The sequence below is a fragment of the Saccharopolyspora sp. NPDC002578 genome (assembly GCF_053592695.1).
In genome coordinates this window covers 1-42,302 of the sequence record NZ_JBSFWJ010000057.1, presented here as the reverse complement: position 1 = coordinate 42,302, position 42,302 = coordinate 1, and the positions used below count along the sequence as shown (strand labels likewise).

Here is a 42,302-nt window from a genome sequence, read left to right as displayed (position 1 = left end):
TCAGCGTTCTTCTCGCGAGGACAGCTTTTTCCCTCGTGGCGGAGCCACTTGGGAAAAAGATCCCGCAGCGAGAAGAACGCTGAGGTTCCGCCACCCGCCCCCTACGCAGGTCACGAGGAGAGCACTCCTAAGGATTTTCCTGCCTGGCAGTGGTGAGACTGGGCGCATGTCTTGCTGGGCGGAAGTGTGCGCGCGTCCGGTCGCCGTGCGGCGGACCGCGGGCGCGTCCGGTGGTGCGCGGCCGGGTTGAGCGGGACGCCCGGTGCCGTGGCGCGGCACCGGGCGAGCGCACGGTTCCTGGAACTCCGCAGATGTGCCGGGCAATGGGCCGGCCGGATTCGGCCGTGGGAGCCCCTGAGGGGGCCGCCTGAGATGGGTTGGGTGGACATGGACAACGAACAGAAGCTCCGGGACTACCTGAAGCGGGCCAGCGCGGACCTGAAGCGGTCCCGCGCGCGCGTGCAGGAGCTGGAGGACGCCGCCCGCGAACCCATCGCCATCGTCGGGATGAGCTGCCGGTACCCCGGTGACGTCGCCGGCCCGGAGGACCTGTGGCGGATGGTCGCCGAGGGGCGCGACGGCATCTCCGGTTTCCCGGCCGACCGCGGCTGGGACCTCGACGAGCTCGACACCTCCACCCGCTCCGGCGGATTCCTGCACGGCGCGAGCGAATTCGACGCGGACTTCTTCGGCATCTCCCCGCGCGAGGCGCTGGCGATGGACCCGCAGCAGCGGGTGCTGCTGGAGGCCACCTGGGAGGCCTTCGAGCGCGCGGGCGTCGACCCGGCGTCGATCCGGGGCAGCCGCACCGGCGTGTTCATGGGCGCGATGGCGCAGGACTACCGCGTCGGCCCGGCCGACGACGTGGACGGCTTCCAGCTCACCGGCAACAGCGGCAGCGTCCTGTCCGGCAGGCTCTCCTACACCTTCGGCGCCGTCGGCCCGGCGGTCACCGTCGACACCGCGTGCTCGTCCTCGCTGGTGGCGCTGCACTTGGCCGCGCACTCGCTGCGCTCGGGGGAGTGCTCGCTGGCGCTGGCGGGCGGCGTCACCGTCATGTCCAGCCCGGCGACTTTCCTGGAGTTCTCCCGGCAGGGCGGGTTGTCCGTCGACGGCCGCTGCCGCTCCTTCGCCGACTCGGCCGCCGGGACCGGCTGGGCCGAGGGCGCCGGTGTGCTGGTGCTGGAGCGGCTCTCCGACGCGCGCCGCAACGGGCACGAAGTCCTCGCGGTGGTGCGCGGCAGCGCGGTGAACCAGGACGGCGCGTCCAACGGCCTGACGGCGCCGAACGGCCCGTCGCAGCAGCGCGTGATCCAGCAGGCGCTGGTGAACGCGCGGCTGTCGGCGTCCGAAGTGGACGTCGTCGAGGCGCACGGCACCGGGACGGTGCTCGGTGACCCGGTGGAGGCGCAGGCGCTGCTGGCCACCTACGGCAAGGACCGCGGGGCGGACCGGCCGCTGTGGCTGGGATCGGTGAAGTCCAACATCAGCCACACCCAGGCCGCCGCCGGTGTCGCCAGCGTCATCAAGATGGTGCTGGCGATGCGCCACGGGCTGCTGCCGAAGACGCTGCACGTCGACGAACCCTCCTCGCACGTGGACTGGAACTCGGGGGCGGTGCGGCTGCTCACCGAGCACACGTCGTGGCCGGAGTCGGACCGCCCGCGCCGCGCGGGAATCTCCTCGTTCGGCATCAGCGGTACCAACGCGCACACCATCATCGAGCAGGCGCCCGAGCCGGAACCGGTCGAGGCGGCACCCGTGGTGCCCGCGGGTGCCGTTCCGGTCGCGCTGTCGGCGAAGTCCGGCGAGGCGCTGCGCGAGCAGGCCCGGCGGCTGCTGTCCTTCGTGGACTCCGCCGAGCCCGAGCCGCTGGACGTGGCGTTGTCGGCGGCCACCCGCGGCGGGCTGGAGCACCGCGCCGTCGTCACCGCCGCCGACCGCGCGGAGCTGCGCGCGGGGCTGCGCGCGCTCACCGAGGACGCCGAACCGGCCGGAGTGGTCCGGGGTTCGGCGCGATCCGCGGGCAAGCTGGCGTTCCTGTTCACCGGGCAGGGCGCGCAACGCCTCGGCATGGGCCGCGAGCTGCACGCCCGGTTCCCGGTTTTCGCCGAGGCGCTGGACGCGGCGCTCGCCGAGCTCGACGCCCACCTGGACCGCCCGCTGCGGGAGGTCCTGTTCGCCGAACCGGGCACCGCCGAGGCCGCGCTGCTGGACGAGACCGGCTACGCGCAGCCCGCGCTGTTCGCGATCGAGGTGGCGCTGTTCCGCCTCGCCGAGTCGTGGGGCCTGCGCCCGGACCACGTGGCGGGGCACTCCATCGGTGAGATCACCGCCGCGCACGTGGCCGGGGTGTTCTCGCTCGCGGACGCGTCCGCGCTGGTCGCCGCGCGCGGACGCCTGATGCAGGCGTTGCCGCGCGGCGGCGCGATGATCGCGCTGGAGGCGACCGAGGACGAGGTCGCGCCGCTGCTGACCGATCAGGTCTCGCTGGCGGCGGTCAACGGTCCGCGTGCCGTCGTGATCTCGGGCGACGCCGATGAGGCGGTGGCGGTCGCGGAGCACTTCGAGCAGTCGGGTCGCAAGGCGAAGCGGCTCACGGTGAGCCACGCGTTCCACTCGCCGCTGATGGACCCGATGCTCGACGAGTTCCGCGCCGTCGTGGCCGGGCTGGCACCGCAGGAACCGCTGCTGCCGCTGGTGTCCACGCTCACCGGCGAGCCCGCCACCGTGCAGGAACTGGCCGACCCCGACCACTGGGTGGCGCACGCGCGCCGCGCCGTGCGGTTCGGCGACGCCGTGCGCTGGCTCGACGAGCACGGCGTGCGCTCGTTCCTGGAACTGGGCCCGGACGGGGTGCTCAGCGCCATGGTGCCGGGCAACCTCGACGCGCGGCCGGACGCGGTGATCAGCCCGCTGCTGCGCGGCGACCGGCCGGAGGTCGCGGCCGTCACGCGCGCGCTCGCGGAGCTGCACGTCACCGGCACGGCACCGGACTGGGCGGAGTTCTTCGCCGCCACCGGCGCGAGCCGGGTGCAGCTGCCCACCTACGCGTTCCAGCGCCGCCGCTTCTGGCCGAAGGGCCCGCGCGCGGACGGCGACGTCCGCTCCGCCGGGCTCGGCGCCGCGCACCACCCGCTGCTGGCGGCGGCGGTGGCGCTGGCGAACTCGGACGGGGTGCTGCTCACCGGCAGGCTCTCGGTGCGGTCGCACCCGTGGCTGGCCGAGCACGCCGTCGGCGGCACGATCCTGCTGCCGGGCACCGCTTTCGTGGAGCTCGCGCTGCGCGCCGGGGACGAGACCGGCTGCGACCGCGTCGAGGAGCTGACGCTGGCCGCGCCGCTGGTCCTGCCCGAGCAGGGCGCGGTGCAGGTGCAGGTGTGGCTCGGCGGCCCCGACGAGACCGGGCGCCGCGAGCTGAGCCTCTACTCGCGCCCGGACGGCGCGGACGAGCAGCCGTGGACGCGGCACGCCACCGGTGTGCTCACCGCCGCCGAGCAGGACGAGCCCGCCGACTTCGGCCCGGAGTGGCCGCCCGCCGGTGCGCAGCGGGTGGAGCTCGACGGGCACTACGAACGGCTCGCCGCCGACGGATTCGGCTACGGGCCGGTGTTCCAGGGCCTGCGCGCCGCCTGGCGGCGCGGCGACGAGGTGTTCGCCGAGGTGGAGCTGCCGGACTCGGCGCGTTCCGAGGCGGGCGCGTTCGGGGTGCACCCGGCGCTGCTCGACGCGACGCTGCACGCCGCCGCGTTCACCGGGCTCGGCGAGCAGAACCGGGGCGGGCTGCCGTTCTCCTGGGAGGGCGTGAAGCTGCACGCCACCGGTGCGTCCACCGTGCGGGTGCGGCTGGCTCGCGCCGCGGACGACGCGGTGTCGCTGGCGGTCGCCGACCCGTCCGGGGCGCCCGTCGCCTCGGTGGAGTCGCTGGTGCTGCGGCCCGTCGCCGAGCAGCGCCTGGACGCCCCGGAGCGGGACGCGCTGTTCCGGCTGGACTGGACGCCGATCTCGACGCGCGCCGCGGCGCCCGGCTCGATCGCCGTGCTGGGCTCGGCCGCGGACGCCGGTGCGCTCGGGGTTCCGGTCGCGGACCTCGCTTCGGTTCCGGAGGACACCGAGGTCGTCGTGGCGCACCTCGGTTCCCCGGACGACTCGACGCCGGAGGCGGTGCACGCGCTGTCGGCGCGGGCGCTGGAACTCGCCCAGACCTGGCTCGACCAGGAGCACGACGCGCGGCTGGTCTTCGTCACGCGCGGCGCTCGCGCGGGAACCGACCTGGCCGCGGCGGCGGTGTGGGGCCTGATCCGCACGGCGCAGGCCGAGACTCCCGGCCGCTTCGGCCTGGTCGACCTCGCCGGCACCGAGGCCGAGGCGCAGCTGGAGCAGGCGCTCGGCTTCGCCGACGAACCGCAGCTGTCCGTTCAGGACGGTCGGCTGCTCGCCGCGCGCGTCGCCCGCGCCGCGGCGCCCGACACCGATACCGCGTCGTGGGACCCGGCCGGGACGGTGCTCATCACCGGTGGCACCAGCGGGCTCGGCGCGCTGTTCGCCCGCCACCTGGTCACCGAGCGGGGCGTGCGGCACCTGGTGCTGAGCAGCCGCCGCGGCCCCGCCTCCGACGGCATCGACGCGCTCGTGGCCGAGCTCGCCGAGCACGGCGCCGACGTGCGGGTCGCCGCCTGCGACGCCGCCGACCGGGATGCGCTGGCCGCGTTGCTGGCCGACGTGCCCGCCGAACACCCGCTCACCGCGGTGATCCACACCGCCGGGGTGCTCGACGACGGGGTGCTGGGGTCGCTGACGGCGCAACGGCTCGACGCGGTGCTGCGCCCGAAGGTCGATGCCGCCTGGCACCTGCACGAACTCACCCGCGAGCACGACCTCGCCGCGTTCATCACGTTCTCCTCGCTGGCCGGTGCCGTCGGCGCCGCCGGGCAGGCGAACTACTCCGCGGCCAACGCGTTCCTCGACGCGCTCGCCGAGCACCGGCGTGCGCAGGGACTCCCGGCCGTGTCGCTGGCCTGGGGGCCGTGGGCCTCGACCGGTGGCATGACGGGCGCGCTCAGCGAGACCGACCTGCGCCGCCTCACCACCGCGGGCACCCCGCCGCTGGACCCGGAGCAGGGCATCGCCCTGTTCGACGCGGCGCTGCGCACCGGCGACCCGGTGCTGCTGCCGGTGCGGCTGGACCTGCCGGTGCTGCGTTCGCGCGGCGCCACCCCCGCGTTCCTGCGCGGCCTGATCCGCACCCCGGCGCGGCGCGCGGCGCGCACCGCCTCCGGCAAGGCGGCGGGACTGGTGCAGCGGCTCAGCGGCCTGGGCGCGGCGGAACGCGCCGAGGCGGTGCTGGAACTGGTGCGCAGCCAGGTCGCCGCGGTGCTCGGGCACGGTGGCGCCGCCGACATCGACCCGGAGCGCGCGTTCCAGGACCTCGGTTTCGACTCGCTGACGGCGGTGGAGCTGCGCAACCGGCTGGCCACGGCCACCGGCCTGCGCACCTCGGCGACCGTGGTGTTCGACTACCCGACGGCGCGGGCGCTGGCCGCGCACGTGCGCGACGAACTGCTCGGCGCGGAGTCCGAAACCGACGACACCGCCGGGGTGGCGGTGTCCGGCGATCCGATCGTGATCGTGGGCATGGCCTGCCGGTATCCGGGCGGGGTGTCCTCGCCGGAGGACCTGTGGCGGCTGGTGTCCGAGGGCACCGACGCGATCACCGGGTTCCCGGTGAACCGGGGCTGGGACCTGGACGCGCTCTACGACGCGGACCCGGACGCGCCCGGCACCTCCTACACCCGTTCCGGCGGTTTCCTGCACGACGCGGCGGAGTTCGACCCGGCGTTCTTCGGCATGAGCCCGCGCGAGGCGCTGTCCACGGACCCGCAGCAGCGGTTGCTGCTGGAGGTCTCCTGGGAAGCCGTGGAGCGCGCCGGGATCGACCCGAACTCGTTGCGCGGCAGCCGGACCGGCGTGTTCGCCGGGGTGATGTACAACGACTACAGCGCGGTCCTGGCGGGCGGCGACTTCGAAGGCCACCAGGGCAGCGGCACCTCGCCGAGCATCGCCTCCGGGCGGGTGTCCTACACGCTGGGGCTGGAAGGCCCGGCGGTCACCGTGGACACCGCGTGCTCGTCCTCGCTGGTGGCGATGCACTGGGCGATGCAGGCGCTGCGGGCCGGGGAGTGCTCGCTGGCGCTCGCCGGTGGTGTCACCGTCATGTCCACCCCCGCGTCGCTGATCGAGTTCTCCCGGCAGCGCGGGCTGTCCACCGACGGGCGCTGCAAGGCGTTCTCGGACGACGCCGACGGCGTCGGCTGGGCCGAGGGCGTCGGGATGCTGCTGCTGGAACGGCTTTCCGACGCTCGCCGCAACGGGCACGAAGTCCTCGCGGTGGTGCGCGGCAGCGCGGTCAACCAGGACGGCGCCTCCAACGGCCTGACGGCGCCGAACGGCCCGTCGCAGCAGCGCGTCATCCGGCAGGCGCTCGCCGCCGCCGATCTGGCTGCTTCGGACGTCGACGTGGTGGAGGCGCACGGCACCGGCACTTCGCTCGGCGATCCGATCGAAGCCCAGGCGCTGCTGGCGACCTACGGGCAGGAGCGGGAGAACCCGCTGCTGCTGGGCGCGATCAAGTCCAACATCGGCCACACCCAGGCCGCCGCGGGCGTCGCCGGCGTGATCAAGATGGTGCAGGCGATGCGGCACGGCGTGCTGCCCCGCACCCTGCACGCCGACACCCCGTCCGGGCACGTGGACTGGGACTCGGGAGCGGTGGAACTGCTCACCGCCGAGACCTCCTGGCCGGAGTCCGACCACCCGCGCCGCGCGGGCGTGTCGTCGTTCGGCATCAGCGGCACCAACGCGCACCTCATCCTCGAACAGCCCGAACCGGTGGAGCAGCCCGAGCCGCGCACCGCGCCGGACTCCGTGGTCGCGTGGCCGCTGTCCGGCAAGACCCGCGCCGCCCTGCGCTCGCAGGCCGCGCGCCTGGTCTCCGCGCTGGAGGCAGACCCCGAGCGCTCGCCGGTGGACGTCGGGTTCTCGCTGGCCACCACCCGCCCCGCGTTCGAGCAGCGCGCCGCCGTGCTCGGCTCGGACCGGGCGGACCTGCTGGCCTCGCTGCGGTCGCTGGCCGCCGACCTGCCGGACCCAGCCGTGGTGGCGGGGGAGACCGGCGACGCGGGCCGCCTGGCGGTGCTGTTCACCGGCCAGGGCAGCCAGCGCGCCGGGATGGGCCGCGAGCTCTACGACCGGTACCCGGTGTTCGCCGCCGCGCTGGACGCGGTGCTCGCGCACTTCGACGCCGCGTTCGAGCGCCCGGTGCGGGAGGTGCTGTTCTCCGAACCCGACACCGCCGAGGCCGCGCTGCTGGACGAGACCGGCTACGCCCAGCCCGCGCTGTTCGCCCTGGAAGTGGCGCTGTACCGGCTCGTCGAATCGCACGGCGCCGTGCCCGCGCAGCTCGCCGGGCACTCCATCGGCGAGCTCGCCGCCGCCCACGTCGCCGGCGTGCTGTCGCTGTCCGACGCGTGCGCCCTGGTCGCCGCGCGCGCCCGGCTGATGCAGGCGCTGCCCGCCGGGGGCGCGATGATCGCCGTGCAGGCCACCGAGGACGAGGTCGCGCCGCTGCTGACCGAGCAGGTCTCGATCGCGGCGGTCAACGGCCCGAGCTCGGTCGTGCTCTCCGGCGCCGACGACGAGGTCACCGCGCTCGCCGCCCGGTTCGCCGACCGCAAGACCAAGCGGCTCACCGTGAGCCACGCGTTCCACTCCCCGCTGATGGACGGGATGCTCGACGAGTTCCGCGAGGTCGCGGCCGGGCTCACCTACCACGCCCCGGCGATCCCGCTGGTGTCCAACGTGACCGGCGCCTTCGCGGGCGACGAGGTGCGCACGCCGGAGTACTGGGTCGAGCACGTCCGCGCCACCGTCCGCTTCGCCGACGGCGTGCGCGCCATGGCCGACGCGGGCGCCCGCACCTTCCTGGAGCTGGGCCCGGACGGCGTGCTCAGCGCGATGGCCCAGGACGTCCTGGGCGACGAGGCCGAGTTCGTGCCCGCGCTGCGCGCCGACCGCGCCGAGGAGCTCGCCGCGACCACGGCGCTGGCCCGGCTGCACGTGCGCGGCGTCCCGGTGGACTGGGCCGCGCTGCACCCGGACGCGCGCCGCGTCGACCTGCCCACCTACGCGTTCCAGCGCGAGCGGTACTGGCCGGAGCACGCGTCCGCAGCACCCGCGAGCGACCCGGCCGACGACCGGCTGTGGGCGGCCGTGGACCGCGGGGCCGCCGACGAGCTCGCCGACCTGCTCGGCCTGGAGGACTCCCAGCACGCCTCGCTGTACGCGCTGCTGCCCGCGCTGGCCTCGTGGCGCCAGGGCAGGCACGAGAAGGCGCTGCTGGACTCGTGGCGCTACCGCGTGGACTGGCGTCCGCTGAGCACGCCCGCGCCCGCCGTGCTGACCGGCACGTGGCTGCTGGTGAGCACCGCCGAGGTCGCCTCCGACGACGTGGCCGACGCGGTGCAGGCGCACGGCGCGCAGGTCCGCGAGCTGGTGCTCGACGACGACTGCGCGGACCGGGAGGTGCTGGCGGCGCGGCTCGGCGGCGTCGAGGACGTCGCGGGCGTGGTGTCGCTGCTGGCCGCCGACGAGCGACCGCACGGCGCTGCGCTCACCACCGGACTGGCGCACAACGCCGTGCTGGCGCAGGCGGTGGGCGATCTCGACCTGAACGCTCCACTGTGGATGATCACTAGGGGGGCGGTGTCGACCGGGGCGGACGACCCGCTCGCGAACCCGGCGGAGGCCGCGACCTGGGGTCTCGGGCGCGTGGTCGCGCTGGAGCGGCCCCGCGCGTGGGGCGGTCTCGTCGACCTGCCCGCGGAGCTGGACCGGCAGTCCGCCGCCCGGCTGGCCTGCGCGCTCGCCGGCATCGGCGACGAGGACCAGATCGCCGTGCGGGCCTCCGGGGTGTCCGGGCGCAGGCTGCTGCACCACCCGATCGCGGAGTCGGCGGGCGAGTTCGCGCCGTCCGGCACCGTGCTCATCACCGGCGGCACCGGCGCGCTCGGCGCCGAGATCGCGCGCTCGTTCGCGGCGGCCGGGGCGGACCGGCTGGTGCTGACCAGCCGCCGCGGCCCGGACGCCCCGGGCGCCGCGGAACTCGCCGAAGAACTCCGCGAACTCGGCACCGACGTGCACCTGGCCGCCTGCGACGTCGCCGACCGCGACGCGCTCGCGGCGCTGCTGGCCGAGATTCCCGACGCGCACCCGCTGACCGGCGTGGTGCACGCGGCGGGCATCGGCCAGGCGAATCCCTTGCACACCACCGATCTCGACGAGTTCGCGACCGTGGTGTCCGCGAAGGTCGCGGGCGCGGCGAACCTGGACGCGCTGCTCGGGGACCGCGCGCTCGACTTCTTCGTGCTGCTGTCCTCGGTCGCCGGGATCTGGGGCAGCGGCGGGCAGAGCGCCTACGCGGCGGCGAACGCGCAGCTCGACGCGCTCGCCGAGCACCGCAGGGCGCGCGGCCTCGCCGCCACCGCCCTCGCCTGGGGCCCGTGGGCCGAAGCCGGCATGGCCACCGACGAGGCCATGGCGGAGAACCTGCGCCGCACCGGGCTCGGCATGCTGGCTCCCGGTGCCGCGCTCGCCGAACTCCGCCGCGCCATCGCGCACCGCGACGTCGCCGTGACCGTCGCCGACGTGGACTGGGCGCGGTACCACCCGATCTTCACCGCGGGCCGCCCCAGCGCGCTGCTGTCCGAGCTCACCGAGGTGCGCGCGCTGGAGCAGCCCGCCGCCGAAGCGGACGGCGAGTTCGCCGCCCGGCTGCGCGGGCTCGACGAGGACGGGCAGCTGCGGCTGCTGCTGGACCTGGTGCGGGCGGAGGCCGCCGCCGTGCTCGGGCACTCCGGTGCCGACGCGGTGCCGGAACGCCGCGCGTTCCGCGACATCGGCTTCGACTCGCTCACCGCCGTCGAACTGCGCAAGCGCATCGCGGGCGCCACCGGCCTCGCGCTGCCCAGCACGATGGCCTTCGACTACCCGAGCGCGCAGGCGCTCGCCGCGCACCTGCGCACCGAACTGCTCGGCGCCTCCGGCGGCGCCGCGCGCGTGTCGGCCGCGTCCGCCGACAGCGGAGAGGCCATCGCGATCGTCGGCATGGCCTGCCGCTTCCCCGGCGGCGCGGACACCCCGGAGCGGTTCTGGGAGCTGATCTCCGAGGGCGTCGACGCGATCTCCGACTTCCCGGTGGACCGCGGCTGGGACGGCGACCGGCTCTACGACCCGGACCCGGACCGGCCCGGCACCACCTACTCCACGCAGGGCGGATTCTTGCACGACGCGGGCGAATTCGACCCGGCGTTCTTCGGCATCTCCCCGCGCGAAGCGCTGTCCATGGACCCGCAGCAGCGGCTGCTGCTGGAGACGGCGTGGGAGTCCTTCGAGCGCGCCGGCATCGACCCCGGCACGCTGCACGGCAGCCGCACCGGCACCTACATCGGATCGAGCTTCCAGGACTACGGCAGCGGTTCCGCCGAGGGCTCCGAGGGCCACATGGTCACCGGGACCAGCCCGAGCGTGCTGTCCGGTCGGCTCTCCTACCTGTTCGGGCTGGAAGGCCCGGCGGTCACCGTGGACACCGCCTGCTCGTCCTCGCTGGTGGCGCTGCACCTGGCGTGCCAGTCGCTGCGCAACGGCGAGAGCGACCTCGCGCTGGCCGGTGGCGCGACCGTGATGGCGGACCCGGCGGCGTTCATCGCGTTCAGCAGTCAGCGCGCGCTGGCCCAGGACGGGCGCTGCAAGGCGTTCTCCGACGAGGCCGACGGCATGACGCTGTCCGAAGGCGTGGGCCTGCTGCTGGTGGAACGGCTCTCCGACGCCCGTCGCCACGGCCACGAGGTGCTCGCCGTGGTGCGCGGCAGCGCGGTGAACCAGGACGGCGCCTCGAACGGCCTGAGCGCGCCGAACGGCCCGTCGCAGCAGCGCGTCATCCAGCAGGCGCTGGCGAACGCCGATCTGTCCACATCGGACGTCCAGGTGGTGGAGGCGCACGGCACCGGCACCTCGCTCGGCGACCCGATCGAGGCGCAGGCGCTGCAGAACACCTACGGCCGCGACCGCGACCCGGCGACTCCGCTGCTGCTGGGCTCGGTGAAGTCCAACCTGGGCCACACCCAGTCCGCCTCCGGCGTGGTCAGCGTGATCAAGATGGTGCTGGCGATGCGCCACGGCGTGCTGCCGCGCACGCTGCACGCCGAGACGCCGTCCTCGCACATCGACTGGTCCGCGGGCACCGTCTCGCTGCTGCACGAGAACACCGCGTGGCCGGAGACCGGCGGACCGCGCCGGGCCGGGGTGTCCTCGTTCGGCATCAGCGGCACCAACGTGCACACCGTGCTGGAACAGGCGCCGGAACCCGAACCCGTCCAGGCGCCGGTGGTCGACTCCGCCGCGGCCGGTCCGGTGCCGTGGGTGCTGTCCGCGCGCACCGAACCCGCGCTGCGCGCCCAAGCCGCCCGACTCGCGTCCGAAGTGGACGGTCTTCGCGCGGTGGACGTCGCGCACTCGCTGCTCACCTCGCGCGCGCTGTTCGAGCACCGCGCCGTGTTCGTCGGCGACGACGCCGCGCTGCGCGACGGCCTCGCCGAGTTCGCCGCGGGCCGCCCGGCCACCGGCGTCGCGCAGGCGACCGCCGCCGCGAGCGGGCGCACCGTCTTCGTGTTCCCCGGCCAGGGCTCGCAGTGGACGGGCATGGGCGCCCGGCTGCTCGACGAGTCGCCGGTGTTCGCCGCGCGGCTCGCCGAGTGCGCCGCCGCGCTGGCCGAGTTCGTCGACTGGTCGCTGCTCGACGTGCTGCGCGAAGCCGACGGCGCTCCCTCGCTGGACCGCGTCGACGTGGTGCAGCCCGCCTCGTTCGCCGTGATGGTGTCGCTGGCCGCGCTGTGGGAGCACCACGGCGTGCGCCCGGACGCCGTCGTCGGCCACTCCCAGGGTGAGATCGCCGCGGCCTGCGTCTCCGGCGCGCTGTCGCTGCCGGACGCCGCGCGGGTCGTGGCGCTGCGCAGCCAGGCCATCGCCCGCGGCCTCGCCGGAGCGGGCGGCATGATGTCGATCGCGCTGCCCGCCGCCGAGGTCGAGGACCGCCTCGGCGCGGGCGTCTCGATCGCTGCGATCAACGGGCCGCGCTCCGTCGTCGTCTCCGGCGACCCGGCGGCCCTGGACGTCCTGCACGAGCAGCTCACCGCCGAGGAGGTCCGGGCCCGCCGGGTCGCGGTGGACTACGCCTCGCACTCCGCGCACGTCGAAGCCATCGAAGCGGAACTGCTCGACGTGCTCGCGCCGGTGCGCCCCGCCGAAGCCGCGGTGCCGTTCTTCTCCACCGTCACCGGGGACTGGCTCGACACCACCGGCATGGACGCCGCCTACTGGTACCGCAACCTGCGCCGCACCGTCGAGTTCGAACCGGCCGTGCGGGCGCTGGCCGAGCAGCAGCACGGCGTGTTCGTCGAGGTCAGCTCGCACCCGGTGCTGAGCTTCAGCGTGCAGGAGACGGTGGAGCAGGCGGGGGCGCCCGCCATCACCGGTGCCACGCTGCGCCGCGACCAGGGCGGCCTGGACCGGTTCCTGCTCTCCGCCGGTGAGCTGTTCGCGCACGGCGTCGCGGTGGACTGGTCGCCGGTGCTCGACGGCACCGGCGCGCGGCGGGTGGACCTGCCGACCTACGCCTTCCAGCACGAGCACCTGTGGGCGCTGCCCGCCGCCCCGCAGCTCGCCGCGACCGCCGACGCCGCGGAGGCCGAGTTCTGGGAGGCGGTCGAGCAGCAGGACCTCGGTTCGCTGACCGACCGGCTCGACGTGGACGAGGACTCGCTGGCCGCGGTGCTGCCCGCGCTGTCCTCCTGGCGCCGCAGCCGCACCGAGTCCTCCACTGTGGACTCGTGGCGGTACCGGGTCACCTGGAAGCCGTTGAGCGGCAACGGAAACGGTTCGATCGCCGGGACCTGGCTCGTGGTCACCGCCGACGGCGTGGACGACACCGACGTCGTCGCGGCGCTCACCGCGAACGGCGCGGCGGTGCGCCGCGTCGAACTCGACGAGTCCTGCCTCGACCGGGCCGTTCTCGCCGAGCGCCTCACCGGCGACGACGAGGAACCGGCCGGGGTGGTGTCGCTGCTCGCGCTCGCCGAGCGGCCCAGCACCGCGCACCCCGAACTCGCGCTCGGCCTCGCGTTGAGCGTGAGCCTGGTCCAAGCGCTCGACGGGATCGACGCCCCGCTGTGGGCGCTCACCCGCGGCGCCGTCGCCACCACCCGCTCCGAGCAGGTCACCAACCCCGTCCAGGCGCAGGTGCACGGCCTCGGCTGGACCGCCGCGCTGGAGCACCCGCAGCGCTGGGGCGGCGTGCTGGACCTGCCCGCCGAGCTCGACGAGCGCGCCGGGCAGCGGCTCGCGTCCGCACTGGCCTCCTCGACCGAGGACCAGCTCGCCCTGCGCGCCTCCGGCGTGTTCGCGCGCCGCGTCGTGCGCGCCCCCATCGGGGACCGCGCGCCCGCGAAGGACTGGAGCCCGCGCGGCACCACCCTGATCACCGGCGGCACCGGCACCCTCGCCCCGCACCTGGCGCGCTGGCTGGCGGAGCAGGGCGCCGAGCACCTGGTGCTCACCAGCCGCCGCGGCGCCGACGCGCCCGGCGCGACCGAGCTGCTCGACGAGCTCGCCGAACTGGGCGCCTCCGCGGAGATGCTGCCCTGCGACCTCGGCGACCGGGGATCGGTGCGGAACCTGCTGGCACGGCTGGAATCCGACGGTCGCACCGTGCGCACCGTGCTGCACACCGCGGCGTTCATCGGCCTGCAGGCCATCGACGAGGTAACCCCGGAGTCCTTCGCCGACGTCCTCCGGGCGAAGGTCGTCGGCGCGCAGCACCTCGACGAACTGCTCCCCGCTGAGCTCGACGCGTTCGTGCTGTTCTCCTCCACCGCCGGGATGTGGGGCAGCGGGCAGCACGCCGCCTACGTCGCGGGCAACGCCTACCTGGCCGCGCTCGCCGAGAACCGCCGGGCGCGCGGCCTGCCCGCCACCTCCGTGTCGTGGGGCATCTGGGCCGACGACCAGAAGCTCGGCCGCGTCGACCCGGACGCTATCCGCCGCAGCGGCCTCGTGTTCATGAACCCGGAGCTCGCGCTCGCCGGGTTGCGCGGCGCCCTCGACCACGACGACACCGCGCTCGCGGTCGCCGACGTGGACTGGGAGCGCTACTACCCGGTGTTCGCCGCGGCCCGGCCCACCGCGCTGTTCGGCGAGATCCCCGAGGTCCGCCGCATCGAGCAGCAGCAGGCCGAGCAGACCGGCACCGTCGCGGGCGGCGAGTTCGCCGCCCGGATCCGCGCGCTGCCCGCCACCGAGCAGAGCAGGATGCTGCTGGACCTGGTGCGCTCCGAGGCGGCGACCGCGCTCGGGCACACCTCCTCCGACGCGCTCGGCGAGCAGCGCGCGTTCCGCGACGTCGGGTTCGACTCGGTTACCGCCGTCGACCTGCGCAACCGGATCGCCGCCGCTACCGGGCTCACGCTGCCGAGCACGATGGTCTTCGACCACCCGAACCCGCTGGCGCTGGTGGAGTTCCTGCGGGCCGAGATCGCCGGTGCCACCGTCACCGCCACGACGACCGCGGTGCGGCCCGTCGACGACGAGCCCATCGCCATCGTCGGCATGAGCTGCCGCTACCCGGGCGGGGTCGACTCGCCGGAGCGGCTGTGGGACCTGGTGCTGCGCGGCGCGGACGTGATCTCCGGGTTCCCCGCCGACCGCGGCTGGGACGCCGAGGGGATCTACGACCCCGACCCGGACCGGCAGGGCAAGACGTACTCCACGCAGGGCGGGTTCCTGCACGACGTGGCCGACTTCGACGCGGAGTTCTTCGGCATCTCCCCGCGCGAAGCGCTCGCGATGGACCCGCAGCAGCGGTTGCTGCTGGAAACCGCGTGGGAGTCCTTCGAGCGCGCCGGCATCGACCCGGCATCGCTGCGCGGCAGCCTCACCGGGGCGTTCATCGGCGCGAGCTACCAGGACTACAACGCCCACGCCTCGGACGGCTCCGAAGGCCACATGATCACCGGGGCGCTCTCCAGCATCCTGTCCGGGCGGGTGTCGTACCTGTTCGGCCTGGAGGGACCGGCGGTCACGCTGGACACCGCGTGCTCGTCCTCGCTGGTGGCGCTGCACCTGGCGTGCCAGTCGCTGCGCAACGGGGAGAGTTCGCTGGCGCTGGCCGGCGGCGTGTCGGTGATGTCCACGCCGAGCGCGTTCATCGGCTTCAGCCGCCAGCGCGCGATGGCCGTCGACGGCCGGTGCAAGGCGTACTCCGAGGCCGCCGACGGCATGAGCCTCGCCGAGGGCATCGGCCTGGTGCTGGTGGAGCGCCTGTCCGACGCGCGCCGCAACGGGCACCCGGTGCTGGCGGTGGTGCGCGGGTCGGCGATCAACCAGGACGGCGCCTCCAACGGGCTGACCGCGCCGAACGGGCCGTCGCAGCAGCGCGTCATCCGCGCGGCGCTCGCCAACGCGGGCATCGCGCCCGCCGAGGTCGACGTGCTCGAAGGCCACGGCACCGGCACCGCGCTGGGCGACCCGATCGAGGCGCAGGCGCTGCTGGCGACCTACGGCCAGGAGCGGGACAACCCGCTGCTGCTGGGGTCGATCAAGTCCAACATCGGGCACGCGCAGATGGCCTCCGGCGTCGCCAGCGTGATCAAGATGGTGCAGGCGCTGCGGCACGGCACCGTCCCGAAGACGCTGCACGTCGACGAGCCGTCCTCGCACGTGGACTGGGGTTCCGGCGCGATCGAGCTGCTGGGCGAGCAGGTGCCGTGGCCGGAGGCGGGCCGCCCGCGCCGGGCCGCGGTGTCCTCGTTCGGGCTCAGCGGCACCAACGCGCACACCATCCTGGAGCAGGCGCCGCCGGTGGAGGAACCGGAGCCGACTCCGGAGGCGGGCATCGTGCCCGCCGTGCTCTCCGGCCGCAGCGAAGCCGCGCTGCGCGCCCAGGCCGAGCGGCTGCTGTCCCACGTGGACGGTTCCGAGCTCGCGCTGACCGACCTCGCGTTCTCGTTGGCCGACGGGCGCGGGCGGTTCGAGCACCGGGCCGCGGTGATCGCCGAGGACCCGGCGGAGCTGCGGCGCGGGCTCGCGGCCCTGCGCGACGGCACCCCGGCCGGGAACCTGGTGCGCGGCAAGGCATCCGGGGACCTGCGGGTCGCCTTCCTGTTCACCGGCCAGGGCAGCCAGCGCCCCGGCATGGGCCGCGAGCTCTACGCCCGCTTCCCCGTGTTCGCCGACGCGCTCGACGACGTGCTGGCGCACTTGGACGCCGAGCTCGACACCCCGCTGCGCGACGTCCTGTTCGCGGCGGCGGACAGCGCCGACGCCGCCCTGCTCGACTCCACCGCCTGCACCCAGCCCGCGCTGTTCGCGCTGGAAGTGGCGCTGTTCCGGCTCGTCGAGTCGTGGGGCCGGCGTCCGGACTACCTGGCCGGGCATTCCATCGGCGAGCTCGCCGCCGCGCACGTCGCCGGGGTGCTGTCGCTGCCCGACGCGTGCGCGCTGGTCGCCGCGCGCGGCAGGCTGATGCAGGCGCTGCCCGAGGGCGGCGCGATGATCTCGGTGCAGGCCACCGAGGACGAGGTCGCACCACTGCTGACCGAACGGGTCTCGCTCGCCGCGATCAACGGCCCGGAGTCCGTCGTCGTCTCCGGCGACGCCGATGAGGCGGTGGCGGTCGCGGAGCACTTCGAGCAGTCGGGGCGCAAGGCGAAGCGGCTCACGGTGAGCCACGCGTTCCACTCGCCGCTGATGGACCCGATGCTCGACGACTTCCGCCGCGTCGCCGAATCGCTCACCTACCACCACCCGGCCATCCCGATCGTGTCCACCCTGACCGGTGAGCTCGCCACCGCCGAGCAGCTGGGCAGCGCCGAGCACTGGGTGGCGCACGTGCGCGGCGCGGTGCGCTTCGCCGACGGCGCCCGGTGGCTGGCCGACGCCGGGGTGCGCACGTTCCTCGAACTCGGGCCCGACGGCGTGCTCTGCGGCATGGCGCGCGGCAGCGTCGCCGAGGACGCGGTGCTGCAACCGGCGCTGCGCCGGGACCGCGACGAGACCGAGGCCGTCACCACCGCGCTGGCCCGCCTGCACGTCGCGGGTGTGCGGGTCGACTGGGACGGGTACTTCGCGGGCACCGGCGCGCGCCGGGTGGACCTGCCGACCTACGCCTTCCAGCACAAGCGCTTCTGGCCCGAACCCGTCGCCGCCGAGGCCGCGACCGACCCGGTGGACGCCGAGTTCTGGTCCGCCGTCGAACGCGCCGACACCGGCGCGCTGAGCTCCACGCTGGACCTGGACGGCGACACCGTGCAGGCGATGGTGCCCGCGCTGTCGGCGTGGCGGCGCAAGCGCCACGAGTCCGCCACCGCCGACTCCTGGCGGTACCGGACCGCGTGGCGCCCCGTGCGCGCCGAGCACGCCGCGCCCGCAGGACCGTGGCTGGTGCTGACCCCGCAGGCCTGCGACGCGGAACCGACCGCCCGGGTGCTGGCCGCGCTCGGAGCGGACGCGGTGCGCGTCGAGGTGCACCGCGCAGACCGCGCCGAGCTGGCCTGGCGGCTGCGCACCGAGGCCGTCGACGCCGGATTCCCGGACTCCGGGGCGGGATTCGCCGGAGTGGTCTCGCTGCTGGCGTGGGACACCGAGCCGCACGAGCCGGAGGTGCCCGCGGGCCTGCTGCTGACCGCCACCGCCGTGCAGGCGCTTGCCGACGCCGAGATCGACGCCCCGCTGTGGACCCTCACCAGCGGCGCCGTCGCCATCGGCCGTTCCGAGGTTCCCGCCGACCCGGCGCAGGCCGCGCTGTGGGGCTTCGGCCGCGTCGTCGCGCTCGAACGGCCCGCCCGCTGGGGCGGCCTCATCGACGTCGACCTCGACGCGCTCGACCGGCTCCCCGCGGTCCTCGGCGGCCCCGAGGACCAGGTGGCGGTGCGGCCGTCGGGCGCGTTCGCCCGCAGGCTGCTGCCCGCACCCATCGCCGCCGAGGACGAAAAGCCCTTCACCGCACGGGGAACCGTGCTCATCACCGGCGGCACCGGTGGTCTCGGCGGGCGGGTCGCGCGGCTCTACGCGCGGTCCGGTGCCGAGCACCTGGTGCTGCTGAGCCGACGCGGACCGGACGCGCCCGGCGCGGCGGAGCTGCGCGCGGAACTCGCCGACCTGGGCGCGGAGGTCACGATCGCGGCCTGCGACGCCGCCGATCGGGACGCGCTCGTCGCCGTGCTCGACGACGTCCCCGCCGAGCACCCGCTGCGCGCGGTGATCCACACCGCCGGGGTCGTCGAGGACGGCGTGCTCGACGCGCTGACCCCCGAGCGGTTCACCGCCGTGTGGCGCTCGAAGGTCGTCGCCGCGCGGCACCTCGACGAGCTCACCGCCGAGGCGGAGCTCGACGCGTTCGTGCTGTTCTCCTCCACGGCGGGCACCTTCGGCGCCGCCGGGCAGGGCAACTACGCCGCCGCCAACGCCGCGCTCGACGCGCTCGCCGAGACCCGGCGCGCGGCGGGCCGCACCGCCACCTCGATCGCCTGGGGCCCGTGGGCGGAGGGCGGGATGGCCGACGCCGCCGTGCAGAGCAGGGTGCGCCGGGGCGGGTTCGACCCGATGGCGCCGGAGCGGGCGATCACCGCGCTGCGCCGGGCGCTGGAGCAGGACGACACGACGCTCGCCGTCGCCGACATCGACTGGGAGCGGTTCGCCGCCGCGTTCACCTCGGCCCGCGCGCTGATCTCCGAGATCCCGCAGGTCCGCGCGCTCGCGCAGGCCGAACCCGCCGCCGCGCCCGATGAGCAGGGGCTGCGCTCGCGGCTCGTGGAGCTGCCCGACGCCGAACGCGGCCAGGTCGTGCTCGACCTGCTGCTCGGGCAGGTCGCCGCCGTGCTCGGCCACTCCGACGCCACCGAGGTGGCCGCCGACCGCGCGTTCCAGGACCTCGGTTTCGACTCGCTGACCACGGTGGAACTACGCAACGCGATCACCGCGGCGACCGGGCTGGCGCTGCCCTCGACGCTGGTCTACGACCACCCGACTCCGTTGGCGCTGCGGGACTTCCTGCTCGCGGAGCTGCTGGGCTCGTTGCCCGCCGCCGGTCCGGCGGTGGCCGCCCGCGCGGCCGACGACGACCCGATCGCCGTGGTCGGCATCGGCTGCCGGTTCCCCGGCGGTGTGCGCTCGCCGGAGGACCTGTGGGCGCTGCTGGCCGACGGCACCGACGCGATCACGTCGTTCCCCACCGACCGCGGCTGGGACCTCGACGCGCTCGCCGCCGGTGACTCGGCCACCCGCGAAGGCGGGTTCCTCGACGGCGTGGCCGATTTCGACGCCCCGTTCTTCGGGATCTCCCCGCGGGAGGCGCTGGCGATGGACCCGCAGCAGCGGCTGCTGCTGGAGACCACCTGGGAATCCCTGGAACGCGCCGGGATCAACCCGGACCGGCTGCGCGGCAGCGACACCGGCGTGTTCGTCGGCACCAACGGCCAGGACTACCCGCAGCTGCTGCGCGACGCCGCCGCCGACGTGGCCGGCCACGTCGCGACCGGCAACACCGCCAGCGTCATGTCCGGCAGGCTCTCCTACACGCTCGGGCTGGAAGGCCCCGCCGTCACCGTGGACACCGCCTGCTCGTCCTCGCTGGTCGCGCTGCACTGGGCGGCGGGCGCGCTGCGCTCCGGCGAGTGCTCGCTGGCGCTGGCCGGTGGCGTGTCGGTGATGTCCGGGCCGGACTCCTTCGTGGAGTTCAGCACCCAGAGCGGCCTGGCCCCCGACGGCCGGTGCAAGGCGTTCTCCGCGGACGCCGACGGCACCGCCTGGGCCGAGGGCGTGGGAATCCTCGTGCTGGAACGGCTTTCCGACGCCGTCCGCCACGGCCACGAGGTGTGGGGCGTGGTGCGCGGCGGCGCGATCAACCAGGACGGCGCCTCCAACGGGCTCACCGCGCCGAACGGGCCGTCGCAGCAGCGGGTGATCCGCCAGGCGCTCGCCGACGCGGGCCTCACCGCCGCCGACGTGGACGCCGTCGAAGCGCACGGCACCGGCACCACCCTCGGCGACCCGATCGAGGCCGGGGCGCTGCTGGCGACCTACGGCCGCGACCGGCAGGAGCCGCTGCGGCTCGGCGCGATCAAGTCGAACCTGGGCCACACCCAGGCCGCCGCGGGCGTCGCCGGAGTGGTCAAGGTGCTGCTGGCGATGCGCCACGGGCTGCTGCCCAAGACGCTGCACGCCGAGACCGCCACCACCCACGTGGACTGGAGCTCCGGCGGAGTCGAACTGCTCGCCGAGGCGCAGCAGTGGCCGGAGCCGGGCCGTCCGCGCCGGGCCGGGGTGTCCGCGTTCGGCGTCAGCGGCACCAACGCGCACGTCATCCTCGAACAGGCCCCGGAGCTCGACACCGAGCGCGCGGCGCCGCGGGTGCGCCCGCAGGTGGTGCCGTGGCCGGTGTCCGCCCGGTCGAAGACCGCGCTGGACGACCAGGTCCGGCGGCTCACCGCGCTGGACTCCGATCTGTCCACAGTGGACGTCGGCTACTCGCTGGCCACCGGCCGCGCCGCGCTGCGCCACCGCGCCGTGCTGCTGGCGGGCCCGGCCGGGGCCGCCGAAGTGGCCAGGGGCGTCGACCAGGGCCCCGGCGGGCGCACCGCGTTCCTGTTCTCCGGCCAGGGCAGCCAGCGCGCCGCGATGGGCCGCGAGCTCTACGACCGGTTCCCGGTGTTCGCCGCCGCGCTCGACGAGGTGCTCGCGCACCTGGACCTCGAACTGGAGCACCCGCTGCGGGAAGTCCTGTTCGCCGAACCCGGCAGCGCCGACGCGGCCCTGCTGGACCGGACCGGCCGCACCCAGCCGGCGCTGTTCGCGATCGAGGTGGCGCTCTACCGCCTCGTCGAATCCTGGGGCCTCACCCCGGACCACGTCGCGGGCCACTCCATCGGTGAGCTCGCCGCCGCGCACGTGGCGGGCGTGTTCTCGTTGCCGGACGCCGTGAAGCTCGTCGCCGCGCGGGCCGGACTGATGCAGGCGCTGCCGGAAGGCGGCGCGATGGTCTCGGTGCAGGCCACCGAGGACGAGGTCGCCCCGCTGCTGACCGGTGACGTGGCGATCGCCGCCATCAACGGACCGGAGGCGGTCGTCGTCTCCGGCGGCGCCGACGCCGCCCGCCGCATCGGCGAGCACTTCGCCGAGCTGGGCCGCAAGGTCCGCGAGCTCACCGTGAGCCACGCGTTCCACTCACCGCTGATGGACCCGATGCTCGACGACTTCTACCGGGTCGCCGCCGAGATCACCTACTCCGCGCCCACGATCCCCGTGGTGTCGAACCTGACGGGCGCCGTCGCCGACGCGGCGGAGCTCTGCTCGCCCGAGTACTGGGTGCGCCACGTGCGCCGCCCCGTCCGCTTCGCCGACGGCGTGCGCGCCCTGCGCGATGCCGGGGTGAACCGGTTCGTGGAACTCGGCCCGGACGGGGTGCTCGCCGCGATGGCGCAGCAGGTCCTCACCGACGAACCGGTGGTGGCCGTGCTGCGCAAGGACCGCGGCGAGGAGGTCGCGCTCACCACCGCGCTGGCCCGGCTGCACGTCCACGGCGCGCCGATCGACTGGGAGGCGTTCTTCGCCGGGACCGAGGCCCGGCGCGTCGGGCTGCCGACCTACCCGTTCCAGCGGGAGCGGTTCTGGCCGGAGCCCGCCGTGCGGCGGACGGCCGAGGACCCGGTGGACGCCGAGTTCTGGGCCGCCGTCGAGCGGGAGGACCTGGAATCGCTGTCGGGCACCTTGGCGCTGGACGGCGAAGCGCTGTCCGAACTGGTGCCCGCGCTGTCGACCTGGCGCCGCAACCGGCGCGAGAAGTCCGTCGTGGACGGGTGGCGCCACGCGATCACCTGGAAGCCGATCGGACCCGCCCGCGCGGGCACCGGCCCGTGGCTGGTGCTGGTCCCGGCGGGGGAGCGCGGCACCGACTGGAACACCGCCGTGCCCGCCGCGCTGCCCGGCGCCGACGTCGTGGAGGTCGGCGACGACCTCCACGAGCTCGACGACCGGTACGCGGCGGCCGTGGCGCTGCCCGGCACCGACCCGGAGGCGCTGCTGAGCGCGCTCGCCGACGCGGGCGTGACCGCGCCGCTGTGGTGCCTCACCCGGGGCGCCGTGGCCGTCGGCCGCGCCGAGGTCCCCGACGCCGAGGCCGCCGCGCTGTGGGGCCGGGGCCGGGTCATCGCGCTGGAGGAAGCCGAGCGCTGGGGCGGGCTGATCGACCTGCCTGCGGCGGTCGATCCGCGCGCCGCCGACCGGCTGGCGGGAGTGCTCGCCGGGCCGGAGGACCAGGTCGCGGTCCGCGCCTCCGGCGCCTACGGGCGCAGGCTGGTGCCCGCACCGGCCACCGGCGCGCCGTGGCGCCCGCACGGCGCGGTGTTGGTCACCGGTGCAGGCGAACCCGCCGACCGGATCTGCCGCTGGCTCACCGACAACGGCGCCGAACACCTGATCCGCACCACCGAGGACCCGGCCGCGACCGTCCTGGACGGCGACCTCGCCGACGGCGACGCGCTGGCCGCGGCGCTCGGCGAGGTGCCGCTCACCGCCGTGATCCACACCGGTCCGGTCGAGGAGGCCGAGGGCCTGGCCGCGCTGCTGGCCGACCGGGACGTGGACGCGTTCGCGCTGATGTCCTCGATCGCCACCACGTGGGGAGTGCGCGGCCAGCGGGACGCCGCCGCCGACGGAGCCCGGCTCGAAGCGCTCGCCGCGCAGTGGCGGACGCAGGGGCTGCCCGCGCTCGTGATCTCGTGGAGCGCCTGGGAGTCCGCTGAGGACTCCGGTGCGGCGCACCGCCGCGCCAACGGGCTGCCCGCGCTCGCCCCGGACCTGGCCGTCACCGCGCTCGGTCACGCCCTCGGCGGCGCGGAGAGCTCGCTGGTCGTCGCCGACGTGCTCTGGGAGAAGTTCGCCCCCGCGGCCACCGCCGGCAGGCGCAGCGCGCTGTTCGACGAGATCCCCGCCGCCGCGCGGGCCCTGGAGACCAGCGGTGCCGCCGACACCTCCTCGCTGCGCGACGAGCTGCTCGCGCTGCGGGAGGCGGACCGCGCCGAGCACGTCCTCGCGCTCGTGCGCTCCGCCGCCGCCGAAGTGCTCGGCTACGCCGACGCCGACGCGGTGGAGGCGGACCTCGCGTTCCGCGACCTCGGCTTCGACTCGCTGACGGCCGTGGACCTGCGCAACTCGCTCAGCGCCCGGACCGGGCTGACGCTGCCCGCGACGCTCGTGTTCGACCACCCCACGCCGACCGCGCTCGCCGCGCACCTGCTCGCCGAGCTCACCGGCGAGCAGGCCGTGGCCGACGCACCGGCGCGGGTGGGCGCCGCGGACGATCCGATCGCGATCGTCGGCATGAGCTGCCGCTACCCGGGTGGCGTCCGCTCGCCGGAAGACCTGTGGCGGCTGCTCGTCGAGGAGACCGACGCCATCGGCGCCGCGCCCACCGACCGCGGCTGGGACCTCGCGTCGATGGCCACGAAGGAAGGCGGATTCCTCTACGACGTCGCCGACTTCGACCCCGGCTTCTTCGGCATCTCGCCGCGCGAGGCCATGGTGATGGACCCGCAGCAGCGCATCGTGCTCGAAGCGGCCTGGGAGGCGTGGGAGCGCGCGGGCATCGATCCGGCCGAGCTGCGCGGCACCGACGCCGGCGTGTTCGTCGGCGGTGGCACCGGCGACTACCGGCCCCCGGCGGGCCAGGTCGGGCACGCGCAGACCGCGCAGTCCGCGAGCCTCATCTCCGGCCGCCTCGCCTACACCCTCGGTCTGGAAGGACCGGCGGTCACCGTGGACACGGCGTGCTCGTCCTCGCTGGTGGCGCTGCACCAGGCGGTGCAGGCGCTGCGCTCCGGGGAGTGCTCGGTGGCGCTCGCGGGCGGTGTGACGGTGATGTCCACCCCGGTGGGCTTCGTCGAGTTCGGCGAGATGGGCGCGCTGTCCCCGGACGGGCGCTGCCGCGCGTTCGCCGAGGCCGCCGACGGCACCGGCTGGTCCGAGGGCGTCGGCATGCTCGTGGTGGAGCGGCTCTCCGACGCACAGCGCAACGGGCACGAGGTGCTCGCGGTGCTGCGCGGTTCGGCGATCAACTCCGACGGCGCCTCCAACGGGCTCACCGCGCCGAACGGGCTGTCCCAGCAGCGGGTGATCCGCAAGGCGCTCGCCGGTTCGGGCCTGGAAGCGTCCGATGTGGACGCTGTCGAGGCGCACGGCACCGGCACCTCGCTGGGCGACCCGATCGAGGCGCAGGCTCTGCTGGCGACCTACGGGCGGGAGCGGGAACACCCGCTGCTGCTGGGATCGGTGAAGTCCAACATCGGCCACAGCCAGTCCGCCTCCGGCGTCGCCGGAGTGATCAAGACGGTGCTGGCGATGCGGCACGGCGTGCTGCCGAAGACGCTGCACGTGGACCGGCCCTCCACGCACGTGGACTGGTCGGCGGGCGCGGTCGAGCTGCTCACCGCGGCCACCGAGTGGCCGGACACCGGCCGCCCGCGCCGCGCCGCGGTGTCGTCGTTCGGCGCCAGCGGCACCAACGCCCACGTGGTGCTCGAACAGGCCCCCGCCGTCGAGCAGCGGAACCCGGAGCCGACCGCGACACCGGCCGCATTGCCCGTGGTGCTCTCCGGGCGCACCCCGGAAGCGTTGCGGGCGCAGGCGAAACGCCTCGTCGGCACCGCTGCGGACCTGCCGGACCTGGCGTTCTCGCTGGCCACGACCCGCTCCCACTTCGAGCACCGGGCCGCGGTGCTCGCGGGGGACCGCGCCGAACTGCTGGCCGGGCTCACCGCGCTCGCCGACGGCGGCACCGCCGGGAACGTCCTGCGGGGCACCGGGGCCAAGCCGGGCAAGCTGGCGCTGCTGTTCTCCGGGCAGGGCAGCCAGCGCGCCGGGATGGGCCGCGAGCTGCACGCCCGGTTCCCGGTGTTCGCCGCCGCGCTCGACGAGGTGCTGGCGCACTTCGACCTGGTGCTGGACCGCCCGCTGCGGGAGGTCATGTTCGCCGAGCCGGGCACGGCCGAAGCCGCGCTGCTCGACGAGACCGGCTGCACCCAGCCCGCGCTGTTCGCGTTCGAGGTCGCGCTGTTCCGCCTCGTGGAATCCTGGGGCGTGCGGCCGGACTTCCTCACCGGCCACTCCATCGGTGAGCTGGCCGCCGCGCACGTGGCGGGCGTGTTCTCGTTGCCGGACGCGGTGAAGCTGGTCGCGGCGCGGGCGAGCCTGATGCAGGCGCTGCCCGCGGGTGGCGCGATGATCTCGGTGCAGGCCACCGAGGACGAGGTCGCGCCGCTGCTGACCGACCGCGTCTCGCTCGCCGCGATCAACGGTCCCGACTCGGTGGTGCTCGCCGGGGACGAGGGCGGTGTGCGGGAGATCGCGGAGCGCTTCACCGCCGACGGTCGCAAGACTAGGCGTTTGCGGGTCAGTCATGCGTTTCACTCACCACTGATGGACGCCATGCTGGAGGACTTCGGCCGCATCGCCAGGGACGTCGACTACGACGCCCCGGCGATCCCCGTCGTGTCCAACCTGACCGGCGAGCTCGCCACCACCGAGCAGCTGTGCGACCCCGCCTACTGGGTGGACCACGTGCGCCAGGCCGTGCGGTTCGCCGACGGGGTGCGCGCGCTCGAAGGCCGCGGCGTCCGGACCTACTGCGAGATCGGCCCCGACTCGGTGCTGTCCGCGCTGGTCACGGGCACGCTCGACGGTGCGGCCGAGGTGGTTCCCGCACAGCGCAAGGACCGCTCGGAGGAGGAATCGCTCGTCGCGGCGCTCGCCCGGCTGCACGTCGGCGGGACGGTGCCGCTGCGGCGGGAGTTCTTCGACGGCACCGGCGCGCGCCGGATCGACCTGCCCACCTACGCGTTCCAGCACGACCGGTTCTGGCCGGAGCCCGAGGCCCCCGCGGTCGCGAGCGCTTCGGCGGGCCGGGACGAGGAGTTCTGGAACGCCGTGGCCGACGCCGACTTCGCCTCGCTGGCCGAGAAGCTGGACGTGCCCGGCGACGCCCTCTCCGAGGTGCTGCCCGCGCTGTCCGGCTGGCGCCGGCAGCACCAGGACCAGGCGACCGTGGACTCGTGGCGGCACCGGTTCGGCTGGAAGCCGCTGACCGGGCTGTCCGGGCGGCCGTCCGGCACGTGGCTGGCGGTGCTGCCCGAAGGCGGCGCCGGGGCCTGGGCGGACGCGCTGCTCGACCCGCTCGGTGACGTGACCCGCGTCGAGGTCGCGGGCGCGGACCGGGCCGGTTGGGCCGAGCGGTTCCGCGGCCTGCGGGTCTCCGGCGTCGTGTCGGTGCTCGCGACCGCCGACACCGGCAACACCGTGCCCGACGGCCCCGGACGCACCGCGACCCTGCTGCAAGCCCTCGGTGACGCGGGCATCGACGCACCACTGTGGACGGTCACCTGCGGTGCCGTCGCCACCGGCCGCTCCGAGGCGCCTGCCAACCCCGCGCAGGCGGGGGTGTGGGGCCTCGGCCGCGTTGCCGCGCTCGAACTCCCGGCCCGCTGGGGCGGGCTGGTCGACCTGCCCGCCGAGCTCGACGACGCGATCACCGCCCGGTTCGGCGCCGTGCTCGCCGGGCACGACGGCGAAGACCAGGTGGCGGTGCGCTCCGGCGCCGCGTTCGGGCGGCGGCTGCTGCCCGCGCCGGAACGCCCCGAGCGGCCGTGGGAACCGACCGGCACGGTGCTGATCACCGGTGGCACCGGCGCGCTCGGCGCGCAGGTCGCCCGCCGGCTCGCCGAAACCGGCGCGCAGCACCTGGTGCTGCTCAGCCGCAGCGGGATCGACGCCCCCGGTGCCAAGGAACTGCGCGACGACCTCGCCGAACTCGGTGCCACCGCGGCGATCGAGGCCTGCGACGTCGCCGACCGCGACCAGCTCGAAGCGGTGCTCTCCGACGTCCCCGCCGACCACCCGCTGACCGGCGTGGTGCACGCGGCGGGCGTGCTCGACGACGGCGTGCTCGACGGGCTCACCCCGGACCGGTTCGACGCGGTGCTGCGCACCAAGGTGCGCGCCGCGCTGCTGCTCGACGAGCTCACCCGCGAGCACGACCTGGCGGCGTTCGTGCTGTTCTCCTCGGCGTCGGCCGCGGTGGGCAACGCCGGGCAGGCCAACTACGCGGCGGCCAACGCGGTGCTCGACGCGCTCGCCGAGCAGCGCCAGGCCCACGGCCTGCCCGCGACCTCCATCGCGTGGGGCGCCTGGGGTGGCGAAGGCATGGCCGCCGGGCAGGACGCCGAGAGCGGCGCCCAGCGCGGCGGCGTGGACGTCATGCGCCCCGACCTGGCGCTGCGGGCGTTCACCGAACTGGCCGCCGGTGCCGAACCGGCACCGCTGGTCGCGGCCGTGAGCGACCGGTTCGCCCGGACGTTCACCGCGACCCGGCCGAGCCCGCTGCTGCGCGAACTGCCCGGCCACGCCGAGACCGCCGCACCCGCGGTGGCCGCGGTCGCCGCCGGGTCGTTGCGCGACGAGCTCGCCGAACTGCCCCCGGCCCGGCGCCGGGACGTGCTGCTGGACCTGGTGCGGGAGCACAGCGCGGAGATCCTCGGCCACGCCGGGGTCGACGCCGTCGGCCCGGACCGGGCGTTCCGCGACCTCGGGTTCGACTCGCTGGCCGCGGTGGAGCTGCGCAACCGGCTCGGCACCGCGAGCGGGCTGGGCCTGGCGGCGACGCTCGTGTTCGACCACCCGACTCCCGCCGACCTCGCCGAGCACCTGCTCGCCGAACTCGGCGTGGACGGGAACGACCCGGCCGAATCCGGCGACGAGGACGCGCGGATCCGGCGGCTGCTGGCGGAACTCCCGCTGTCGCGGCTGCGGGACTCCGGAGTGCTCGATTCGCTGCTGAGCCTCACCGACGAGCAGCAGGGCTCGGACGGCGACGACACCGACGACTCGATCGATGACATGGCCCTGGACGACCTGGTGCAGGCGGCGCTGGACGGCGCCACCAGACCGGACGTCGAGACCGACTGACGGAGTTGATGATGACCTCTGGGGAGCGTGACCCGGCGGACCGGCAGGCGCAGGTCGAGAAGGCACTCCGCGCGTCGATGAAGGAGACGGAGCGGCTGCGCAAGCAGAACCAGCGGCTCACCGAGCAGCGCTCCGAGCCGGTGGCGATCGTGTCGATGGGCTGCCGGTTCCCCGGTGGGGTCTCCTCGCCGGAGGACCTGTGGGACCTGGTCGCCGCGGGCGGCGACGCGATCGGCGAGTTCCCCACCGACCGCGGCTGGGACCTGGGCGCGCTGCGGGACGCGGGCGTCGACGAACGCGGCAACGCCGTGTCCCGGCGCGGCGGGTTCCTCGACGGGCTGGCGGAGTTCGACCCCGGGTTCTTCGGGATCTCGCCGCGCGAGGCCATGTCCATGGACCCGCAGCAGCGGTTGCTGCTGGAGGTGTCCTGGGAGGCGATCGAACGCGCCGGGATCGACGCCACCGGGCTGCGCGGCAGCCGCACCGGCGTGTTCGTCGGCACCAACGGGCAGGACTACGCCTACCTGCTGGTGCGGTCGCTGTCGGACGCCGACGGCAACGTGGGCACCGGCATCGCCGCCAGCGCCACCTCCGGGCGGCTGTCCTACGAGCTGGGCCTGGAAGGGCCCGCGGTCACCGTGGACACGGCGTGCTCGTCCTCGCTGGTGGCGCTGCACCAGGCGGCGCACGCGCTTCGCGCGGGGGAGTGCTCGCTCGCGCTGGCCGGGGGCGTCAACGTGATGTGCACGCCCGGTTCGCTGCTGGAGTTCAGCAGGCAGGGCGGGCTCGCCACCGACGGCCGGTGCAAGCCGTTCTCCGACGCCGCCGACGGCACCGGCTGGTCCGAGGGCGTCGGCGTGCTCGTGCTGGAGCGGCTCTCCGACGCGCGGCGCAACGGGCACCCGGTGCTCGCGGTGGTGCGCGGCTCCGCGGTGAACTCCGACGGCGCCTCCAACGGGTTCACCGCGCCCAGTGGGCGCGCGCAGCAGCGGGTGATCCGCCAGGCGCTGTCCAGCGCTGATCTGTCCACTTCGGACATCGACGTGGTGGAGGCGCACGGCACCGGGACCTCGCTGGGCGACCCGATCGAGGCGAGCAGCCTGCTGGCGACCTACGGCAAGGACCGGGAGGAGCCGCTGCGGCTCGGCTCCGTCAAGTCCAACCTCGGCCACACGCAGGCCGCCGCCGGGGTCGCGGGCGTGATCAAGATGGTGCAGGCGATGCGCCACGGCGTGCTGCCCCGCAGCTTGTACTGCGACCCGCCGTCCTCGCACGTGGACTGGTCCTCCGGAGCGGTCTCGCTGCTGGCCGAGACTGAGGCCTGGCCCGAGACCGGCCGCCCGCGCCGCGCCGCGGTGTCCTCGTTCGGCGTGAGCGGCACCAACGCGCACACCATCCTCGAACAGGCCCCCGCCGAGGAGACCGCCGAGCGCGGGCCGGAATCCGGTGCGGTGCCGTGGATCCTCACCGGCCGCACCGAGCAGGCCCTGCGGGACCAGGTCGTCGGGCTGCTCGCCCACGTCGACGCCGACCCCGCCGCCCGCCCGGACGACGTGGCGTTCTCGCTGGCCACCTCCCGCGCCGCCTTCGAGCACCGGCTGGCCGCCGTCGGCGCGGACCGGGGCGGGCTGCGCGACGCGCTGGCCGGGTGGGTCGCCGACGGCGACGCGCCGGGACTGGTGCGCCACACGGTGGAGCGCCCCGCGAAGCTCGGCGTGCTGTTCTCCGGCCAGGGCGCGCAGCGCGCCGGTGCCGGACGTGAGCTGGCCGCCGCGTTCCCGGCGTTCGCCGAAGCGCTGGACGCGGTGCTCGCCGAACTGGACCCGCACCTGGACCGCCCGCTGCGCGAGCTGCTGTTCGCCGAACCCGGCAGCGCCGACGCGGCCCTGCTGGACCAGACCGGCACCACCCAGCCCGCGCTGTTCGCCGTCGAGGTCGCGCTGTACCGGCTGCTCGAATCCTGGGGCGTCACCCCCGGATTCGTCGCGGGCCACTCCGTCGGCGAGATCACCGCCGCGCACGTCGCGGGAGTGCTCTCGCTGCCGGACGCCGCCGCGCTCGTCGCCGCCAGGGGACGCCTGATGCAGGCGCTGCCCGCGGGCGGGGCGATGGCCGCGGTGCGCGCCACCGAAGCCGAGGTCGCGCCGCTGCTGACCGAGCGGGTCGCGGTGGCCGCCGTGAACGCGCCCGGCTCGCTGGTGATCTCCGGTGCGGAGGACGAGGTCGACGAGATCTCCCGGTGGCTGGCCGAGCAGGGCCGCAAGACCACCCGGCTCGCCGTGAGCCACGCCTTCCACTCGCCGCTGATGGACCCGATGCTCGACGATTTCCGCGCGGTGGTGCGGAAATCCGCGTTCGGCAGGCCGCAGCTTCCGCTGGTGTCGAACCTGACCGGGCGCCTGGCCGCCGCCGAGGAGCTGGCCGCGCCGGAGTACTGGGTGCGCCACGTGCGGGAACCGGTGCGGTTCGCCGACGGGGTGCGCGCGCTCGCCGCCGACGGCGCCTCGGTGTTCCTGGAACTGGGGCCCGACAGCGCGCTGTGCTCGATGGCGCAGGACTCGCTGGAGCCGGGCACGCCGGTGATCCCGATGCTGCGCCGCGACCGGGACGACCGCACCGCCGCCACCACCGCGCTCACCCGGCTGCACACCGCCGGGATCAAGGTCGACTGGGCCGCGTTCTTCGCCGCCACCGACGCCCGCCGGATCGACCTGCCGACCTACGCCTTCCAGCACGAGCGCTTCTGGCCGGAGACGGCGCAGCAGGCCGGGGACGCGACGGGCCTCGGGCTCACCGGGGCCGAGCACCCGCTGCTGGGCGCCTCCGTGGAACTCGCCGACGGCGCCGGGGTGCTGTTCACCAGCAGGTTGTCCGTGGCCACGCACGCCTGGCTGGCCGACCACGTGGTCAGCGGCCAGGTGTTCTTCCCCGGCACCGGGTTCCTCGAACTCGCCGTGCGCGCCGCCGACCAGGTCGGCTGCGACCAGGTGGAGGAGCTGACGCTGGCCGCGCCGCTGGTGCTGCCCGCCGACGGTGCAGTTCAGGTGCAGCTGCGGGTCGACGCCGCCGACGACTCCGGGCGCCGCGCGCTGCGCCTGTACTCCCGCCTCGACCAGCCCGGGCGCCTCGACCAGCCCGGGCGCCCCGACCAGCCCGGCCCCGCCGACGACCCGGCCGCGCCGTGGACCCAGCACGCCGCGGGCACGCTGGCCGAACCCGAGCGCGTCCTGGACTTCGACGCCGCGGTCTGGCCGCCCGCCGGATCGTCCGAAGTGGACATCGAGAGCCTCTACGACGACTACGCCGCCACGGGACTCACCTACGGCCCGGTGTTCCGCGGGCTGCGCGCGGTGTGGCGCCGCGACGACGAGTACTTCGCGGAGGTCCGGCTGCCGCAGCAGGTGCGCGACGCCGAGTCCTACGGACTGCACCCCGCGCTGCTGGACTCGGTGCTGCACGCCACCGTGTTCGCCGTCTCCGAAGGGGACGGGCGCGGCCTGCTGCCGTTCTCCTGGAGCGGTGCCTCGCTGCACGCCTCCGGCGGATCGGCGCTGCGGGTGCGGATCACCAAGAACGGCAAGGATTCCGTCGAGCTCGTCGCCGCCGATCCGCAGGGAATCCCGGTGCTGTCGGTCGACTCGTTGGTGCTGGCCGAAGCGGGACCGGCCCCGGCCGCACCCGCCGGCGCGGACGAGCTGAACTCGCTGTTCCACGTCGACTGGGTCGCCCACCAGGTCGAGCCCGCCGCGCGGCAGTGGGCGGTGCTGGGCCCGGACCCGTTCGGCCTGGGCGTCGGCGCGGTCGCGGACTCCGCCGACGAGCTGCCCGAGCCGGTGCCGGAGTTCGTGGCCGTGCCGCTGAGCGGCGGCGGGGACGACGTGCCCGGCGAGGTGCGCGCGCTGAACCGGCGGGTGCTGGAGCTGGTGCAGCGGTGGCTCGCCGAGGACCGCTTCGCGGCCTCGCGGCTGGTGTTCGTCACGCGCGGCGCGGTCGACGGCACCGACCTGGCGGCGCACTCCGCGTGGGGCCTGGTGCGGTCCGCGCAATCCGAGAACCCCGGCCGGTTCCTGCTGCTCGACGTCGACTCGGACCCGGCCGAAGCCCTGGCGCTGGCCCCCGGGCTGTTCGAGCAGGACGAGCCGCAGGCGCTCGTGCGCGACGGCGCGCCGCGCGTGGCGCGGCTGGCGCAGCTGGCCACCGCCGAGTCCCTGGTGCCGCCCGCGGGCGTGCCGTGGCACCTCGACAGCGTGCGCAAGGGCAGCCTGGACGACCTCGCGCTGACCCCGTTCCCGCAGGCCGCCGAGCCGCTGACCGGCCGGGACGTGCGGGTGCGGATCGAGGCGGCCGGGGTGAACTTCCGCGACGTGCTCAACGCGCTCGGCATGTACCCCGGCGAGGCGGGCCCGTTCGGCTCGGAAGCCGCCGGGGTGGTCGTCGAGGCCGGACCCGAGGCGGTCGACCTGCGGCCCGGCGACCGGGTGATGGGCATGCTGTTCGGCGGCTTCGGTCCACAGGGGACGGTCGACGAGCGGTTCCTCACCCGCGTTCCGGAGGGCTGGTCCTGGGACGCGGCCGCCTCGGTGCCGCTGGTGTTCCTCACCGCCTACCACGGTCTCCTCGACCTGGCGGCCGTGCGGCCCGGCGAGAAGGTGCTGGTGCACGCCGGTGCCGGTGGTGTCGGCATGGCCGCGATCCAGCTCGCCCGGCACCTCGGCGCCGAGGTGTTCGCCACCGCCGGCGAGGGCAAGCAGGACACCCTGCGCTCGCTCGGCGTGGCCGACGACCACATCGCCTCCTCCCGCACCACCGACTTCGAGCGCGAGTTCGCGGCGGTCGCGGGCGACGGCGGCATCGACGTGGTGCTCAACGCGCTGTCCGGCGAGTTCGTCGACGCCTCGCTGCGGCTGCTGCCCCGGGGCGGGCGGTTCATCGAGATGGGCAAGACCGACGTGCGCGACGACGTGGCGGGCGTCGACTACCGCTCCTTCGACCTCGGACTCGTCGACCCGGACCGCATCCAGGAGATGCTGGGAGAGCTGACCGCGCTGTTCGCGGCCGGTGCGCTGCACCCGCTGCCGGTGCGGTCCTGGGACGTGCGGCGGGCGCCCGAGGCGTTCCGGCACATGAGCCTCGCCCGGCACATCGGCAAGATCGTCCTCACGATGCCCCGGCGGTGGGACCCGGACGGCACGGTGCTCATCACCGGCGGCACCGGCGGGCTCGGCGCCGAACTGGCCCGCCACCTGGTCGCCGACGGCCGCGCCCGGCACCTGCTGCTCGCCAGCAGGCGCGGCGCCGACGCGCCCGGCGCGGCCGAGCTGCGCGCCGAACTCACCGCGCGCGGCGCCGAGGTCACCATCGCGGCCTGCGACGTCGCCGACCGCGCCGCCGCCCGCGCGCTGCTGGACTCGGCGCCGCGCCCGCTCACGGCCGTGGTGCACACCGCGGGCACCCTCGACGACGGCGTCGTCGGCTCGCTCACCCCGGAACGGCTGGACGCCGTGCTGCGGCCCAAGGTGGACGGCGCCTGGAACCTGCACGAGCTCACCGCCAACCTGGACCTGGCCGCGTTCGCCGTCTACTCCTCGGTCTCCGGGGTGCTGGGCAGCGCGGGGCAGGCCAACTACGCGGCGGGCAACGTGTTCCTCGACGCGCTCGCCCGGCACCGCCGGTCCCGCGGGCTGCCCGCGGTGTCGCTGGCGTGGGGAGCGTGGGAGCAGGGCGTCGGCATGACCGCCGGGCTCGACGACCGGGACCTGCGCCGCATCGGCGACAACGGGATGCCGCCGCTGCCGATCGAGCGCGGCCTCGCCCTGTTCGACACCGCGATCGGCGCCGACGAACCCCTCGTCGTGCCGCTGGGCATGGGCTCCGGGGCCGCTCGCGCGCAGGCCGAGGTGCCCGCGATGCTGCGCGGCCTGGTCCGCTCGGCGCGGCGCACCGCCGCCGGTGGCGGCACCGGAGCGGACCAGGCCGGGCTCGCCGACAAGCTCGCCGCGATGGGCGGCGCGGAACGCGAGCAGACCCTGGTGCAGCTGGTCCGGGACGCCTCCGCGACGGTGCTCGGCCACGGCTCGGCCGAGGCGATCGGCGCGGAGCGCGAATTCCGCCAGATCGGCTTCGACTCGCTGACCGCGGTCGAACTGCGCAACCGGCTGACCGGGGCGACCGGCGTGCGGCTTCCCTCGACGCTGATCTTCGACCACCCGACGCCGCTGGCGGTGGCCCGCCTGCTGGCCGAGGACTTCGGCGGCACGGACGGCCCCGGGGCGTCCCCGCTCGCCGAACTGGACCGGATCGAGCACGTCCTCGCCGACGAGGAGACCGCCGCCGAAGTCCGCGACGAGCTCACCGTCCGGCTGCGCGGCCTGCTGGAGCGCTACGGCGACGGAGCCGCCCACGCCGACGAGCACGCCGTGGAGGAACGCATCCAGGACGCCACCGCCGATGACCTGCTCACCTTCATCGACAACGAACTCGGCAGACGAACCCAGGCTTAGGAGCTCTCACGGAATGGTTTGCGCAGGTGTCCGGGTGGCGGAACCTCAGCGGCTTCCTCGCTGCGGGATCGATTTCTCATGTAGCTCCCTACACCACGAAATCGCTGTCCTCGGGAGGAAGCCGCTGAGAACCCGCCGGTGGTCGTTGTGCTCGGGTGGTCGCTGCTCAGCGGCTTCGCCGCTGACGAGGAACTGCTCGGAAACCTCTCGCACCGCCTTCCGGGGAGCACCTGCCCGCCCTGCCACCCACAACAGGAACTCGATCGAAAGAAGGACCGGCGATGCCTGACGAAAGCACACTCGTCGACTACCTGAAGTGGGTCACCGCGGATCTGCACGAGACGCGGCAACGGCTCCAGGACGCGGAGTCCGGCAAGCACGAGCCGGTGGCGATCGTCGGCATGGCCTGCCGGTTCCCCGGCGCCGATTCGCCGGAGCGGCTCTGGGACCTGCTCTCGGCGGGCGAGGACGCGATCACCGGCTTCCCGGCCGACCGCGGCTGGGACCTCGACGCGCTCGGCGACGGGCGCAGCGCCACCGCCGAAGGCGGATTCCTGCCCGGCGCGGCCGATTTCGACCCCGGCTTCTTCGACATCTCCCCGCGCGAGGCCGTCGCGATGGACCCGCAGCAGCGCCAGGCGCTGGAGGTGTCCTGGGAGGCGCTGGAACGCGCCGGGATCGACCCGAAGTCGTTGCGCGGCAGCCGGACCGGCGTGTTCGTCGGCACCACCGGCCAGGACTACATCCACCTGATGCTCGCTTCCAGCGAGGACCTCGAAGGCCACGCCTCCACGGGGATGGCGGCGAGCGTGCTCTCCGGCAGGTTGTCGTTCGCACTCGGGCTGGAAGGCCCGTCGCTGACCGTGGACACCGCGTGCTCGTCGTCGTTGGTGGCGCTGCACCTGGCCGCGCAGGCGCTGCGGTCCGGCGAGTGCTCGATGGCCCTGGCCGGGGGCGTCACGGTGATGACGACGTCGGCGAACTTCTCCTCGTTCAGCAGGCAGGGCGGGCTCGCCCCCGACGGGCGCTGCAAGGCGTTCTCGTCCGACGCCGACGGCACCGCGTGGTCCGAGGGCGTCGGGCTGCTCGTGGTGGAGAAGCTCTCCGACGCGCAGCGCCACGGCCACGAGGTGCTGGCGGTGCTGCGGGGCAGCGCGGTGAACCAGGACGGCGCGTCGAACGGCCTGACCGCGCCGAACGGCCCGGCGCAGCAGCGCGTCATCCGGCAGGCGCTCGCCGGTGCCGGACTGTCCACTTCGGACGTCGACGTGGTGGAGGCGCACGGGACGGGCACGAAGCTGGGCGACCCGATCGAGGCGCAGGCGCTGCTGGCGACCTACGGCCGCGACCGGGACCGGCCGCTGCTGCTGGGGTCGGTGAAGTCGAACCTCGGCCACACCCAGGCCGCCGCCGGCGCCGCCGGCGTGATCAAGGTGGTGCAGGCGATGCGCCACGGCGCGCTGCCGCCGACGCTGCACGTGAGCAGCCCGTCCGAGCACGTGGACTGGGACACGGGGTCCGTCGAGCTGGCGACCGCGAGCACGGCGTGGCCCGAGGCGAACCATCCCCGCCGGGCCGGTGTCTCCTCCTTCGGCATCAGCGGCACCAACGCGCACGTGATCTTGGAGCAGGCTCCGGAACCCGCCCAGCCCGAATCCGCCCAGCCCGAGACCGCCGAGCCCGAGCAGCGGATTCGCCCGGCCGCGGTGCCGTGGCCCGTTTCCGGCCGGACCCCGCAGGCGCTGGCCGCGCAGCTGGACCGGATCACCGCCTTCCACGCCGGGCACCCCGAGACCGCCGCCGCCGACGTGGCGCACTCGCTGGTGACCGGCCGGTCCACGTTCGAGCACCGCGCGGTGCTGTTGGCCACCGAGTCCGGTGTCGACGAGGTCGCGCGCGGCGCGGTCGGCGCCGAACCGGGCAGGCTCGCGGTGCTGTTCTCCGGCCAGGGTTCGCAGCGGCTCGGCATGGGCCGCGAGCTGCACGCCCGGTTCCCGGTGTTCGCGGCGGCGTTCGACGCGGCGCTCGCCGAACTCGACCGGCACCGGGACGGCTCGCTGCGCGACGTGATCTGGGGCGCGGACGAGGCCGCGCTGGAGGACACCGGCAACACCCAGCCCGCGCTGTTCGCCGTCGAGGTCGCGCTGTACCGGCTGGTCGAATCCCTCGGCGTCACGGCGGACCTGCTCGGCGGCCACTCCATCGGCGAGATCGCGGCGGCGCACGTCTCCGGCGTGCTGTCGCTCGCGGACGCCGCGAAGCTCGTCGCCGCCCGCGCCCGCCTGATGAGCGCGTTGCCCGCGGGCGGCGCGATGACCGCGGTCCAGGCCACCGAGGCCGAGGTCGTGCCGCTGCTCAACGGCACCACGTCCATCGCCGCGATCAACGGGCCGCGCTCGGTCGTCGTCTCCGGTGACGAGGCGGGCGTGCGGGCCGTCGCGGAGCGGCTGGCGGCCGACGGCCGCAAGACCAAACCGCTCGGCGTCAGCCACGCGTTCCACTCGCCGCTGATGGACCCGATGCTCGACGAGTTCCGCGCCGTGGTGCGGGAGCTGTCCTTCGGCCCCGCCGCGATCCCGATCGTGTCGAACCTGACCGGGGAGCGCGCGCGCTCCGAGGAGCTCGGCTCGCCGGAGTACTGGGTGCGCCACGTGCGGGAGGCGGTGCGGTTCGCCGACGGCGTCCGCGCGCTCGCCGCCGAGGGCGCGAAGACCTTCCTGGAGCTGGGCCCGGACGGCACGCTCTGCGCGATGGCCCAGGAATCGCTGCCCGACAACGCCGTGGCGGCTCCGGCGCTGCGCAAGGACCGCCCGGAGGAGGCGGCGTTGGTGACCGCGCTCGGCCGGTTGCACGTCCGCGGCCTGCGGGTGGACTGGTCCGAGCTGCTCGCCGGGACCGGCGCGCGGCGCGTCGACCTGCCCACCTACGCGTTCCAGCACGAGCGGTTCTGGCCGAAGGCCGCCGCCGGTGCCGCGGACGCCACCGGGCTCGGGCTGCGCTCGGTGCACCACCCGGTGCTCGGCGCGGCGATGGGACTGGCCGACACGGGCGCGGTCGTGCTGACCGGGCGCCTGTCGGCGAGCGCGCAACCGTGGCTGCCCACCGGGCGGGCCGTGCCGGAGTCGGTGTTCGCCGAGCTCGCGCTGCGGGCCGCGGACGAGGCCGGGTGCGCGCGGGTCGAGACGCTGACCGTCGGCACCGGTCTCGTGCTGCCCGCGGGTGAACCGGTCGCCGTGCAGGTCAAGATCGGGGAGGCCGACGAAGAGGGGCGGCGCGCGCTGACCGTGCACGCCCGCCCGGCGGACTCCGAGCAGGACTGGACCGAGCACGCCACCGGCGTGCTCACCGCCGACCCGGTCGAGATCGACTTCTCCGGCGAAGTGCCCGGCGGTGCCGAGCAGCCGGCCGACGACGCGTCGTTCGCGGTGTGGCGCCACGCCGGGGAGGTCTTCGCCGAGGTGGCGTTGCCCGCGGACGACACCGGCCCCGGCCACGACCTGCACCCGGCGCTGCTGGACGCGGTCGTGCGCGCCGCCGCGCACGTCGAGTCCACTTCGGACTCCGCGCGGGCGGTCCGCTGGGACGGGATGTCCCTGCACGCCACCGGAGCCACCGCGCTGAGCCTGCGCGCGAGCCGCCACGCGGACGGTCCGGGCATCGAGGTCGTCGCCGTCGACGGCCGCGGAAACCCCGTGCTGGTGGTGGAATCCCTGACCCTCGACACCAGCGGACAGGCGCCGGTGGCCCGCGAATCCGGCCAGGACTCCCTGTTCGGGCTGCGCTGGGTCCCCGGGCCCGCGCCGGAGCCCGTCGGCGGCAAGCGCTGGGCGATCATCGGCGGCGACGAGTTCGACCTCGCCTACGCGCTGCACCGCGCCGACGAAGCCGTCGTCGGCTACGGCGAGACCCTGGCGAGCACGGCGAGCGGCAGCGCGGTGCCCGACGTGTTCCTCATCCCCGTCACCGGTGACGCCGCCGCCGGCCCGCAGGCCGTGCACGACCTCACCCACCGGGCGCTGGCCGTGCTCCAGGAATGGCAGTCCGACCAGCGCTTCGCCCGATCCCACCTGGTCTTCGTGACCCGAGGCGCGGTCGCGGTGGACGGCGAGACGCCCGCCGACGTGGCCGCGGCGGCCGTGTGGGGCCTGGTGCGCTCCGCGCAGGCCGAGGACCCCGGCCGGTTGCTGCTCGTCGACCTCGACGACGCCTTCACCTCCGCGGCGGTGCTGCCCGGACTGCTCGACGCCGACGAGCAGCAGATCGCCGTGCGGCAGCGGGAGATCCGCGTGGCGCGGCTGCTGCCGCTCGACGGCGAGGGAGCCGTGGACACCGCGAGCTGGGACCCCGAAGGGACCGTGCTCATCACCGGCGGCACCGGTGGGCTCGGCGCCGAACTGGCCCGGCACCTGGTCGCCGAGCACGGCACCCGGCACCTGGTGCTGGCGAGCCGCCGCGGACCGCAGGCGCCGGGAGCGGTGGAGCTGCGCGCGGAACTCACCGCGCACGGCGCCGACGTGCGGATCGCGGCCTGCGACGCCGCCGACGGCGCCGCGCTGGACGGCCTGCTCGCCGAGATCCCGGTGCAGCACCCGCTCACGGCCGTCGTGCACACCGCCGGGGCGCTCGACGACGGGGCGATCGGCTCGCTCACCCCGCAACGCCTGGACGGCGTGCTGCGGCCCAAGGTGGACGCCGCCTGGCGCCTGCACGAAGCCACCCGCGACCTCGGGCTCACCGCGTTCCTGCTGTACTCCTCGGTTTCCGGTGTGATGGGCGGACCCGGACAGGGCAACTACGCCGCGGCCAACGCCTTCCTCGACGCCCTGGCCCAGCACCGCCGCGGCGCGGGTCTGCCCGCGCAGTCGCTGGCGTGGGGTCCGTGGGCGCCGACGACCGGCATGACCGGCGAGCTCACCGAAGCCGAACTGGAGCGGATGGCGAACTCCGGGTTGCCGCCGCTGTCGCTGGAACAGGGACTGGCGCTGTTCGACGCCGCCCTCGCCCGCGACGAGGCGCTGGTGGTGCCGATCCGCGCGAAGGCCTCCGGGATGCGGGCCCAGGGCCACGTGCCCTCCGTGCTGCGCGGGTTGATCCCCGCCGCCCGCCGCACCGCCGCCGCGGCGCGATCCGGCGGAACGCTGCGCGACCGGCTCGCCGACGCCGACGCGGCCGACCGCCGCAAGCTGCTCACCGGACTCGTCATCGAGCACGCCGCCGCCGTGCTCGGCCACCGCGACGCGTCCGCCGTCGACGCGGAACGGGACTTCCTGGAACTGGGCTTCGACTCGCTGATCGCGGTGGAACTGCGCAACCGGCTCGGCGAAGAGCTCGACCTGCGGCTTGCGGCATCGGTCGTGTTCGACACGAAGACCCCGGCCGCGCTCGCCGACCGGATCGACGGCGAACTGGGCGACCGCATCGGTGTCGCCGGCGGCCGGTCGCAGGGCAACCCGCACGACACCCTGGTGAACCTGTTCCTCACCGGCGTGCACTCCGGCAAGCAGAAGGAGTCCATGCGGATGCTCGGCGCGGTCGCCGCGACCCGCCCGACCTTCGAGACCCCCGCCGAGCTCGCCGAACTGCCCGAACCGGTGACGCTGGCCGACGGCCCCACCGACCCCCGGCTGATCTGCGTGAGCTCGCCCGGCGCCACCGGCGGCGTGCACCAGTACGCCCGCATCGCCGCGCACCTGCGCGGCACCCGGCACGTGTCCGCGCTGCCGCTCGTCGGCTTCGAATCGGGGGAGGACCTGCCCGAGCACGGCACGGCCGCCATCCGCTCGGTCGCCGAGAGCGCGCTGCACGGCAGCGACGGCGACCCGTTCGTGCTGGTCGGGCACTCCACCGGCGGCACCATCGCCTACCACGCGGCGGGCGTGCTGGAGGACACCTGGGGCGTGCGGCCGGACGCGGTGATCCTGCTGGACACGCTGAGCCTGCGCTACGACGGCAACGACGACATCGACTACGACGAGGTCGCGAGCTACTACCTCGCCGACATCGACTCCCCGTCGGTGAACCTCAACAGCTCCCGGCTGTCGGCGATGGTGCACTGGTACAACAAGGTCGCCGCGATCACCGACGCCCCGGTGACCACCGCGCCGACCCTGCTGGTGCGCTGCTCGGTCCCCGTTCCCGGCAGCCGCGGCACGAAAGCGCCGCCCGCCATCGACACCGACGCGGTGCGCACCATCGAGGCCGACCACCTGTCGCTGGCCAAGGAACACTCCGAGCTCACCGCGCAGGTCATGCACGACTGGCTGGCGAGCCTCGTGCCCGCGAGCACCTGACCGCTCGCCGGGTCGCCGCGTCCGGCGCGGCGGCCCGGTCCCGTTCGTCCGACCGGAATCCACCCACACCGCGGAGGAATCGCCCATGAGTCAATCGCTCGACCTGCCGAAGCTGGGCACCGGCCCGTCCGCCATGCTCCGGCCTCCGGAGATGCTGCGGAATCTCCAGGAGCAGGCGCCCATCTGCAAGGTGATCACCCCGGCGGGCGACGAAGCCTGGCTGGTCACCCGGCACGAAGAGGTCAAGGAGCTGCTCAAGGACGAGCGGATCAACCGGTCGCACCCGGATCCGCCGTCCGCGCCGCGCTACGTCGACACCCCGTTCTTCAACCTGCTGATCACCGACTCGGACCCCGACGAGGCGACCCGGCTGCACAAGTCGATGCGCGCGCTGCTGACGCCGAGCTTCTCCGCGCGCAGGCTCGCCCGGCTGCGCCACAAGGTCGAGGCGCTGGCCGAGGACATGGTGCAGGCGCTGGTGGACAAGGGACCGCCCGCGGACCTGCACAACGACTTCTCGCAGCCCTTCGCCCTGCAGGTCCTCTACGAGCTGATCGGCATCCCCGTCGAGGACCGCATGATGATCCTGCAGCTGATGGGCCGGATGGCGGTGCTGCACGACCCGGTCTCCGCGGAGAAGGGCGCCGAGGAGCTGTTCGCGTACATCTCCGCGCTGGTGGGCCGCAAGCGCGGGCAGCCCGGCGACGACGTGATCTCGCGGCTGTGCGAGGCGGGCGTCGAGGACGAGCGCATCGGCACCCTCGCGGCGGGCGTGCTGTTCGCCGGCCTGGACAGCGTGATCAGCCACATCGACGTGGGCGTGCTGGTGCTCGCGAACAACCCCGACAAGCGGGACCTCGCGATGCGCGACGCGGGCACCATGGCCATCGCGGTGGAGGAGGTGCTGCGCGCGGCCAAGGCGGGCAGCTCCATGCTGCCGCGCTGGGCCGCCGGGGACGTCGAGATCGGCGACGTCACGATCAAGGCGGGCGAGCTGGTGCTGCTCGACTTCACCCTGTCGAACTTCGACACCCGCGCCTTCGACGCCCCGGACACGTTCGACGTGACCCGCGCGCCCAACCCGCACCTGACCTTCGGGCACGGCATGTGGCACTGCATCGGCGCCCCGCTCGCGCGGGTCGAACTGCAGACCGCGTTCAGCACCCTGTTCCGGAAGATCCCCGATTTGCAGGTGGCGGTCGCTCCGGAGGACCTGAAGCTGGAGAGCGGCCAGCTCTCCGGCGGCCTCCTGGAACTCCCTGTGACTTGGTGAGGTGGTTTTGAGGGGGTCTCGTTCTGCTTTGGTGTCCGGGTGGCGGAACCTCAGTCGGTCTCTCGCTGCGGGATCTTTTTCCCGAGTGGCTCCGCCACGAGGGAAAAAGCCGTCCTCGCGAGG

At 75.0% G+C, this 42,302-nt stretch carries 3 protein-coding genes and 1 pseudogene; all 4 read left to right on the top strand.

The window, feature by feature from the left end; genetic code table 11:
* The first annotated feature begins 387 nt into the window (after positions 1 to 387).
* The 4 genes and pseudogenes from ACWD38_RS23030 to ACWD38_RS23015 all read left to right on the top strand — a co-directional run bounded on the left by ACWD38_RS23030 (position 388) and on the right by ACWD38_RS23015 (position 42,179).
* Positions 388 to 28,116 carry a type I polyketide synthase gene (locus ACWD38_RS23030; RefSeq protein WP_450124883.1) on the top strand — a complete coding sequence of 9,243 codons (27,729 nt, stop codon included), beginning with the start codon at positions 388 to 390 and terminating at the stop codon, positions 28,114 to 28,116.
* Positions 28,117 to 28,127: 11 nt separating this feature from the next.
* Complete coding sequence (locus ACWD38_RS23025; RefSeq protein WP_450124882.1) at positions 28,128 to 34,616, top strand: SDR family NAD(P)-dependent oxidoreductase; 6,489 nt, start codon at positions 28,128 to 28,130, stop codon at positions 34,614 to 34,616.
* Between the two features lie 281 nt (positions 34,617 to 34,897).
* Positions 34,898 to 40,906, top strand: a pseudogene (locus tag ACWD38_RS23020) (SDR family NAD(P)-dependent oxidoreductase); the annotation flags it as partial.
* Between the two features lie 85 nt (positions 40,907 to 40,991).
* The gene (locus tag ACWD38_RS23015) at positions 40,992 to 42,179 is read left to right on the top strand and encodes a cytochrome P450 (RefSeq protein ID WP_184480945.1); all 1,188 of its coding nucleotides are present in this window, start codon (positions 40,992 to 40,994) and stop codon (positions 42,177 to 42,179) included.
* Positions 42,180 to 42,302: the final 123 nt, after the last annotated feature.

Bases quoted from the DNA above. Each gene is read 5' to 3' on its own strand.
- ACWD38_RS23030 (WP_450124883.1), top strand. From the start codon at position 388: ATGGACAACGAACAGAAGCTCCGGGACTACCTGAAGCGGGCCAGCGCG.
- ACWD38_RS23025 (WP_450124882.1), top strand. From the start codon at position 28,128: ATGACCTCTGGGGAGCGTGACCCGGCGGACCGGCAGGCGCAGGTCGAG.
- ACWD38_RS23015 (WP_184480945.1), top strand. From the start codon at position 40,992: ATGAGTCAATCGCTCGACCTGCCGAAGCTGGGCACCGGCCCGTCCGCC.